The following is a 41,835-nucleotide window of genomic DNA, read 5'->3' as shown; positions in this document are numbered from 1 at the left end:
GTTTATTTTTTAATTAAACCTAATTCTACTAAACGTTCGTATAAGAACTCTCCAGCAGTAATATCTTCATATTTCTTCGGGTTTTCTGCATCAATACAATTTTCAAGGCAATCCAAACGCATATCGCTTACTGGATGCATGAAAAATGGAATTGAATAACGTGAAGTTCCCCACAATTCTCTTGGCGGATTTACAACTTGATGAATTGTAGATTTTAATTTGTTGTTAGTATGTCTAGACAACATGTCACCAACATTGATCACCAATTCGTCATCTTGCGCAATGGCATCGATCCAATCGCCATTATGGTTCTGAACTTGCAATCCTTTACCTTGAGCTCCCATTAATAAAGTAATCAAGTTGATATCACCATGAGCTGCTGCACGAATTGCGTTTTCTGGCTCAGAAGTAATAGGTGGGTAATGGATTGGTCTTAAGATTGAGTTTCCTTCTTTTGCATAATTGTCAAAATAAAACTCATCTAAACCTAAATGTAAAGCCAAAGCTCTTAAAACATAAACCCCTGTTTTTTCTAGTTTCTGGTACGCTTCTTTACCCACTACATTAAAACGCGGTAATTCGGTAACTTCAACATTGTCTGGGTATTCTGAAGCCCATCTTGAATCTGCGTCAACGTATTGACCAAAATGCCAAAATTCTTTTAAATCTCCTTCTTTGCGTCCTTTAGCATGTTCTTTTCCAAAAGAAACATAACCTCTTTGTCCGCCGATTCCAGGAATTTCATATTTATGCTTAGTCTCTATTGGCAAGGCGAAAAAATTTCTAATTTCACCATAAAGTTCGTTTACCAACTGATCATCAAGGAAATGACCTTTTAAGGCAACGAAGCCAATGTTTTCAAATGCACTGCCGATTTCATTTACAAATTTTTGTTTACGTTTCGGGTCGTCCGAAAGGAAATCACGTAAGTCTACACTAGGAATGTTTTGCATACTTTACATTTTTTATTTTAAAAGATAAAAGGTGTCATAAGCACCTTTCGCTAACAAAGGTAGATAATATTTTAGAAAATAATCTTAAGCTCAGGCATTAAAAGCAGATTTCTTATTAAAATTTTATATCATAATCCAATAAAATTGGCGCAAATTGTTATATTTGAAACACTAAAAAACAAAAATTTTCATGATTTTTTACCGACAAAACCTTACTAACACCGAGTTATTAGATTTATATAAAAAGATATTAAAGCCAAGATTGATCGAGGAGAAGATGCTGATCCTGATACGACAAGGAAAAGTCTCTAAATGGTTTTCTGGAATAGGACAAGAAGCCATTGCAGTTGGAGTAACTGCTGTTTTAGACCAGTCAGAGTACATTCTTCCAATGCACCGAAATCTTGGTGTTTTTACAACAAGAGAAATCCCGCTTCATCGTTTATTCTCGCAATGGCAAGGAAAAGCAAATGGTTTTACCAAAGGACGAGACAGAAGTTTTCACTTTGGAACTCAAGAGTATAATATTATTGGAATGATTTCGCATTTGGGTCCGCAGTTAGGAATTGCTGACGGAATCGCGCTTGCGAACAGACTTCAAGACAATAAAAAAATCACTGCAGTTTTTACCGGAGAAGGCGCTACAAGCGAAGGAGATTTTCACGAAGCTTTAAATATTGCAGCCGTTTGGAAATTGCCTGTAATGTTTATCATTGAAAATAATGGCTACGGACTTTCAACGCCAACCAACGAACAATATGCTTGCGAAAACCTTGCTGATAAAGGAATTGGCTACGGAATTGAAAGCTGGATTATTGACGGAAATAATATAGTTGAAGTTTATAATAAATTGTCTCAGCTAAAAAAGGAAATGCAAGAAAATCCTCGTCCTATTTTGTTGGAATTTAAAACGTTCAGAATGCGCGGGCACGAAGAGGCGAGTGGCACAAAATACGTTCCTCACGATTTAATGGATCAATGGGAACTGAGAGATCCTGTTACCAATTACAGAAAATATCTAACGGAAAACGGAATTTTAACGGCAGAACAAGACGAACAATTTCACGCCGAAATAAAAAAAGAAATTGATGAAAATTGGACGATGGCAAATGCAGAACCTGAAATCGAACCAACTTACAGTGGAGAATTAGATGATGTCTATAAACCATTTCAATATGAAGAATATACACATAATTCTGATTCAACAAATATTCGTTTTATAGATGCCATACGAAACAGTTTGGAGCAATCTATGTGGCGTCATAAAAACTTAGTTCTTATGGGGCAAGATATCGCCGAATACGGTGGAGCCTTTAAAATTACAGATGGTTTTGTTGATGCTTTTGGAAAAGATAGAGTGCGAAATACGCCAATTTGCGAAAGTGCCATTGTTTCGACAGGAATGGGATTATCAATCAACGGATATAAAGCAATTGTAGAAATGCAGTTTGCAGATTTTGTTTCAACCGGGTTTAATCCAATTGTAAATTTATTGGCCAAATCTCATTATCGTTGGGGTGAAAATGCCGATGTTGTGGTTCGCATGCCTTGCGGCGGAGGAACTCAGGCAGGACCATTTCACTCGCAGACCAATGAAGCTTGGTTTACTAAAACTCCAGGTTTAAAAGTAGTTTATCCTGCATTTCCTTATGATGCAAAAGGACTTCTAAATACCTCTATTAATGATCCGAATCCAGTTTTATTCTTCGAACATAAATTATTATACAGAAGTATTTATCAAGATGTTCCAACAGACTATTACACTATTCCTTTAGGTAAAGCGGCGTTGGTTAAAGAAGGTAATTCTGTTACCATTATTTCGTTTGGAGCACCCGTTCACTGGGCTTTAGACACTTTAGCAAAGCATCCAGAAATTGATGCTGATTTAATTGATTTAAGAACTTTACAGCCTTTAGACACCGAAACCATTTTCGCTTCTGTAAAAAAGACAGGAAAAGCTATAATCTACCAAGAAGACACTATGTTTGGTGGAATCGCAAGTGATATTTCGGCTTTAATTATGGAAAATTGCTTCGAATATCTTGACGCTCCTGTAAAACGTGTAGCGAGTTTAGATTCTCCAATTCCGTTTACAAAAGCACTTGAAGATCAGTTTTTACCAAAAAATCGTTTTGAGGAAGTTCTCCTTGAGTTACTAAGATACTAAGTTTCTGAGATGCTGAGTTGCTAGGACTCTAAGAAAAAAACTTAGAAGCTTAGCAACTTAGAAGCTTTAAACAAGAACTACCAAGCGTTTCCCATCAGAAAGTTCTGCATTCCACATTTTCTCAATATCCGATAAATGAACGGTTTCAATATTTACTTTTAGTATATTTTTTGAAGCCAAAAGAAACATTTCAGGAAGTATTTCAGAAAACAACAATTTGACTTCTTCTTTTGTCCAGCTTCCTAATCCTGAACCGGATAACTGAAGATCAACGCTTCGTAAAATCTGTGCAGATAATTGAATAGTATCTCCAGACATTGAACCTACAGAAACATATCTCGTTTTATGCGTAAAGTTTCCTTTTCCTTTTAAAACGGAAAGAATAAGTTCTGCCGAATGTCCCCATAAATAATCAATTACAATATCTATTGGAGTATTTTTATGTATTTCTTTTAACTGAGAAACAAAAGATTCGTCTTCTTGTTTTAGGGAAACAATTTCATCTGCACCAATCTCTAAAAGATTTTCAAGGCCTTTTTCGTTTCTTCCCGTAACAATAATGTTCTTAGCCCCGTAATGTTTTGCAATTTGAACTGCCATTTGTCCTGTAAAACCAGTTGCTCCATTTATTAAAACGGTTTCACCAGGCTTTATTCCAGCTTTAAAACGAAGCGCCATTGCCGAACCTGCAACCGCATTTGGCATTGCTGCGGCCGTTGCATCGTCAATTTCGTCTGGTAAAACCACCATTCGGTTTTGCTCTACTAAAGCTTTTTCGGCGATTGTTCCTGAGATTCCGCGGGCATAAACTCTTGTTCCGTTTTCTAGAACTCCAATTCCGTCACTTCCGACTATAAATCCGTTTTGATTTTCTTTTTCCGAAGAATAATGATCTCCGCTTGCAATGCCTTTATCCAGATTTGTAATGGCTACGGCTTTTATCGAAACCAAAACTTCATTTTCATTTGATGCAATTGGTTCCGGAAACTCTGCATATTTTGGCAATTCGCCTTTTGTATAAACTACTGCTGCTTTCATAATTATTAAATTTTATGAAGCAAAATTAGAAAGCCGTTTATGGGCAGACGATAACATTTGTTATCAAATTTTATTAAACCATATAAGTTATATAAGTCAATTTAAATTTGGCTTAAAAGGTCATTATTCTTTACTTACTAATTTACTTTTTAGTCTGCTTAAATGTACAGTAGTTATTCCCAAATAAGAAGCGATATAATGTTGCGGAACACGTAATATGATTTGAGGTCTTTCTTTAATTAAATTAGTATAACGATCTATAGGGGAATCTTTTATAAATGAAACAAAATACTTCATATAATCAAAAGTGCGCTCAAAAAGCATATTAATGAGTCTATCTCTCAATTCTGGGATTTCTTTGATTTCTTCGAGAATTTTATCCAGATCATTTTTATGAATCCACCACAAAACGGAAGGCTCAATCGTTTCTATATTTGTCGGACTTGGAAGTTTCTTCATAAAACTTTCGATAGAAGCGACGCTCTGATTTTCAAAAAAGAATTGCGTAGTGAGATCTTTTCCGTTATTGTTAAACCAAACCCGAATACAGCCTTTTTCGATGATATAAAGTTTTTTGGAAACTTCGCCTTCTTCTAAAAGTGTCGTTTTCGCAGGAACTTCAAGACGATTAAAATAACCAATGTATTCGTTCCATTTTTCATCGGTTAAAGGGAATTTGTTTCGGAATTGGTTGAACATTTTTTGATTCTAATTTGATTCCACTTCAAACAATTGCACCTGATTTTTCAATCGGTCAATCAATAAATTCATCATTCGTTTATTTAAATCAGAAGAGTTTTGAATGTAAATATTGTATTCCTCTACAGTAAAAAGCGCCATTACGATTCCTTTTAGCGAATTCCTGAATTTAATGTCTTTCTGAATAGAGTTCTCGATGGTTTGAAGTTTCTTTTCAACCGAGTAAGAATAAAAATCTGGTTTGTTTTTGTTTACATAATTGATAAAAACCGCGATGAATAAGTCATTTTGGAGTTTTAAAATAGGCCTGATGGTCTGGTTTTGAAAGATCTCATCTGCTGAAGATTGAGCACTTACCGTTCCTAAAGTTTCGCCTCTGAATTCTTTTAAAAAAGTGTCTCTATCTTCCATGTTTTTTTCTTTTTAGTTTTATTTAAAGTTAAAGAAATAATCCCATAGTAAAAACCTATTTTTGTTTTTATAAAAATAAATTATGCGATTATTTCTGTTTCTCTGCTTATTACTAGCTTCTTGCAATTCTAAAGAAGATAAAGAAAAATACAATCATCAATTATATCGTGCTGTAAACAATAAAGACACAGCGGTTTTGGATATCCATATAAATGACAAACGTTTTTACGGACGCTATGAAATTAGTCATTACGGAACCGGAAAAGATTCTGGCGATGTACGAGGAGATTTAAGAGGCGATACGCTTCGAGGTGATTATCATTACATTTCGTTTGGCGGTGCTTGGAAAAGAGTCCCATTGGCTCTTTTAAAGAAAGATGAAAAGCTTTATCTAGGAAAAGGAGTAATCGGAACTTATTTTAATCTTCCGTGTTACGTTCCAGAAGTTCCAATTGAGTATCATAATCCTGAATTTCTGTTTGAAAGGATAGAGGAGAAGTAGTTTTTTTGTTTCAGGTTTCAGGTTTCAGGTTTCAGGTTTCAAGTTTCAAGTTTCAAGTTGAAGTGGCTTGTGTGTTTTACCGCAAGGTTCGCAAAGTTTTTTTTGTATTGGAGTTTAATAAAAACGCAAAGTTCGCAAAGCTTTATCAAAAAAACTTTGCGAACTTTGCGTATTCTTTGCGCTCTTTGCGGTTAAATATGCGCAATCTAAATTAACTTGAAACCTGAAACCTGAAACAAAATCTAACTCAACGTAGAAGGCAATTCAAAAATTTCAAGATCAAAATATCGTACCGAAGCCATAACATGATCGAAAATATCAGCCATAATGTATTCGTAATTAGCCCAACGTTTATCACTAGAAAAAACATAAATTTCTAAAGGAACTCCATGTGCGGTGGACTGTAATTGTCGGCACATGATATGCATATTTTTGTTCAATCCTGGATGATCATTTAAATATTGCATGATGTATTTTCTAAACAAACCTAAATTGGTCATATTTCGGCCATTTAGCGAAAGCGTTTTATCAATTCCTCTAAGATCATTGTATTTGTCAATTTCCGCTTGACGGCTATCTATATAAGAGGTTATCAATTGTACTTTTTTTAGTTGATGCAAATCTTCATCATTCAAAAAACGAATTGTGCTGCTTTTTATCAAAACATGTCTCTTGATACGTCTTCCATCAGATTTCTGCATTCCGCGCCAGTTCTGGAACGAATCTGAACTTAATGCATACGTCGGAATTGTGGTAATCGTATTGTCGAAATTTCGAACTTTTACCGTTGTTAGATTGATTTCAATTACATCTCCATCGGCACCAAACTTATCCATTGTAATCCAGTCGCCAATACGAACCATATCGTTTATCGCAACTTGAACACTCGAAACAAATCCTAGAATTGTATCTCTAAAAATTAAGATGATAATAGCTGAAAGTGTTCCTAAAATGGTTAATAATTCGCCTTTTTTAATTCCGAATAAAGTCGAAATGATCATGGCAACACCAAAAATCCAGAGCACAATCATAATAACCTGAACAAAACTGTCAATTGGCTTGTCGCTATATTCAGGCTTTTGTTTTAAGTAATCTCGTAACGAATTAAAAACCGTTCGAACAATCCACAATCCAAGTAATACAATATATATACCGACAATTTTTCCGAAAATCGATTCCCAATATTCATATTTATCTAAAATAACGGGAACGGCTTTGTATATAAAGAAAAACGGAATTAAATAAGCGGTATATCTTGTTGTTTTGTTTTGAATTAAATAATCGTCAAACTTGGTTTTGGTACGTTGCGCAAAAACAGCGGTCAAAGTAACCAAAAGAAATTTGGCTGCGTAATAAATTACATAAGCCAGTGCTATTAAAATAGCGATATTAAAGATCAGACTGGTATAAGACGCAACATTACGGCTCATTCCCCAATCTCTAAAAACAGGATATAAAAAATTAAATATTTTTTCCAAAAGCTTATGCATTTGCTTTAGTTTCTAAATATTTTTTCTCGATATAAAAAGTTCCAAACGGAATAAGAGAAGCAACTAGAATGATTGCAAATGTTTTTAAATCCCAATTCATTGATTTTTTCAATAAAAAGGCTAAAAGAATGTATCCGATAAATAGAACACCGTGTGTCATTCCTAACGGACGTAATAATGTATGGTAAAGTTCAGGATTATTGTTTTTGATAATTAACATATTAGCAAACAATACTAAATAAGAGATTCCCTCTAAAATGGCAGTAATTTTGAAAATCTTGAGCATGTATATATTTTTTAAGTTTTATGCCCGCAAAATTAAGGATTCTGGATTGATTTTAGAATTTAAAAATTCAAAATTACATAAGTTCAACAGGCCGAAAATTGGAATTTGGAATTTAAGAATTTGAAAATTATCTTTACTGTATGAGTAAAAGAGATTTAAAAAAATATTTAGGCGAATTAACAAAAGAGCAACTCGAAGAACAATTGATCGAATTGTACGAGAAATTTGCTCCTGTAAAGGTGTATTATGACTTTGTTTTCAACCCAAAAGAAGATAAATTGCTTCAGGATGCTAAAGTCAAAATCTCGCACGAATATTTCCCTATTAAAAAACCTGGGGCAAAATGGCGCCCAAAAGCCAAAATGCGAAGATCGGTTGCTCAAAAATTAATTAAGCATTTTATGATGCTAGGAGTAGATTCTTATATTGTGGCAGATATTATGCTTTATAATATCGAAATTGCGCAAACGTTTTCTTCGCAAAATTTCATCAAGCAGGAATTATTTTACAAAAGCATCCTTAATTCTTTTGAGCAAGCAGTAAATTTTATTGTCTCAAACGGAATTTTTAACGATTTTAAATTGCGAATTAATGCAATTCAGAACGAAACTTCCGAGCAAAAATGGAAAAATAAGTACGAATTTGAGGCAATTTTGGAGAAAATCGACTATTAAAAGCCTTTCTCATAAAAAATCTTTATTTAAAAAAAACATTTATTTTAAGTTAAAAGAAGATGAATAACTGTTTTTTCGATGTATTTTTGCAAAAATCCAAAAATAAACAATGTCTCAAAACACTTTAGAAATACAAAGAGAAGAGAAGAAAGAACTGTATGCATACCAAAAAGGCGATATTGACGCCATTTTTGACCGTTTAGACAATGCTCCTCCAAAACACCACTTACTGTATCAGCTTCCAACAGGAGGAGGAAAAACAGTAATATTTTCTGAAATCGTTCGCCGCTATTTATCTCATAATGATAAAAAAGTGGTGGTTTTAACGCACCGAATCGAACTTTGTAAACAAACTTCAAAAATGTTAACTGGTTTTGGTGTAACAAACAAAATAATCAATAGTAAAGTAAAAGAATTGCCAGATCAGAATGATTTTTCTTGTTTCGTGGCGATGGTTGAAACTTTAAAAAACCGTATTAACGATGAAAAACTTCATCTAGACAATATCGGTTTGGTTATTATTGATGAGGCACACTACAACTCATTTAGAAAACTATTAAACTCATTTAAAAATGCTTTTATTCTTGGAGTAACAGCAACACCTTTGAGTTCGAACATAAAATTACCAATGCACCAAAGTTACAACGAGCTTATTGTGGGTGATACTATTGGTTCTTTGATTGAAAAAGGTTTCTTGGCAAAAGCTACAACTTACAGCTATGATGTTGGTTTGACTTCGCTAAAAGTGGGTATCAATGGAGATTATACTGTAAAATCTTCAGATGATTTATATACCAATACTTTGATGCAGGAAAAACTGCTTCATGCCTATACGGAACGTTCTTTAGGAAAGAAAACATTAATTTTCAATAACGGTATTCATACTTCATTATATGTATATGAAACGTTTAGAGAAGCGGGTTACGATATTCGTCACTTAGATAACACAAGTAGTTCTGAAGAGCGTAAAGACATTCTGCAATGGTTTAAAAAGACTCCAGATGCCATTTTGACTTCTGTCGGAATTTTGACAACTGGTTTTGACGAACCAACTGTAGAAACTATTATTTTGAATAGAGCAACAAAATCATTAACGCTATATTTCCAAATGATTGGTCGTGGTTCTCGTAAATTGCCTGGAAAAGACGAATTTACAGTTATCGATTTAGGAAACAATGCCGCTCGTTTTGGTTTATGGAGCGATCCTGTAAACTGGCAGCATATTTTTAAATCGCCAGAGTTTTATTTGGAGAATCTTCGTGATGATCATGAAATCGAAATGTTCTTTAAATACAGCATGCCACCAGAATTGCGTGCCAAATTTAGCAAAACGGCCGACGTTAGTTTTGATGTTGATGAAGAACACAAATTAATCATCAAACAGAATCTTCGTTCAAAAGTAGTTTTAGACAAATCTTTAGATCAGCATGCCGGAATGTGTGTAGACAATACAGAAACGCTTCAGGAAGCAAAAATGCTAGCTAAAGAATTAGAAGATGATATTGAAGACCGTATCAAGCGTTATTCGAAATGTTTGAGCCAATGTAGTAAAAACTACCGCGAATGGCTGGTTGACGATTACAAACAAAGATTGACTTTATTGATCGGGAAAAAATATCGTGAAAAAATCATGAACGAACCAGATTGATAATTTAAAAGTTTAATTGTTTCAGATTTCATGTTTCAAGTTATTGGAATCTAAAACATTATTTATAATACAAAAGGAGAAATCGCATTTCAGTGTAAATGTAATTTCTCCTTTCAACTTATTAAGTTTCTATGTAACTTGAAACATGAAACGCGAAACAAAAAAACTAAAAAAAATGTCTAAACCATTCTCAACATTAGGACTTTCGGCTCCAATTTTAAAAGCTTTAAGCGAATTAAACATTGTTGAACCAACAGAAATTCAACAAAAAACAATTCCGTTATTTTTGAGCGAAACCCATGATATTGTTGGTTTAGCAAAAACAGGAACCGGAAAAACTGCTGCTTTTGGATTGCCTTTATTACAATTGGTAAATGCAGAATCAACAATAGTTCAAGCTGTTATTTTAGTTCCAACGAGAGAACTGGGACAGCAGATTTTTAGAAACTTAGAAAGCTTTTCAAAATATATTCCTAATATATCTATTGCTTCAATTTGCGGAGGAACTCCAATAAAACCACAAATCGAAAGATTAAAAGAAGGCGCTCAAATCGTAGTGGCGACTCCAGGACGTTTGATCGATTTGATTCAGCGAAAAGCAATCGATTTAAAACAAACTGAATATCTAGTTTTGGATGAAGCCGATGAAATGGTAGCCATTCTTAAAGAAAGTTTAGACGAAATTGTTGCAGAACTGCCTAAAAAGCACCGCACTTTATTATTTTCAGCTACACTTCCTGGAACCATAAAACAGCTGATTCAGAATTATTTGAACAAAAATGTGGTTCAGATAAGCGCCAATATGGAAACTGTTGGAAATGAAGGAATAGACCACGAATATATTGTGGTAGATCCAATTGAAAAACTGGAAGTTTTAATGCATTTCTTGAATTCTAGAGATGGAGAAAGAGGAATTATTTTCTGTAAAACTAAAGCTGCTGTTAATAAATTAGCTAAAAATCTGGCCATCAATAAATTTTCCTCGGGAGCACTTCACGGAAGTTTGACACAGGGAATTCGTGATCGAATTATGGAACAGTTTCGCGAAGGACATATCAATATTTTGGTTGCAACCGATTTGGCTGCGAGAGGAATCGATGTTAAAGAAATCTCATATGTAATTAATTATCACTTACCTGATACTTACGAAAACTACGTTCACCGAAGTGGAAGAACAGCAAGGGCAGGAGCAAAAGGACTTTCTTTGACGGTTTTACAACAAGAAGAAGTTTTTGAAATTGCTGATTTTGAAAGAGAATTAGGAATTAAATTCTCTGAATTTAAAAAACCTTCAGCAGTAAGTCTTGAAGAAAACAATATGCTTTTGTGGGCAAAACAAATCTTCAAAACAAAGCCCAATCATGAGCTTTCGCAAGATTTAAAAACCAGAGTAAAAACCGTTTTTCATCATTTGACAAAAGACGAACTAATCGAGAAATTAATGGCAAGTTATGTCTTACAGAACAAAATCGATGTAGTTGAAAAAACAGTTAAAAAATTCAAAAAGTAATAAATATGACAATTGTCATTGCATATTAAAGTTGTATATTTATAAGGAATTATTTTATAATCCTACTTAATACAACATATATGAGAATAGTCATTATTGGAGGGGGATTTGCAGGGATTAACCTAGCAAAAGAACTTGTAAATCAGCCTCAAATACAAGTAACGCTTGTCGACAAGAATAATTATAACTTTTTCCCACCACTTATATATCAAGTTGCTACGGCGTTTTTAGAACCATCGAGCATTAGTTATCCTTTTAGAAAATTTTTCGCAGGTAAAAAAAATCTAAGTTTTCGTCTTGGCGAATTATTATCTGTTTCTCCTGCCGAAAAGAAAATCACTTTAAGCAACGGAGAACTTGAATACGATTATCTTGTTTTTGCCACTGGTGCAGAAACGAGTTATTTTGGCATGGAAAACGTAATGAAAAATGCCATTCCGATGAAAACCTTAAATGATGCCATCGTAATGCGTAACACATTGCTTAAAAACCTTGAAAAAGCAGCCATTTGTAAGGATATGCGAAAAAGACGTAAATTACTTACAATCGTAGTAGCAGGAGGGGGGCCTACAGGAGTGGAGGTTTCTGGAATGTTTGCTGAAATGAGAAAAAATATTCTGCTTAAAGAATATCCAGAATTGGATACTTCTGCGAGCAATGTTTATTTGGTTGATGGTGGAGATGCACTTTTATCGCCAATGAGCAAAGATTCACAAAAAGATACTTTGGAGGCGCTGACAAAACTTGGAGTTGTAGTAAAACTAAACACTAAAGTTGTTGATTACGTTGATGATACAGTGGTCTTTGAAAATGGAGAAACCATTAAAACCAAAAACTTAATTTGGGCTGCAGGTGTTTCTGCAAAAATCTTTGAAGGAATTCCGAAAGAAAGTTACGGACGTGGCCGACGCATGGCAACTGACGAATACAATAAAGTAAACGGTGTAGAGAATATCTATGCCATTGGTGATACAGCAATTGCTGCAGGAGATAAAAATTTCCCTGATGGTCATCCGCAGGTTGCTCAGGTTGCCATTCAGCAAGGATTAAATCTGGCTAAAAATTTCAAAGCCATTGTGGTCAATAAACCTCTTAAACCATTTGCATACAAAGACAAAGGATCTATGGCTATTATAGGAAAAGCAAAAGCTGTTGTAGATCTACCTAGTCCAAAATGGCATTTTAAAGGTTTCTTTGCTTGGATCATCTGGTTGTTTATACACTTAATTTCTTTAATCACTTACAGAAACAGATTAAACACATTCTGGAATTGGATGGTTGCTTATTTTGCAAAAGATCAATCGCTTAGAATGATTATTAGACCAGATAAAAAGACACAAAATTAGGTTTTGTAAAATTCCAATAAATTTTAAAAATTCCAATTTTTTGAAATTCCAAAATCCAAAAAATATAAAGCCGAAATCATTAGATTTCGGCTTTATTGTATATAATCCAATTGGAATTTGGATTTTTAAAAAAAAATGGAATTTAATTCTTTTTTAATGTCCTATAATTATATCGTCGCTATCTGACAATTCAACTTTTTCTTTTATAAATCGTTTTCCAATATTTAAAATAATAAATGCTGTAATAGTTGTAGTGGTCATAATGGCAACCATAGGTATTACAGAACTTTTTACAAAAACACCAACTGCAAACGAAGCCAAAGCACCAATTCCTAGCTGAATTGCGCCCATTAACGCAGAAGCACTTCCGGTATTTTTAGCAAAAGGAGCAAGTGTTAACCCAGCCGTATTTGGATTTGAGATTCCTAAACAGGCTAAAAATAAGAATAACATTCCGATCGTTTGGTACAATCCTAAAAGATCATTTAAAGCCAAAATCAAGAATATGACGCTAATAATAGATTGCGAAATTAAAGCTCCAAAAATCATTTGCTCACTTGAAAATCGCTTCAATAGCATAGAATTTAACTGACTCGAACCAATGAAACTAACAGACATTAGCGCAAAAATCCATCCATACGTTTTAGCGTCTACCTTATAAATATCCATAAAAACTAGAGGCGAAGCCGCTACATAAGAAAATAATCCCGAAAATGCGACTGCTCCAGTAAATGCATAAGTGTAAAATTGAGGCTCTTTTAAAACTAACAGAAAATTAGATATAATCGGTTTTGGTTTTAAAGAAATTGAAGTATCTGGTTTGTAAGTATCTGGAAGTCCGAATTGAGAAGCTGCTAAAATCAAAATTCCCATGCACATCAAAATAAAAAATACAGCGTGCCAGCCTAAATCTTCTGTAACATAACCGCCAACAGTTGGCGCCAACATTGGAGAAAGTCCCACAACGAGCATTAAAAGCGAAAACACTTTCGGAATATCTTTTACAGGAAATAAATCTCGAACCATTGCTACAGAAGCAACTGTGGCAGCACAGCTCCCAATAGCCTGAATAAAACGAAGAAATATAAATGAATCTATATCAGCAACATAAATGCATCCTAAAGAAGCGAGAATATAAACTAAAAGTCCAATAAATAACGGTTTTTTACGTCCGAAACGGTCCAATAAAGGTCCATAAAGCAATTGTCCAGCCGAAATTCCGATGAAATAACTGGATAAACTCATAGAAACTTTAGCAACAGTAGTATTTAAATCTTTTGCAATTCCTGAGAAACCAGGCAGATACATATCTATTGAAAAAGGACCTAGAGCGGTTAAAGAACCTAATATGAGGATTAGCTGAATATATTTTTTTGTTGTCATTATCTTAAAAAAGGGCTTATAATTTTCTGCAAAGGTAAAGATTTCATACCTTGTTATAGAACTTGAAGAAGTTTATAACAATAAATTAAAGTAATCGCGAAAATTATTGAGCGTAACTATCTATTAATCTTTAAATTAAGAAAGTATGAAAAAGTACCTTTTGTTATTAGCAGTTTTATTTACATCAATTTCATTTGCTCAAACTATTACGTCAAAACAAGAAGAAGCCAGCGTTGAGCAGTACGAGCTTCTTAAAAAAGTAAATCAATATTATCCAGACATTACATTAAGTAAATCGGTTACCAATTTTTACGCTGATGGAAAAATTATCGATTCGCAGCAAGATTTCGATTTAAGAGGAACAAAATTTTCTAGTTACAAATTAGGTATTGAACCAGGAAACAAAAAAGTAAAATTTGATTATACTTCTAGTGAAGCGGGTCATGTGTATGGCGACGTTAGTATTTTTAACGGAAATGCTTTGCGAACAACTTTTAACGAAAAAAACAATCAAATTGATGTTTCGTTAAACGGAAAATCGGTTTATTTGAAAAAATTGTAAATTTTAAAAGATTTAGAAAAAGCATCGCAAATTTGTGATGCTTTTTTGATTTATATTTGGTTCAGATTTTAATAAAACAAACTACAATGAAAAAATTTCTTTTCCTGGCATTTTTAATTTCCTTGCAAGCATTCTCACAGCAAAACAAATTCTCAGGAACTTGGGGAAACCAAAAATGTAAAGACTGCAAGAAAGAGTATATTTTTACAATTACGATTGCACAATCCAATTATAAGATTTTTGGAACCGCCGAAGTTACAAGCGATCATAAAGAATTAAACTCTGGAATTTTGGAAGTTTCCGGACATGTATATCCGCATGGCGATAAAGCTCAAATAAAATTGAAAGATAAAAACGGAGTTACATCTAGCGCAGTTTTATTTGTAAAAGATGAAGTTTTGCAATTTAATAAAAATGGCGGAGGCGATATTGTACCAAAAGATATGATTTTGAATAAATTATATGAATAAGCTCCTTCTCGGAGTTATTTTATTTTGATCTATAATTTATATTATGTAAAGTAGAATATTTCAAAAACCGCCCTACAATACACTGAATAACTTTTAGTTTTAAATGTTTTCATTTAGCGGAAATTTATCATCCTTGCTTCTAGAGTTATATTTTGCTTGAGAGTTTTACTTTTTATTTCTAAAACTAAAATCTCTGAGAATGCGTTATATGATTTTATTTTCCAAAAATTCTCAAATATTGAAAATTTGAATTGCTGGATTATATAGTTTGTTATTCTAAATTCAAATCGCTTATAAATCCATTGTACAGTTTTCAATTTAAAAAGTTCTCAAATATTAAAAATTTAACCTGATAATTATCCGTTCGTTTTCAATTCAAATATTTTCCTTGAATTCAAATCGCTTATAAATACGCTGTATGAATTTTATTTTCTAAAATTCCTAAATACTGAAAATTTAGCGTGCCGGATTTATATAGTAAGTTTTCAAATCAAAACATTTTTCTTAAATTCAATTGTTCATAAATGCGCTGTATGATTTTCGATTTAAAATAATTTCAAATATCGCAGTATTTATCAATCTGGTTAATTGTTGTTGCTCAGAATAAATCATCTTTTTGCCAATCCTAAATATTCAAAATTTCAAAACATAAAAGTTTTTGCAAGTCTTATTGTCATTATCTTTTAACATTTCTTTAAAATAATTAGTTTCTACTAAAGAACTTTCATTGTAAGAGTTTATTTTACTATTTTTACATTCGATACTTTAAAAATAAATTATCACATATATGAATACAGTTGCTGAACATATTGCAGATTTTTTAAAAGAATACAAACCGTTTGATAATTTAACTTTTCAGGAATTATCAGATATTGCTACGAATATTCGTGTCATTAATTTAGAAAAGCATGCGGTATTATTTCAAAATAACGATCCGCTTCATGAGAACTTTTATGTTGTAGCTTCTGGTGTCATTAATCTTACGACTATTGCTGATGCCGAAGAAACTATTATAAATAAGTGTCATGAAGGCGATATTTTTGGTTTACGTCCGTTTTTTGCCAAAAACAACTACATGATGACGGCTAAAGCGCGTGAAGAAAGTATTGTATATGCTATTCCAATTGCTGTTTTTAGACCTTTTGTAGCCAATAATTCTGATGTATTAAACTTTCTTCTTGAGAGTTTCGCTGTAAATTCACGCCACACCAAAGACAGCATGAGTTCTAACGGCAAGTTAGTTTCAGATTCTGATTATATAGATCAGCAGACAGAAATGCAATACATTCAGTCACTTAACTACAATAACTCACCGTTAACGACAAAAGCAGATTCTATAATTAAAGACGTTGCCATTTTAATGACAGATTCTATGTTAGATAACATTATAATCTGTGGCGAAAAAAATCACCCAATTGGTATTGTAACCAATGCTGATTTATCGTCAAAAATTGCAACAGGACGCTTTCCTATTACTGAAACTATCGATAAAATTATGTCATCGCCAGTTGTTACAGTTTTAGAAAATGTCTCTTTGGCCGAAGCGCAATTATTAATGCTGAAACACAATGTAACGCACTTATGTGTTACTAAAGATGGTACAAGCAAATCTGTAGTTAAAGGAATTATTTCTGAGCACGATCTTATTGTAGCACAAGCTAGTAACCCTGGTGTGTTAATTAAAGAGATTAAACGTTCTCAGCTTCCAAAAGATTTAAAACAAATACGTGATCGTCTATCAGATTTGATTCAGAATTCGATCCAAAAAAATATTCCAATCTCGCACGTTAGCAATATTGCAAGCGAGATTAACCTAGCTATCATTAAGAGAGCAGTCGAATTATCTATTTTAGACTTAGGCTCCCCTCCTGCACGTTTCGCTTGGTTAAGTATTGGTAGTCAAGGGCGTAAGGAGCAATTATTGCTAACAGATCAAGATAGTATTTTAATTTTTGAAGATGTTACGCCAGAAAAATACAGAGAAGTAAAAGATTATTTCTTAAGATTGGCAAAACGCACTACTTCTATATTAGAAAAAGTAGGCTACGATTATTGTCCAAATGGACATATGGGAAGCAACATGCTTTGGTGCAAATCATTGAGCGACTGGACAAAACAATACAATAGCTGGATGAATACTCCGGGAGAAAACAGTAATGATTTGAGCAGTATTTTCTTTGATTACGAAATTGTTTTTGGAGAACCAAAAATTGAAGAAGCTATTGAAAACGTGATTTTTAAGAATGCCGTTAACAACACTTTATTCTTTGACTTTTTAGGAAATGATGCTTTGAAGAGAAATTCTCCTTTAAGCTTTTTCAAGAAATTTATTGTTGAAGAAGATGGTCCTAACAAAGATAAATTTGACATTAAGACAAGAGCTTTGATGCCATTAATTGATGGAGCACGTTTATTGATATTAAATGCAAATATTAAAGGAATTCAAAATACTTACTTGAGATTCAAGCAATTGGCAATTACAGATTCTAAAAATGCTGAAATTTATTTAAGCTGTGCAGAAGCTTTTTTAACGCTTTCTAAATTTAGAACTGTTGAAGGATTAAAAAATGACGACTCGGGCCAATATATTAATTTAAGAGAAATGTCAAAAACTGACAAAGAGAAATTAAAAAATGCACTATCCCCAATGAAAGACCTGGAGGAACTGATTAAGAGTAAATTTCAATTGACACAATTCTCATAAAATATGCTAGACTGGCTAAAAAACATTAACAAAGACTATCCAGAGTTCTGGAAAGACTATTTGACTAAATTCGAAACCAAACCTAATAAGTTTGTGGTTTTGTCTACTGAAACTTCTGGTTTAAATCCGGATAAAGATGTTGTTTTGTCTCTTGGAGCCTTCTCAGTTATTGACGACAGTATTGTTATTAAAGAAAGTTTCGAAACAGTCTTATTACAATATAAATACCTTCAGGATAACGGACTTTCTAATGAATTTATCATTGAAAGCAAAATGATGAAAATGCCTGAACCTGATGCTCTTGAAGCTTTTGTAAAATTTATCGGAAATTCAATTTTAGTTGGACATCATATCAATTTCGATATTGAAATGCTGAATGCTGCCCTAGAACGCTTGAATTGTGGCCGATTAAAAAATGAAGCTCTAGACGTCGATGTGATGTATAGAAAATTGACTGATATAAACGACAAACAGTTTTCGCTTGACGATTTATGCGAAATTTATAAAATTCCAAAAAGTGATCGCAATTCTTCTTCTGAAGATGCCTACCGAATTGGGCTTTTATTCTTAAAACTAAAATCTAGATTGGGAATCAAATAAATTTAAAAAACATTAATTACTAAAAATACAAAAAAGCCCCTCGTAACTTTGGTATAAATTATCTCAGCAGTACAAACAAAAAATCTACTTTAAATTTAAAATCTATGAAAAAACTATTAATTATTTTACCCATGCTATTTTTTGCAACAACAATTTTTGCACAAAAACAAGATCCCTCATCTAAGCGTATCTTAGGAAGCTGGTACTCTAAAGCAAATGTGGATACTAAATGGGTTTTTAATCAAGATGGAAATGTTTACAATTATGACAACAACCAAATGAAAGTGATGTACAAATATACTGTCTCACGCAGCTGTCAGAATTATTCGGATAACAATACTGAATATGTAACTTTACGAGATAAAGATGGTAATGAATTTTGTTTTAAAATAAATGGAGTTAATGAGAAAAAAAATGGAATTTTATCTCTTACTAACTTAAGTAATTCGGAAACTCTTGTTTTTGTAAACGATGTTAACATAAAAATTGCAGAATAATAGAAAAAAATCTACATTTTTAAATTTACAAATTACAATCGATTAATAAAAAACGCCTCTTAATTTTAAGAGGCGTTTTTAGATTTATATTCTTACTTAAGAAATCCTTTCCTTTATAATTTCTTCTACAATTTCTGGATTCAATAAAGTTGAAGTATCTCCAAAATTAGAAAAATCTCCTTCGGCAATTTTACGTAAAATTCTACGCATAATTTTTCCTGAGCGTGTTTTTGGCAAACCAGAAACGAACTGGATTTTATCTAATTTAGCGATCGGCCCAATGTGATCAGCAATATATTGGTTAATCTCTTTAGAAAGGTTTTCTTTATTTCTAACTTCTCCAGTTTCTTTCAGAATAACGTAACCATATAAAGCATTTCCTTTAATATCATGTGGGAATCCAACAATAGCAGATTCTGCAACAGCTGGGTGCTCGTTGATCGCATCTTCAATTGGCGCAGTTCCTAAATTATGACCAGAAACAATTACTACGTCATCTACTCTACCCGTGATTCTGTAGTATCCAACTTCATCTCTTAAAGCGCCGTCTCCTGTAAAATATTTTCCAGGGAAAGCAGAGAAATAAGTGTCTTTATAACGTTGATGATCTCCCCAAATAGTTCTAGCGATTCCTGGCCATGGGAATTTAATACATAAACTTCCAACTACTTGGTTTCCTTCAATTTCATTGCGTTTTTCATCCATTAAAACAGGTTGGATTCCAGGTAATGGCAATGTTGCATAAGTTGGTTTGGTTGGTGTTACAAAAGCAATGGGCGAAATCATAATTCCTCCAGTTTCTGTCTGCCACCAAGTATCTACAACCGGACATCTCTTATCTCCAACGTGGTCATTAAACCAGTGCCAAGCCTCTTCGTTAATTGGCTCTCCAACAGATCCAATAACTTTAAGAGATTTTAGAGGATATTTTTGAATGTAATCTAAACTTTCTTTTGCTAACGAACGTATTGCTGTTGGCGCTGTATAGAATTGAGTGATTTTGTGTTTTTCGATAATATCCCAAAAACGGCTAAAATCTGGATAAGAAGGAACTCCTTCAAAAATAACAGTTGTAGCTCCGTTTAATAATGGACCATATAATATATAAGAGTGACCTGTGATCCATCCGATATCTGCTGTACACCAGAAAATATCATTGTCTTCGTAATTGAAAACATTTTTGAAAGTATATGCCGTATAAACCATATAACCAGCAGTAGTGTGAACCATACCTTTTGGTTTTCCTGTTGATCCTGAAGTATATAGAATAAATAACGGATCTTCGGCATCCATAATTTCAGCAACACTATTATCTAAAGCTGCGTCTAATAATGGCTGCAACCAAACATCACGGCCCTCTTTCATCTTAACATTAGTATTAGTTCTTTTAGCGACTAACACTTTTGTAACAGAAGGGCAAGTGTCTAGAGCTTCATCAACAATTCCTTTTAAGTCAATTGTTTTGTTTCCTCTATAACCTCCGTCTGATGTAATTACCATTTTACATTCACAATCATTTATTCTCGCAGAAACTGCAGAAGCAGAAAATCCAGCGAAAACAACAGAGTGAATAGCTCCAATTCTAGCACAAGCCAAAACAGAAACAGCCAATTCTGGAATCATTGGCAAATAAATGCAAACTCTGTCTCCTTTACGAACACCTTGCTCGCGAAGAACGTTTGCCATTTTTGAAACTCTTTCGTATAATTCATTATACGTTATATGTAAAGCTTCTTCAGAAGGGTCGTTCGGTTCAAAAATAATTGCCGTCTTCTCTCCTCTTTTGCTTAAATGTCTATCAATACAGTTTTTGGTAATGTTAACTTTAGCGTCTGTAAACCACTTTACTTCTGCTTCCGCCATATTAAAATCAACAACCTTTTCCCATTGCTGGTACCATGTGAAATTCTCCTCAGCTATTTTTCCCCAAAACTTTCTTGGCTCTCTTATTGATTTATTGTAATGTTTAAAGTATTGTTCTAAATTTTCAATTTTGTAATAGCTCATCGTTTGTTGAATTTTTTTATAAATGTATTAAATCTGAACGTATCCGTGAAATAATTTAATTCATAAATTTCATTAAAAAAAAACATTTATTTAATAAAATATGATAATTATCTGAAATTATTTTAAATCCTTTATTTTTTATTGGCACTTAAGGCAAAAAAGGCATAATAAATAGATATTATGCCTTTTTTAATTTAACAAATTTCAATAACAATTAATTTTTTGCAAACCGCACTGCGAGACTTTTCTCTATTTTGAAAATAGCAGCATCATTATTAATTAAAACAGAAATTTCAACAAGTATATTTTATAAATATACCCCATTATTAGGGATCCGCTTCACTTAACTCTCTCACAGAAGTTAAGTGAATGCAATATGCATCTATATCTTTTATCTTAATAAGTGCTTACTAATTCAAAATATTACAAATCATTGATACAGTGCAAATCCCGCAAAATCGAATTCTGCGGGAATTCCCAATTTTTTTAATTATCCAATTTTTTTCATTGCTGTCATAGACTCTCTCAACCAAGCACCTACTTCTTCGATAGGGTGTTGACGAATTTCTTTGTTTACAGCGATCAATACTGCATTATCAACTCCGTTTGATGTTGAAAATGGTTTACCAATAATATTAGTTTCTACTTTTTTCATGAATTCAGTCAATAATGGCTTACATGCATGATCAAATAAGTAACATCCGTACTCAGCAGTATCAGAAATTACACGGTTCATTTCAAACAATTTCTTTCTTGCAATTGTGTTTGCAATTAATGGCAATTCGTGTAATGACTCGTAATAAGCAGATTCTTCGATGATTCCAGCTTCTGTCATTGTTTCAAAAGCTAACTCAACACCAGCTTTTACCATTGCAATCATTAATACACCATTGTCAAAATATTCTTGCTCTGAGATTGGAGCTTCTTGTGGAGCTGTTTTTTCGAAGTTAGTTTCTCCTGTTGCAGCTCTCCATTTCAATAAGTTAACATCGTCATTAGCCCAGTCAGCCATCATCGTTCTAGAGAATTCTCCAGAAATGATATCGTCTTGGTGTTTTTGGAATAATGGACGCATGATATCTTTTAATTCTTCAGCTAATTCGTAAGCTTCGATTTTTGAAGGATTATTTAAACGATCCATCATATTTGTAATACCACCGTGTTTCAAAGCTTCAGTGATAGTTTCCCATCCGTATTGGATTAATTTAGAAGCATATGCAGCATCAATTCCTTTTTCAACCATTTTGTCGAAACATAAAATAGATCCTGTTTGCAATAAACCACAAAGAATAGTTTGCTCACCCATTAAATCTGATTTTACTTCAGCTACGAAAGATGATCTTAAAACTCCTGCTCTGTGTCCTCCAGTTGCTACAGCGTAAGCTTTTGCTTGATCTAAACCAAATCCGTTTGGATCATTTTCTGGGTGAACAGCGATAAGAGTTGGAACTCCAAATCCTCTTTTGTACTCTTCACGTACCTCAGAACCTGGACATTTAGGAGCACACATAATTACAGTGATGTCTTTACGAATCTGCATTCCTTCTTCTACAATGTTGAATCCGTGAGAGTAAGACAAAGTAGATCCCTGTTTCATTAATGGCATAATAGCAGTTACCACAGCAGTATGCTGTTTGTCTGGTGTAAGGTTACAAACTAAATCTGCAGTTGGAATCAATTCTTCGTAAGTTCCTACCGTAAAACCATTTTCAGTTGCATTTTTATAAGAAGCTCTTTTTTCTGCAATTGCATCAGCACGCAATGCATAAGAAATGTCTAAACCAGAATCTCTCATGTTTAAACCTTGATTCAAACCTTGTGCTCCACAACCAACAATTACAACTTTTTTTCCAGCCAATGCTGCAATTCCGTCTGCAAATTCAGATTGCTCCATAAATTCGCAAACTCCTAATTGTTCTAATTGTAATCTAAGTGGTAATGTATTGAAATAATTTGCCATTTTTGTTTTAATATTTAATGAAATGAAATTTTAATATTGATTTTATATAACTAAGATTATTATTTAAAGGATTCTAACAATGTAGAAATCTCCATTTTTTGTTTAGAAACTGATATTCTTCCCGAACGCACAAACTGCATAATTCCGTATGGTTTGAACTTTTGGTATAATTCCTCAATTTCAGAACGTCTTCCTGATTTTGAAATCACGAAGAAATCACGAGAAACCGTTACAATTGTAGACTGGCTTTCTTTGATGATATTCTGAATTTGCTTTTCGTCAAATAACAAACTTGAAGCGATTTTAAACAAAGCATTTTCTAAGAAAATAGTCTCTTCATCTGTATGATAAAATGCTTTTATAACTTCAATTTGTTTTTCAATCTGGCCTACAATATTCTGAACCCATTTTTCTGTCGTATTTACTACGATAATAAATCTTGAAACATTCTCTATTTCTGATTCTGAAACATTTAGACTTAATATATTAATGTGACGCTTTAAGAATATTCCAGATATTCTATTTAACAAACCCACATTATTTTCTGAGTATACCGATATGGTAAATGTTTTATCTTCCATTTGTTTTTTTAGTTTTATTTGTTTCAAGTTTCAGGTTTCAAGTTGTTGAACTTGGAACATGAAACTTGAAACCTGAAACCTTTTTATTAACTTAATCTAATTTCTGACACACAAGCTCCTGTTGGAATCATTGGGAAAACGTTGTTTTCTTTTTCGACTACAACTTCTAAGAAGTATGAATCTTTTGATGCCAGCATCTCAGCGACCGCTGCATCTAGATCTTCACGCTGTGTAACTTTTTTAGATTTGATATAATATCCTTCGGCAATTGCAATGAAATTTGGATTAATCATTTTTGTTGAAGCATATCTGTTATCAAAGAATAATTCCTGCCATTGACGAACCATTCCTAAGAATTCATTGTTTAGAATAACAATCTTAACTGGAACTTGAGTTTGGAAAATAGTTCCAAGTTCCTGAATTGTCATTTGGAAGCCTCCATCACCAATAATCGCTACTACTTCACGCTCTGGTTTTCCCATTTTTGCTCCAATTGCAGCAGGCAATGCGAATCCCATAGTTCCTAATCCGCCAGAAGTAATATTACTTTTAGTCGAATTGAATTTAGCATAACGGCAAGCAAACATTTGATGCTGTCCAACATCTGAAACGATAATAGCATCTCCTTTTGAATGTTTGTTGATCATTTCGATAGTTTCTCCCATCGAAATCCCTTTACCATTTGTTGGATTTAATTCTTCTTTTATCACTGAATCATATTCAACTTTATTTAATTCCTTAAATTCATTGTGCCATAAATCATGAGATTTTGCATCAAGAAGTGGCAACAAAGCTGCTAAAGATTCTTTTACATCTCCTAAAACCGCAATTTCTGTTTTCACATTTTTATCAACCTCCGCAGGATCAATTTCGAAGTGAATTACTTTTGCTTGTTTTGCATAAGTGCTTAATTTACCTGTAACACGATCATCAAAACGCATTCCGAAAGCAATTAAAACATCACATTCGTTTGTTAGTAAATTTGGCGCATAATTTCCGTGCATTCCAAGCATACCGACGTTTAGAGGATGATCTGTTGGCAAAGCCGAAAGTCCTAAAATTGTCCATGCTGCTGGAATTCCAGCTTTTTCAATCACCGCTTTAAACTCAGCTTCAGCCTGACCCAAAATAACTCCTTGTCCAAAAACAATAAAAGGTTTTTTGGCGCTATTGATTAGAGCTGCAGCTTCGGCAACTTTATCTAAGTTTAATTTTGGAACCGGAACATAACTTCTAATTCCTGTACATTTTTCATAACTAAATTCGAACTCATCAAATTGAGCGTTTTTAGTAATATCTACCAATACAGGCCCTGGACGACCAGAACGAGCAATGTAAAATGCTTTTGCAATAATTTCAGGAATTTGAGAAGCTTCAGTTACCTGAAAATTCCATTTTGTAACCGGTGTTGAAATTCCGATAATATCTGTTTCCTGAAATGCATCAGATCCTAATAAATGTCTTCCAACCTGACCTGTAATACATACTAACGGAGTTGAATCGATTTGAGCATCTGCAATACCAGTCACTAAATTTGTAGCACCTGGTCCAGAAGTAGCAATTGCCACCCCTACTTTTCCCGTAGCTCTTGCATAACCTTGAGCTGCATGTGTTGCACCTTGTTCGTGACGTACTAAAACGTGGTGTAACTGATCTTGAAATTTATATAATTCGTCGTAAACTGGCATTATAGCACCACCTGGGTAACCATAAATTAAATCTACTCCTTCTGCTAATAAACATCTTATAACGGCTTCTGCCCCTGATATTTTCATAGTATATTGTTTTTTCAATGTCAATTTCAATATCAAACTTCAATGGCAATAGCAAAAATCAATTTTAAATTAATCTTTTATATTTTTTTATTGTAATCGCTACTGACTTTTGATATTGTAATTGTTATTGCTTTTTGAAATTGTTATTGTAATTAATTATCGGTTACACATCCTGTTGATGCACTCGAAACCGATCTAGCGTATTTAAGTAAAACCCCTTTGTCAACTTTTAATTTCGGCTGAACCCATGCCGCTTTTCTTGCTGCAAATTCTTCGTCAGATATCTTCAGGTCGATTGTATTTTTCACAGCATCGATAGCGATTAAATCTCCATCTTTTACTAGTGCAATACCACCACCGTCATATGCTTCTGGTGTAACGTGACCTACCACGAAACCGTGCGAACCGCCCGAGAATCTACCGTCTGTAATTAGTGCACAACTGCTTCCTAATCCAGCTCCAATAATCGCAGATGTAGGCTTCAGCATTTCAGGCATTCCCGGACCACCTTTTGGCCCACAACCCCTGATGACGACTACATTACCTGGTTTAATCTTTCCGGCTTGAAGACCTGGAATTACTTCAAATTCACCTTCAAATACAACAGCTGGTCCTTCGAAATATTCTCCTTCTTTACCGCTGATTTTTGCCACAGCACCTTCAGAAGCAAGATTTCCGTATAATACCTGAATATTTCCTGTTGGTTTTAATGCTTTTTGAATTTCATGAATAACTTCTTGTCCGTCTTGTAAATCTGGAGTTGAAGCTAAGTTTTCTGCAACTGTTTTTCCTGTTACGGTCAAACAATCTCCGTGGATAAGTCCCACTTTCAGTAAGTATTTCATAACTGAAGGAATACCTCCAACTTCGTGGATATCTTCCATCATATACTTACCACTTGGTTTCATGTCTGCTAATACTGGTGTTCTATCGTTAATAGCTTGAAAATCATCTAAAGTGATTGTAACTCCAACAGAATGTGCCATTGCAATTAAGTGCATAACCGCGTTTGTAGAACCACCTAAAACAGCTACGATTGTAATAGCATTTTCAAAAGCCTTACGAGTCATAATGTCTCTTGGCTTGATATCTTTTTCCAATAATATTTTGATTGCTTTTCCAGCTTCCAAACATTCGTCTCTTTTCTCTTGACTCAAAGCAGGATTAGAAGAACTGTATGGTAAGCTCATTCCTAATGCTTCGATTGCAGAAGACATTGTGTTTGCAGTATACATACCGCCACAAGCACCAGCCCCTGGACAAGCATTCTGAATAACACCTTTAAAATCTTCTGGAGTGATTTCGCCTTTTACTTTTTTACCTAAAGCTTCAAAAGCAGAAACGATATTTAGAGATTCTCCTTTCCATTTTCCAGAGTGAATAGAACCACCGTAAATCATCATTGACGGGCGATTCAATCTTCCCATTGCAATTAATGCACCTGGCATATTTTTATCGCAACCAGGAATTGCAATAATACTATCATACCATTGCGCTCCAGCAACAGTTTCGATAGAATCTGCAATTACATCTCTAGAAACCAGCGAGTAACGCATACCTTCAGTTCCGTTAGAAATACCGTCACTGACACCAATGGTATTAAAAATAAGTCCGACAAGATCCGCATCCCAAACACCTTTCTTAACATCTTTTGCTAAATCATTAAGGTGCATGTTGCAAGTGTTACCATCGTAACCCATGCTCACAATACCAACTTGTGCTTTCTTTAAATCTTCTTCAGTTAAACCAATTCCGTACAACATCGCTTGTGCCGCTGGCTGTGTTTGATCTTGTGTGATGGTCTTGCTGTACTTATTTAATTCCATTATTGCTTTTATTAATTTTTAATTTTTTATTCAAAAAAAAACCTTCCAGTATTTGGAAGGTTTGTAATATAGTCTTTCAATTATATTTATAACATTCCCGATGCAGATGTGTGAATCACATTGACAACAACGACAGAAGTAATAATAATTGAGATTTGCATCATTTATTTTTTTAGTGTCACAAAAGTAAGTAAACTTCTGGAAGTAAAAAAATAAAATCTCAACATTTCAAAGACTTCTTGTTATTATCTTCACGTTTTAACAAAAAATATTAAACAATTGTAGATTGTCCAATACTTACATTATCATTATTAAAATACAGCAAATCGTCTTTGCTGAAAATAAAATTAGAAACGAACTCTCCTACTTCGTTTGTTCCAAATTTTGAATCTGGTTTCAAATCAACTGTAACTACTTTGTATTCAATTGCTTTCTCTACGGCTTTATAGATTACATGAGCTTCTTTAGTTAATCCAAAATGTTCTAACAAAAGCGCTGCCGCTAAAATCGAAGCAATTGGGTTAGCAATGTTTTTTCCTTTTGCCTGCGGATATGATCCGTGAATTGGCTCAAACAAAGCATTTTTTTCTCCTAAAGACACTGATGGCAATAAACCAATAGATCCTGTAATTACACTTGCTTCGTCTGATAAAATATCTCCAAACAAATTCTCAGTCAAAATCACATCAAACTGTTTCGGATTTAAAATCAGCTGCATTGCTGCGTTATCTACAAATAAGAAATCAAGCTTAACATCTGAGTACTCTTCGCTCACTTTCTGAACTACTTTTCTCCACAACCTTGAAGTCTCCAAAACATTGGCTTTATCGACCATTGTTAGCTTTTTGCGTCGTTTTTGTGCCGATTTAAAAGCTAAATGCGTAATTCTAGTAATTTCTTCTTCTGAATATTCACATAAATCTGAAGCGTGTGTTCCTTCTTCATTAAGTGTCTTTTCTCCAAAATAAGCACCACCTGTTAATTCTCTAAAAATGGTAAAATCAGCTCCTTCAATAATTTCTCTCTTTAAAGGAGAAGCTTCAATTAAGGCTTTATAAGGTTTTATAGGACGAATATTAGCAAACAATCCTAATTCTTTTCGCAGTTTTAATAATCCTTGCTCCGGACGAACCTTTGCATTTGGGTTGTTATCGTATTTCGGATCTCCAATCGCACCAAGCAAAACTGCATCTGTATTTAAACAGAGATTCAGTGTTTGTTCCGGTAACGGATTTCCTGTTTTATCGATCGCAACCGCTCCCATCAGCGCTTCCTCAAAAACAAATTCATGATTATACACTTCGCCAATGGCGTACAAAGCTTTCTTAGCTTGTAAAATTACTTCAGGTCCAATTCCATCTCCTGGTAAAACTGCTATTTTTAAATTCATAATCTCTCGCTCTTTATGTCTTTAAATCCTTATTGTTCCTTAAATTCTTATTTTGAAATATTAACTTCTGATTAATTCTCCTTCTATTTTAGAAGCTTCGATAATCTGATGAATATCTGCATCAACCACTTCTTTTTTAATATCAGCGAATTTCAAAAATTCAATGTAAACGATATCTAATTGTGTTTTTGTCAATTCGTAACCCACTTTTTTAGCACGGTAAGCCAAAGCAGCTCTTCCGCTTCTTGCTGTTAAAATGATTGAAGATTCATTTACACCCACATCTAGCGGATCCATAATCTCGTAAGTTGCTCTATTTTTGATAACACCATCTTGGTGAATTCCAGAACTGTGTGCAAAAGCATTTGCTCCAACAATCGCTTTATTTGGCTGCACAATCATCCCCATACTTTCAGAAACCAAACGACTCATTTCGTTCAATTCTCTTGTATTAATGTTTGTATCTAGATTTAAGTAAGGGTGTTGTTTGAAAATCATTACCACTTCTTCAAGCGCAGTATTTCCAGCTCTTTCACCAATACCATTAATAGTACATTCTATTTGTCTTGCTCCATTGATAGCTCCTGCAATTGAGTTTGCAGTTGCCATTCCTAAATCATTATGACAGTGACATGAAAGGATTACGTTTTCGATTCCTTTTACGTTTTCTTTTAAGTATTTTATTTTTGCTCCGTATTCTTCCGGAAGACAGTATCCAGTAGTATCAGGAATATTCAATACAGTTGCTCCAGATTTAATAACTTCTTCACAAACTTTAGCTAAGAACGCATTATCTGTTCTACCTGCATCTTCTGCGTAGAATTCTACATCTTCTACATAAGATTTAGCATGCGCTACAGCAAATTTTGCTCTTGCAATAATATCTTCAGGCGTAGTTTGTAATTTGTGGAGTATATGAGATTCTGAAGTTCCGATTCCAGTATGGATTCTTGGTTTCTTAGCGTGCTTTAAAGCAGCTGCTGCAACATCAATGTCGTTTTTTACGGCTCTTGTAAGTCCGCAGACGGTTGCATTTTCTACAATTTTACAAATCTCAGAGACCGATAAAAAATCGCCCGGACTTGACACAGGAAAGCCTGCTTCGATAATGTCAACTCCCATTTTGTCTAGTCGTTCTGCGATAACTAATTTTTGCTTAGTATCTAACTTACATCCTGGAACTTGTTCACCATCTCGCAATGTGGTGTCAAAAATTTGAACTTTCTCTCTATTCATATTCATTTATTTAATGTAATTTCACATCTTGATAACAAATATATATTGTACTATTACAGTATGAAATTCATTTTAATGAAATTATACTGTTCATAAAACGTTTTATCTTACATCAACTAACTTATAATCAATAAGTTATATTATTATTTTTTACAATGGCTAACCATCAAAAAGATTTCTTATTTGTTCTAATCAAATCACTTTCGAAATCAGAAAAAAGGCAGTTTAAAATTTTTGCAAGCAGATTAGAAACGAGTTCAAACACAAAATTTATCGAATTATTCAATATTTTAGATAAATCTGAAGTTTATGATGAAAAACTCATTCTTAAAAGTGGTATTATCCAAAAAGTACAGTTATCTAATTTAAAATCATACTTATACAAACAGATTCTAGTCAGTATAAGATTAAATATTCCTAGCCAGAACATTCGTTATCAGCTTCGAGAGCAAATGGATTTTGCTGTTATTCTATATAATAAAGGATTATACAAGCAGAGTTTAAAAATTCTTGACAAGACCAAACAGCAAGCTTTAGAAAATGACGAAAAATATATGGCGTATGAAATTGTTGAATTCGAAAAACTAATCGAATCGCAATATATTACCCGAAGTATTCAAGGACGTGCTGACGAATTGGTTGTTCAGGCCAAAGAGTTAAACTACCGAAATACGATTTCAAGTAAATTATCTAACTTATCGCTTCAGCTATACGGCATCATGCTAAAAACGGGTTACGTAAAGAGTGATGAGGAATATAAATATATAGACAACTATTTTAACAGACATATAGCAAAACTAGACGAAAGCAAGTTTGGTTTCCGCGAAAAATACTGGTTTTATAATGCTAATCTTTGGCGAAGCTTTCTGGTGCAAGATTTCTTGGCGAGTTATAAATTTGCCTATAAATGGGTTCAGCTTTTTTATGATAATCCAAATATGATTTATCTGAATCCTGTGTTTTTCTTAAAAGGAAACCACTATTTTCTGGAATCGCTTTATATGCTGAAATATACATCGAACTTCAAGAGATATTTAAATCTTTTAGAAGAAACTATTGCAGACCCTAAGTTTCCTTCAAATGATAATCTTGCTTCCTTGTCTTTCTTATATGTATACAACAATAAATTAAATCTGCATATTTTAGAAGGTACTTTCGCGGAAAGCGAATATTTAATTCCTGAGATTTTAAATAAACTGAAATTACACAGTGAACATCTTGATGAGCATCACGAAATGTTGTTTTTCTATAAAATTGCTTCTATTTATTTTGGTAACGAAAAATACAATGAATGCATTAATTACTTAGATAAAATCATCAACAACAAAAACTTGACCATGCGCGAAGATTTAATGTGCTTTGCAAGATTATTGTCTCTGATTGCACATTATGAGCTTGGAAAAGATTATTATTTAGAAAATCATTTGAAAAGCACGTATAAGTTCTTATTGAAAATGAACGATTTGCACGAAGTTCAAAAAGAGATTATCAAGTTTTTAAGGAACCTAAACAACTTCTACCCTGCTGATATTAAAAAGGAATTCAAAAAAATGCATACTCGTTTCGTAGAACTTGAAAAGAACACCTACGAAAAAAGAGCTTTCTTATATCTTGATATTATTTCGTGGCTAGAAAGCAAAATCGAAAACAGAAAAATTGCTGATATAATTAAGGAGAAAGCGAAGTTGAATAACAGATAAATGTTTTAAATTCCAATAAAGAAATTCCAAATTCCAATCAAAAGGGTTGAAAAATAAAGTTTTTCAACCCTTTTTGTCATCCTGAGGAACGAAGGATCACACTCGTAAATCAACAAAGATTGGAGAATTTTTCGATAGTTTCTAGTGTCATCCTTCGTTAGGATGACATACTAAACGCTAAAAACAGCAAACCCGACAGGTTTAAAAAAACTGTCAGGTTTAATAACCTCAAAAAAAAATCCCAAACTCCGATAATTGGAATTTGGGATTTTATATATTGAAATTTTTAAAAAACTATTCAACTATATTAGAAGTAGTAACATAGAAATCTTTATCTACTTCTACTTTTCTGTCTTCACTTGTTGTTTTTACTGATTGCCATTCTGTAGTTGGTTTCAGCCAAGTTTCAACACCGTTTAATTTTACTCTTACCGGCATATCAAATTTAGAAACACAGTTTGTCCAGTGGTAACCGAAAGTTCCGTTTTTAAACATATATTCAAAAACCGGAATTTGAGTTGTCGTTAAATATTGTGCAAAAACTCTGTTGAAGTTAATTCCTGACTGATCGTTGATGTAATCTTGAATCTGTTTTCCTGTAACCGTTTGGTGATAAAACGTTTTGTTCATACCTCTTAAAATCGATTTCCATTTTGCATCATCATTGATTACCTGACGAATCATATGTAGCATTGAAGCTCCTTTTGGATACATATCGCCAGAACCTTCATTGTTCACATCATAATGCCCGATAATTGGAATATCATTTTGAATATTTTTTCTACAGCCAATTACATACTCTGCACCAGCTTCTTTTCCGTAGTAATACTCGACAAAAAGGCTTTCCGAATAGTTTGTAAAACTTTCATGAACCCACATATCAGCGATATCCTTATAGGTAATATTGTTGGCATACCATTCGTGACCCGATTCGTGAATAATGATAAAATCAAACTTTAATCCCCATCCTGTTCCGCTCAAATCACGTCCTAAATATCCATTTTTATATTGATTGCCATAAGTTACAGAACTTTGGTGCTCCATTCCTAAATACGGAACTTCAACCAATTTATAGCTGTCTTCGTAGAACGGATAAGGTCCGAACCAGCTTTCAAAAGCTTTTAGCATTTTTGGAGCATCTTTAAACTGCTCTTTTGCTAAAGCTAGATTGTCTTTTAAAACATAATAATTACAGTCTAAATTTCCTTTTTCGCCTTTAAAAACCTCATAAAAATTCACATAATCACCAATATTGATGTTTACACCATAATTATTGATTGGGTTTGCAACATACCAATTGAAAGTTTTAGTTCCGTCTTTTTCTTTTTTAACGCTCTGTAATCTTCCGTTTGAAACCTCTGTTAAGTCTCCTGGAACATTTACGCTAATCAACATATTCTCCACTTCATCGTACATATGATCTTTACAAGGCCACCAAACGCTCGCGCCTAAACCTTGACAAGATGTCGCAATAAAATCTTTTCCGTTTTTATCTTTTTTCCAAGAGAAACCACCATCCCAAGGAGCTCTAACAGCTTCTTTAGGTTTTCCTTCAAAGAAAACTACAATTTCTTTTACTGCACCAACTTTTTGTTTTTCTGTTAAAGTAATAAAGAAAGCATTTCCATTTCTTTCAAATTTTAAATCTTTACCATTCTGAGTCACTTTGGTAATATTCATTGGCTCTTGTAAATCGATCTGCATACGATTGTTCTCTGTTAAAACAGTATAACGAACAGTATTTGAACCTGAAATAAATTTCTCTGAAGGCTTAACCTTTACATCAAGGTGATAATATTTTAAATCCCACCAAGCTCTTTCTTTTGTGATGCTTCCGCGTAAAGTATCCTGATGTGTAAAAACGGTTTCTGACTTATTTAAAAGTCCCTGAGCATTGGCAGAGAAACCAACCAAAAAGGCGATAAAAATGCCACTAAAGTATTTTTTCATTATTTATAAATTTGTACGAAATAAAGGAATTAAATCAGTTTATTTTCAACAAATGTAAACATTCATATCTAGTATTTTAAAATTTTATGATTTACGGCAGAAAAAAAAATCACTCATTTCAATTAATCTTCTCTATTTTAGTGGTTTTAAAATACTAGAATCATATATGAGATTTGGCACAATACTTTCGTCTTTACTGGCAATAATTGCAACTACTGTCAATTCACAAAATATCCTCATTCATAAAACGAATAAAAAAATAAAAATCGACGGTGATTTAACCGATTGGAAAACGCCTTTTCTTGGCCCTTTTGTAATTCATAATACAGGAGAAAGCGCCACTCAAAAAACCTTCGTCTCACTTTCTTGGAATAATAAAAACCTTTACATCGCTTACAACTGCACTGATTCTAAAATTGTTGGAACGCTACAAGCAAAAGATTCGCAGATTTTTCAAACAGACGATTTAGCTGAAATTTTTCTTGATCCAGACGGAGACAGCCAAAACTATATTGAAATTGGAGTAAACGCATTTTCTACAAAATATGATTTACTTTTAAAATGCATTTCAGATGAATGTGGCGGATGGAATACCTCAATGGATTTTGACATTAAAGGTTTAGAAACTGTCAGTAAAATCAATAAAGACGGATATACTGTAGAAATAAAAATTCCTTTTTCTAGTCTTAGAAAAATTAAAAATGGCGGTTTTTCGAAACCTAAAGTCGGAACTAAATGGAAAGGAAATGCTTTTAGAATTGATTACGGTAACACAACCGAATATCTTGCTTTACAACCTTATAAGAGCTTAAAGTTTGGTTTTCATCAGCCGCAAGAATTTGCAGTTTTTGAGTTTGTGGATTAATTTAGTTGATTTTGGTTTCAAGTTTCAGGTTTCAAGTTCTGTGTGATAACCTGCAAACTTGAAACTTGAAACTTGAAACTAAACTTTCTTATTTCTGACGTCCCTTCAAAACCCCCACAACATCATTCAATTGATATCCTTTTGCCTGAAGCAGAATCAAATAATGAAACAATAAATCAGCGCTTTCGCTAAGGAACAAATCATCATTATCATCTTTAGCTTCAATAACAACTTCTACAGCTTCTTCCCCAACTTTTTGAGCAATTTTATTAATTCCTTTTTCAAATAGAGAAGCTACATAACTTTTCTCAGAATCAGCATTTTCTCTGCGAGTTTTGATTGTGTTTTCTAATTGAGAAATAAAACCATAATTCGCATCATTTGGCTCTTGCCAACACGTATCAGCTCCTGTGTGACAAGTTGGTCCAACAGGTTTTGCCCGAATTAAAAGCGTATCTCCGTCGCAATCATTTTTAATGCTTACTAAGTTTAAAAAGTTACCACTCTCCTCACCTTTTGTCCAAAGTCTTTGTTTAGAACGGCTGAAGAAAGTTACTTTTTGTGTTTCTATTGTTTTTTGAAGCGATTCTTCGTTCATATACCCCAGCATCAGAACATTTTTTGTTTCTGCATCCTGAATGATCGCCGGAATTAATCCGTGTGCGCTTTTGATATCGATGTCCATAATTATTTTAGATTTTTGATTTCAGATTTTAGATTCTCAAAGCTGAAATTCTTTTTTTTTATTGATTGAAATTTGGATTTTTTACAACCTTACTGCAATACCATTATTCTTAAGTTCTTGTTTCAATGCCTTGATTTCGATTTCTTTGAAGTGAAAAACGCTTGCCGCTAAAGCTGCATCAGCTTTTCCTTCTTTGAAAGAATCTACAAAATGCTGAATATTTCCAGCGCCTCCCGAAGCAATAATCGGAATATTTACTAGTTCTGAAAGTTTAGCCAAAGCTTCATTTGCAAAACCGTTTTTAGTTCCGTCATTATCCATCGATGTAAACAAAATTTCTCCAGCACCACGTTCTGCAACTTCAACAGCCCAATCGAATAAATTTAACTCAGTTGGCACTTTTCCACCAACTAAATGTACAATCCATTGTCCGTCAATTTGTTTGGCGTCTATTGCAACGACAACGCATTGACTTCCAAATTTCTGAGCCAAATCGTTAATCAGTTGCGGATTTTTTACCGCCGATGAATTAATTGAAACTTTATCGGCTCCATAGTTCAACAATATATCTACGTCCTCTACAGATGAAATTCCGCCGCCAACTGTAAACGGAATATTGATTTTCTCTGCGACGCTTCGCACCATGTTTACCAGCGTTTTACGTCTTTCTTCTGTTGCAGAAATATCCAGAAAAACCAATTCATCCGCACCTTCAGCCGAATAAATTTCAGCCAACTCTACAGGATCTCCAGCATCGCGTAAATCCACGAAATTAACGCCTTTTACGGTTCTTCCGTTTTTTATATCTAAGCAAGGTATTATTCTTTTTGCTAACATTTATCTAATGTGTTAATTAGAAAATTAGTCAATTAGAAAATTAATTTACACTCCGCAAAACAATTATCTAATTATCAAATTTTCTCATTTACTAATTATAAAATTCTCTAGTTGTTTCAAGCTAATTCTCCCTTCGTAAATCGCTTTTCCAATTATGGTTCCTTCGCAACCTAATTCGGCAAGCTTTGGCAATTCGTCAAAAGTTGAAATTCCGCCAGAAGCGATTAGTTTTACGCCTTCAGCTTCTGCTAAAATTTTACTGTATAAATCAAAACTTGGACCTTGAAGCATTCCATCTTTGGCAATATCGGTACAAATAACATACTGAATTCCTTTTGATTGATAATCTTGAATAAACGGAACCAAATCTTCATTAGATTCTTCTAACCATCCAGAAACGGCAATTTTTTCATCTTTAGCATCAGCGCCTAAAATGATTTTTTCTGAACCGTATTCTGAAATCCATTTTTCGAAAATTGCTCTGTTTTTTACGGCAATACTTCCGCCAGTTATTTGGTTTGCACCGCTTTCAAAAGCAATTCTCAAATCGTCATCCGATTTTAATCCGCCTCCAAAATCAATTTTTAAGCTCGTTTGATTGGCAATTTGTTCCAATATCTTATAATTGACAATTTTGCTCGATTTTGCACCGTCTAAATCTACTAAATGCAGATATTCGATTCCGTGTGCTTCAAATGATTTCGCTACTTCAAGCGGATTTTCATTGTAAATTATTTTAGTATCATAGTCACCTTTGGACAAACGAACGCATTTTCCTTCAATGATATCTATGGCTGGTATTATTCTCATGCTTTTAATTTTAGATTTCTGATTTTAGATTTTAGATTCTAAAAATTGAAATTGATTTTTTGAAATTTTGATTGATATTGAAATTTTACATTTTTAAAAAATTTCCTAGAATCTTTTCGCCAACATCACCACTTTTTTCTGGGTGAAATTGAGTTCCGTAAAAATTATCTTTTTGTAAAGCCGATGCATATTCAACGTCGTAATTTGTTGTAGCAATAGATTCATCACAATTTGGCGCATAAAAACTATGAACCAAATACATGAATTCATTTTCAGAAATACCTTTAAATAAATCGGTTTTTAAATCATAAATCTGATTCCATCCCATTTGTGGCACTTTTACATTGTTTGAAAATTTCAAAACATCAACATCAAAAATTCCTAAACCTTCTGTATTTCCTTCTTCTGTTTTGTTGCACATCAATTGCATTCCAAGACAAATTCCTAAAACAGGCTGTTTCAATTCTGGAATCAAACCATCCAAACCGCTTTCACGAAGTTTAGCCATTGCCGAACTCGCTTCGCCCACGCCCGGGAAAATCACTTTATCGGCCGATTTAATTTCGTCCGGATTATTACTCAAAACTGCCTTAAATCCCAATCTTTCAATAGCAAATATAATGCTCTGAATATTTCCTGCTCCGTAATTTATAATTACTATTTTCATTAATTTTTTGTTTGTTTTGTTTCAGGTTTAAAGTTTCAAGTTACTCAACAGAACGTGAAACGTGAAACTTTAAACCTGAAACAAAATTCATTAAAACATTCCTTTTGTCGAAGGCAAAATCATTTTTTCGGTGTCTCTTTTTACGGCTACTTTTATCGCTTTTGCGAAAGCTTTAAAAATGGCTTCAATTTTATGATGTTCGTTGATTCCTTCTGCTTTGATATTTAAGTTGGCTTTTGCGCCGTCTGTAAATGATTTAAAGAAGTGATAGAACATTTCTGTTGGCATTTTACCTACCATTTCGCGTTTAAATTCGGTTTCCCAAATCAGCCAGCTTCTTCCTCCAAAATCAATTGCTGCTTGTGCTAGACAATCATCCATTGGAAGACAGAAACCGTAACGTTCGATTCCTAATTTGTTTCCTAACGCTTTCGCGAAAACTTCTCCTAAAGCAATTGCAGTATCTTCTATGGTGTGGTGTTCATCTACTTCTAAATCGCCTTTTACAATAATTTCCAAGTCCATTTGACCGTGACGTGAAATTTGATCTAACATATGATCAAAAAACGCAATTCCAGTATCGATTTTACTTTTTCCTGTTCCGTCAAGATTTAGATTAATATAAATATCCGTTTCGTTTGTTTTACGAGTAATAGAAGCAGAACGCACTTCTAGTTTCAAAAATTCATAAATCTTCTTCCAATCCATTGATTGCAAAACGATTGTATCATTCAATTCTTCACGTTTAGATGAAATTTCATTGCTTCCAATTCCATCTGTATCGTTCATGAAAATGGCTTTTGCACCAAGGTTTTTAGCCAATTCGACATCTGTTAAACGGTCTCCTAAAACAAAAGAATTCTCTAAATCATATTCGGGATTGTTCAAATATTTAGTCAGCATCCCCGTTCTTGGCTTGCGGGTTGGTGCGTTTTCTTCTGGAAAAGTTCTGTCTACAAAGATTTCATCAAAAACAACTCCTTCGTTTTCAAAAGCTTTTAAAATAAAATTCTGCGTTGGCCAAAAGGTATCTTCAGGAAAACTATCCGTTCCTAAACCATCCTGATTGGTTACCATTGCCAATTCGTAATCTAATTCATTGACAATTTTAGCCAGATATTGAAACGCTTTCGGATAAAACTCCAGTTTATCTAAGCTGTCTAATTGGTAATTTTCAGGTTCTAAAACGATCGTTCCGTCACGATCGATAAAAAGTACTTTTTTCATGTTTTTATTTTTGAGAATAAAGAAAAAAGAGTAAAGAAAATAGACTTTTCATTCTAGCTCAAAAGCTCTTTCATTTTTTTCTTTCTTCTTTACTCTATATTCTTTCTTCTATTTCAACAACTTCAATTCTCTAATTACAACCGCGTTTTCTTCTTTCGTTCCAATTGTAAAACGAAGACAATTTTCGCATAAAGGCTGTGTTGTTCTATTGCGAATAACGATTCCTTTTTCAATTAGCTGATTGTATCTTTTGTTGGCATCATCTACTTTGGCTAAAATAAAATTAGCTTCTGTTGGATATACTTTTTCAACAAAACTTACTTCAAGTAAAACTTTAAGCAATTCTTCTCTTTGCTCAATAATAGAAGCTATTTCTTGTTTTATTTTATCAGAATCTTTCAAACGTTCTTTCGCTCTTTGCTGCGTCAATTCGTTTACATTATAAGGCGGTTTAATTTTATTTAAAACCGAAATCACAGCTTCAGATGCATAACAGATTCCCAAACGGATTCCAGCTAAACCATACGCTTTTGAAAGCGTTTGTGTAATCACTAAATTTGGATATTCGTCAATTTCTGTCAGCCAGCTTTCTTTATCAGAGAAGTCAATATAAGCTTCATCAATAACAACTAGACCTTTAAAATTTTGCAACAGTTTAACTACACTTTCATCTGAAAATGAATTTCCTGTCGGATTATTTGGCGAACATAAAAAGATGATTTTTGTATTCTCGTCAACCGCTTCTAGAATCTTTTCAACTTGAGGTTGAAAATCTGTCGATAGGAGAACTTCTCTGTTTTCAACAGCATTAATATTCGCTAAAACGCCATACATTCCGTATGTTGGAGGAAGCGAAATAATATTGTCTTTACTAGGTTCACAGAAAGCTCTAAAAAGCAAGTCTAAAACTTCGTCACTCCCATTTCCTAATAAAATCTGATTTTGCTTTACTAAGTTATTTTTAGCCAATATAGCTTTAACTGAGTTCTGCTGCGGATCCGGATAGCGGTTTACGCCATTTTGAAACGGATTTTCATTAGCATCCAAAAAAATCATTTCGGCTGTATCAAAATCTTCAAACTCATCTCTCGCAGACGAATATGGTTTTAAGGATTTTACGTTTTCACGTGTTATTGTATTTATATCGAATTTCATTTTTATTTATTTTTTAGAATATAGAATAAAGACGATAGACTCTCTTCTGATTTGCAGTTTTTTTACTCTTTGTTCTATATTCTATACTCTTTTCTCTTTATAAACTCTTCAATCTTAATGTTACAGCATTTTTATGCGCCTGTAAACCTTCAGCTTCAGCCATAGTTTCGATGGCGCTTCCTATATTCAGAATTCCTTCTTTAGTAATTTTCTGAAAAGTCATCGATTTCATAAAACTGTCTAGATTGACACCGCTGTAATTCTTTGCATAACCATTTGTTGGCAAAGTATGATTCGTTCCTGAAGCGTAATCTCCGGCACTTTCAGGAGTATAATTTCCAATAAAAACAGAACCTGCATTTACGATTCCGTTACAGTAGAAATCATCATATTCAGAACAGATTATAAAGTGCTCTGGCCCATATTCGTTGATTAAATCTAAAGCGATTTGATCGTTTTCCACATAAATCAATTTCGAATTCTCGATCGCTTTCTCTGCAATTGCTTTTCTTGGAAGCGCTTCTAACTGAGATTGTACTTCTTTCTCTACTTCTCCAATTAGTTTTTTTGAAGTCGAAACTAAAATCACTTGGCTATCTGTTCCGTGTTCTGCTTGAGATAATAAATCTGAAGCCACAAAAGCTGGAACCGCTGTATCATCAGCCACAATTAATAATTCTGAAGGCCCTGCAGGCATGTCAATTGCAACTCCAAATTGCGTTGCCAATTGTTTTGCTACCGTTACAAATTGATTTCCTGGTCCGAAAATTTTATATACTTTCGGAATGGACTGTGTTCCAAAAGTCATTCCTGCAATTGCCTGAATTCCTCCAACTTTTAGAATTTTAGTTACTCCGCATAAATTCGCCGCGTATAAAATTGCTGGATTAATTTTGCCTCTTTTATCTGGTGGCGAACACAATACAATTTCTTTACAACCCGCAATTTCAGCAGGAACCGCCAACATTAAAACAGTAGAAAACAAAGGCGCTGTCCCTCCAGGAATGTATAAACCAATTTTTTGAATTGGTCTTTTCTCTTGCCAGCAATTTACTCCTTCAATTGTTTCAACTTCTACTCTGTCTGTTTTCTGAGCGTTGTGGAATTTATAAATATTTTCTTTTGCTAATTCAATAGCTTCTTTTAATTCATTCGGAATCAAACTAATTGCTTCAGTTATTTCTTCTTCTGAAACTTCATAATTGTCTTGTGAAATTCCATCAAAAATCGAAGTATATTTTGCTACAGCTTCATCTCCTTTTCTTTGTACTTCTTTGAAGATTTCTTTTACTGTAACTTCAATATCATCAACAGTTTGAGTTGGCCTTTTTAATATTTCTGACCAGATCTCTGGTTTTGGATTATCTATTTTATTCATAATATTTTCAATATTAAATTCCAAATTTCTAAAAATCCAAATTCCAATTCTTTATTTTAAAAATCAGCGCTAAGCTTGGAATTTGGAATTTAAAAATTGAAATTTCTTTTTATAGTACCATTTTCTCAATTGGGCAAACTAGAATTCCTTCTGCTCCTACTTCTTTTAGCTGATCAATTACATCCCAGAAAGTATCTTTGTCGATTACAGAGTGAACACTACTCCAACCTTCTTGAGCGAGAGGAAGAACCGTTAAACTTCTCAAAACGGGAAGGATTTTTCCAACCGCTTCGATTTTATCGTTTGGAACGTTCATTAGGATATATTTCGAATTTCTAGCTCTTAAAACCGCTTGAATTCTGAATTTTAAAGTATCAATGTGTTTTTGAATTTCTGGAGAAACTTTTGGAGAAACTGCCAAAACCGCTTCGCTTTTTAAGATTACTTCAACTTCTTTTAAGTTGTTTTTAAAAAGTGTGCTTCCGCTTGAAACGATATCTACAATTGCATCTGCAAGTCCAATATTTGGCGCAATTTCCACTGAACCAGAAATTTGGTGAATATCTACCTTTATACCAAATTTACTGAAATATTCGTTAACCGTGTTTGGATAAGAAGTTGCAATACGAAGATTGGCTAAATCTTGAACCGAATTGTATTCGAAAGTTTTAGGAACCGCTACCGAAACTTTGCATTTTGAGAAACCTAGTTTCTGAACGACTTCGATTCCTTTTCCTTTTTCTACCAAAAGATTGTCGCCAACGATTGCTAAATCTACTACTCCATCAATTAAATACTGTGGAATATCTGAATTTCTAAGGTATAAAACTTCAAGAGGAAAGTTTG

At 33.5% G+C, this 41,835-nt stretch carries 36 protein-coding genes (1 of these 36 running past the window's edge); 13 read left to right on the top strand and 23 right to left on the bottom strand.

Features of this window, described 5'->3' with window-relative positions:
- Positions 1-2 precede the first annotated feature (2 nt).
- Positions 3-953 (bottom strand): isopenicillin N synthase family oxygenase, encoded by a 951-nt coding sequence (locus BSF41_RS09865; RefSeq protein ID WP_095929325.1) that lies wholly within the window; start codon positions 951-953, stop codon positions 3-5.
- Positions 954-1,143: 190 nt separating this feature from the next.
- On the opposite strand from BSF41_RS09865, the gene BSF41_RS09860 reads away from it, so the two are divergent.
- The gene (locus BSF41_RS09860) at positions 1,144-3,120 is read left to right on the top strand and encodes a thiamine pyrophosphate-dependent enzyme (RefSeq protein ID WP_095929324.1); all 1,977 of its coding nucleotides are present in this window, start codon (positions 1,144-1,146) and stop codon (positions 3,118-3,120) included.
- 66 nt (positions 3,121-3,186) lie between these two features.
- On the opposite strand, the gene BSF41_RS09855 is transcribed toward BSF41_RS09860, so the two are convergent.
- The 3 genes from BSF41_RS09855 to BSF41_RS09845 form a co-directional block, all read right to left on the bottom strand.
- On the bottom strand, positions 3,187-4,158 hold the full coding sequence (locus BSF41_RS09855) for a zinc-binding alcohol dehydrogenase family protein (protein ID WP_095929323.1): 972 nt from the start codon (positions 4,156-4,158) through the stop codon (positions 3,187-3,189).
- A 123-nt stretch (positions 4,159-4,281) separates the two neighbouring features.
- Positions 4,282-4,857, bottom strand: a complete 576-nt coding sequence (locus BSF41_RS09850) for a Crp/Fnr family transcriptional regulator (RefSeq protein WP_095929322.1) — start codon at positions 4,855-4,857, stop codon at positions 4,282-4,284.
- A gap of 9 nt (positions 4,858-4,866) precedes the next feature.
- Positions 4,867-5,268 carry a glyoxalase gene (locus tag BSF41_RS09845; RefSeq protein ID WP_095929321.1) on the bottom strand — a complete coding sequence of 134 codons (402 nt, stop codon included), beginning with the start codon at positions 5,266-5,268 and terminating at the stop codon, positions 4,867-4,869.
- Positions 5,269-5,350: 82 nt separating this feature from the next.
- Between BSF41_RS09845 and BSF41_RS09840 the strand changes: the two genes are divergently transcribed.
- On the top strand, positions 5,351-5,770 hold the full coding sequence (locus BSF41_RS09840; RefSeq protein WP_095929320.1) for a hypothetical protein: 420 nt from the start codon (positions 5,351-5,353) through the stop codon (positions 5,768-5,770).
- Between the two features lie 242 nt (positions 5,771-6,012).
- Here the strand turns inward: BSF41_RS09840 and BSF41_RS09835 are convergent, their stop codons facing one another.
- Positions 6,013-7,260, bottom strand: a complete 1,248-nt coding sequence (locus tag BSF41_RS09835; protein ID WP_095929319.1) for a mechanosensitive ion channel family protein — start codon at positions 7,258-7,260, stop codon at positions 6,013-6,015.
- Positions 7,253-7,546 carry a DUF3817 domain-containing protein gene (locus BSF41_RS09830; protein ID WP_095929318.1) on the bottom strand — a complete coding sequence of 98 codons (294 nt, stop codon included), beginning with the start codon at positions 7,544-7,546 and terminating at the stop codon, positions 7,253-7,255. Before BSF41_RS09830 ends, BSF41_RS09835 begins: the two co-directional genes overlap by 8 nt.
- 140 nt (positions 7,547-7,686) lie before the next feature.
- Here BSF41_RS09830 and BSF41_RS09825 point away from each other — a divergent pair, with 140 nt between their 5' ends.
- The 4 genes from BSF41_RS09825 (at position 7,687) to BSF41_RS09810 (ending at position 12,724) form a co-directional block, all read left to right on the top strand.
- Positions 7,687-8,220 carry a DUF6155 family protein gene (locus BSF41_RS09825; RefSeq protein WP_095929317.1) on the top strand — a complete coding sequence of 178 codons (534 nt, stop codon included), beginning with the start codon at positions 7,687-7,689 and terminating at the stop codon, positions 8,218-8,220.
- Positions 8,221-8,329: 109 nt separating this feature from the next.
- A complete protein-coding gene (locus tag BSF41_RS09820) occupies positions 8,330-9,868 on the top strand; it encodes a DEAD/DEAH box helicase (protein ID WP_095929316.1) in 1,539 nt (512 codons plus the stop codon).
- A gap of 175 nt (positions 9,869-10,043) precedes the next feature.
- A complete protein-coding gene (locus BSF41_RS09815) occupies positions 10,044-11,378 on the top strand; it encodes a DEAD/DEAH box helicase (protein ID WP_095929342.1) in 1,335 nt (444 codons plus the stop codon).
- Between the two features lie 80 nt (positions 11,379-11,458).
- Positions 11,459-12,724: an NAD(P)/FAD-dependent oxidoreductase gene (locus BSF41_RS09810; RefSeq protein ID WP_095929315.1), complete on the top strand. Its 1,266-nt coding sequence runs from the start codon at positions 11,459-11,461 to the stop codon at positions 12,722-12,724.
- A 153-nt stretch (positions 12,725-12,877) separates the two neighbouring features.
- Here BSF41_RS09810 and BSF41_RS09805 read toward each other — a convergent pair whose 3' ends face one another.
- Positions 12,878-14,107 (bottom strand): multidrug effflux MFS transporter, encoded by a 1,230-nt coding sequence (locus BSF41_RS09805; RefSeq protein WP_095929314.1) that lies wholly within the window; start codon positions 14,105-14,107, stop codon positions 12,878-12,880.
- Between the two features lie 145 nt (positions 14,108-14,252).
- Between BSF41_RS09805 and BSF41_RS09800 the strand changes: the two genes are divergently transcribed.
- The 5 genes from BSF41_RS09800 to BSF41_RS09780 all read left to right on the top strand — a co-directional run bounded on the left by BSF41_RS09800 (position 14,253) and on the right by BSF41_RS09780 (position 18,940).
- Complete coding sequence (locus BSF41_RS09800) at positions 14,253-14,669, top strand: hypothetical protein (protein ID WP_095929313.1); 417 nt, start codon at positions 14,253-14,255, stop codon at positions 14,667-14,669.
- An 86-nt stretch (positions 14,670-14,755) separates the two neighbouring features.
- Entirely contained in the window at positions 14,756-15,139 is a 384-nt protein-coding gene (locus BSF41_RS09795; protein ID WP_095929341.1) for a hypothetical protein, read from the top strand.
- Between the two features lie 787 nt (positions 15,140-15,926).
- Positions 15,927-17,843, top strand: a complete 1,917-nt coding sequence (locus BSF41_RS09790) for a DUF294 nucleotidyltransferase-like domain-containing protein (RefSeq protein WP_095929312.1) — start codon at positions 15,927-15,929, stop codon at positions 17,841-17,843.
- A 3-nt stretch (positions 17,844-17,846) separates the two neighbouring features.
- Complete coding sequence (locus BSF41_RS09785; RefSeq protein ID WP_095929311.1) at positions 17,847-18,443, top strand: 3'-5' exonuclease; 597 nt, start codon at positions 17,847-17,849, stop codon at positions 18,441-18,443.
- Between the two features lie 104 nt (positions 18,444-18,547).
- Positions 18,548-18,940, top strand: a complete 393-nt coding sequence (locus BSF41_RS09780; RefSeq protein WP_095929310.1) for a hypothetical protein — start codon at positions 18,548-18,550, stop codon at positions 18,938-18,940.
- Between the two features lie 96 nt (positions 18,941-19,036).
- Here the strand turns inward: BSF41_RS09780 and acs are convergent, their stop codons facing one another.
- The 7 genes from acs to BSF41_RS09745 form a co-directional block, all read right to left on the bottom strand.
- Complete coding sequence (acs, locus tag BSF41_RS09775; protein WP_095929309.1) at positions 19,037-20,947, bottom strand: acetate--CoA ligase; 1,911 nt, start codon at positions 20,945-20,947, stop codon at positions 19,037-19,039.
- A 490-nt stretch (positions 20,948-21,437) separates the two neighbouring features.
- On the bottom strand, positions 21,438-22,907 hold the full coding sequence (gene ilvC / locus BSF41_RS09770; RefSeq protein WP_095929308.1) for a ketol-acid reductoisomerase: 1,470 nt from the start codon (positions 22,905-22,907) through the stop codon (positions 21,438-21,440).
- Between the two features lie 59 nt (positions 22,908-22,966).
- Complete coding sequence (gene ilvN, locus BSF41_RS09765) at positions 22,967-23,488, bottom strand: acetolactate synthase small subunit (RefSeq protein ID WP_095929307.1); 522 nt, start codon at positions 23,486-23,488, stop codon at positions 22,967-22,969.
- Positions 23,489-23,574: 86 nt separating this feature from the next.
- Positions 23,575-25,263: a biosynthetic-type acetolactate synthase large subunit gene (gene ilvB / locus BSF41_RS09760; protein ID WP_095929306.1), complete on the bottom strand. Its 1,689-nt coding sequence runs from the start codon at positions 25,261-25,263 to the stop codon at positions 23,575-23,577.
- A 152-nt stretch (positions 25,264-25,415) separates the two neighbouring features.
- A complete protein-coding gene (gene ilvD, locus BSF41_RS09755; protein WP_095929305.1) occupies positions 25,416-27,089 on the bottom strand; it encodes a dihydroxy-acid dehydratase in 1,674 nt (557 codons plus the stop codon).
- Positions 27,090-27,360: 271 nt separating this feature from the next.
- On the bottom strand, positions 27,361-28,479 hold the full coding sequence (gene leuB, locus BSF41_RS09750) for a 3-isopropylmalate dehydrogenase (RefSeq protein ID WP_095929304.1): 1,119 nt from the start codon (positions 28,477-28,479) through the stop codon (positions 27,361-27,363).
- 60 nt (positions 28,480-28,539) lie between these two features.
- Entirely contained in the window at positions 28,540-29,715 is a 1,176-nt protein-coding gene (locus tag BSF41_RS09745; RefSeq protein ID WP_095929340.1) for a 2-isopropylmalate synthase, read from the bottom strand.
- Positions 29,716-29,870: 155 nt separating this feature from the next.
- Between BSF41_RS09745 and BSF41_RS09740 the strand changes: the two genes are divergently transcribed.
- Positions 29,871-31,415, top strand: a complete 1,545-nt coding sequence (locus BSF41_RS09740) for a hypothetical protein (protein ID WP_095929303.1) — start codon at positions 29,871-29,873, stop codon at positions 31,413-31,415.
- 294 nt (positions 31,416-31,709) lie between these two features.
- On the opposite strand, the gene BSF41_RS09735 is transcribed toward BSF41_RS09740, so the two are convergent.
- Positions 31,710-33,365: a M1 family metallopeptidase gene (locus BSF41_RS09735; RefSeq protein ID WP_095929302.1), complete on the bottom strand. Its 1,656-nt coding sequence runs from the start codon at positions 33,363-33,365 to the stop codon at positions 31,710-31,712.
- A 166-nt stretch (positions 33,366-33,531) separates the two neighbouring features.
- Here BSF41_RS09735 and BSF41_RS09730 point away from each other — a divergent pair, with 166 nt between their 5' ends.
- Positions 33,532-34,230, top strand: coding sequence for a carbohydrate-binding family 9-like protein (locus BSF41_RS09730; RefSeq protein ID WP_095929301.1), 699 nt, complete (start codon positions 33,532-33,534; stop codon positions 34,228-34,230).
- An 88-nt stretch (positions 34,231-34,318) separates the two neighbouring features.
- Here the strand turns inward: BSF41_RS09730 and hisIE are convergent, their stop codons facing one another.
- From hisIE to hisG, 8 genes are all read right to left on the bottom strand, one after another.
- The gene (gene hisIE / locus BSF41_RS09725; protein WP_305775207.1) at positions 34,319-34,918 is read right to left on the bottom strand and encodes a bifunctional phosphoribosyl-AMP cyclohydrolase/phosphoribosyl-ATP diphosphatase HisIE; all 600 of its coding nucleotides are present in this window, start codon (positions 34,916-34,918) and stop codon (positions 34,319-34,321) included.
- A 78-nt stretch (positions 34,919-34,996) separates the two neighbouring features.
- Complete coding sequence (hisF, locus tag BSF41_RS09720) at positions 34,997-35,752, bottom strand: imidazole glycerol phosphate synthase subunit HisF (protein WP_095929299.1); 756 nt, start codon at positions 35,750-35,752, stop codon at positions 34,997-34,999.
- 84 nt (positions 35,753-35,836) lie between these two features.
- The gene (hisA, locus tag BSF41_RS09715; protein ID WP_095929298.1) at positions 35,837-36,562 is read right to left on the bottom strand and encodes a 1-(5-phosphoribosyl)-5-[(5-phosphoribosylamino)methylideneamino]imidazole-4-carboxamide isomerase; all 726 of its coding nucleotides are present in this window, start codon (positions 36,560-36,562) and stop codon (positions 35,837-35,839) included.
- Between the two features lie 85 nt (positions 36,563-36,647).
- On the bottom strand, positions 36,648-37,229 hold the full coding sequence (hisH, locus tag BSF41_RS09710) for an imidazole glycerol phosphate synthase subunit HisH (protein WP_095929297.1): 582 nt from the start codon (positions 37,227-37,229) through the stop codon (positions 36,648-36,650).
- Between the two features lie 90 nt (positions 37,230-37,319).
- Positions 37,320-38,456 (bottom strand): bifunctional histidinol-phosphatase/imidazoleglycerol-phosphate dehydratase HisB, encoded by a 1,137-nt coding sequence (hisB, locus tag BSF41_RS09705; protein ID WP_095929296.1) that lies wholly within the window; start codon positions 38,454-38,456, stop codon positions 37,320-37,322.
- A gap of 108 nt (positions 38,457-38,564) precedes the next feature.
- Positions 38,565-39,611 (bottom strand): histidinol-phosphate transaminase, encoded by a 1,047-nt coding sequence (hisC, locus tag BSF41_RS09700; protein ID WP_172426876.1) that lies wholly within the window; start codon positions 39,609-39,611, stop codon positions 38,565-38,567.
- Positions 39,612-39,708: 97 nt separating this feature from the next.
- Entirely contained in the window at positions 39,709-40,989 is a 1,281-nt protein-coding gene (gene hisD / locus BSF41_RS09695; protein ID WP_095929294.1) for a histidinol dehydrogenase, read from the bottom strand.
- A gap of 109 nt (positions 40,990-41,098) precedes the next feature.
- Positions 41,099-41,835, bottom strand: the 3' portion of a protein-coding gene (gene hisG, locus BSF41_RS09690; RefSeq protein ID WP_095929293.1) for an ATP phosphoribosyltransferase. The gene runs 121 nt beyond the window's last position; only the last 737 of its 858 coding nucleotides appear in the window; its start codon lies off the right edge, out of view — the gene reads right to left on this strand; its stop codon occupies positions 41,099-41,101.

The organism is Flavobacterium sp. ACN2 (genome assembly GCF_002303885.1).
In the GTDB taxonomy this organism is placed as follows: Bacteria; Bacteroidota; Bacteroidia; order Flavobacteriales; family Flavobacteriaceae; genus Flavobacterium.
Note: the sequence above shows the minus strand (reverse complement) of the source record. Positions and strands in the feature narration are given on the sequence as shown.

Excerpts from the sequence above, each read along its gene's own strand:
- BSF41_RS09865 (WP_095929325.1), bottom strand. The coding sequence starts at position 953 with ATGCAAAACATTCCTAGTGTAGACTTACGTGATTTCCTTTCGGACGAC.
- BSF41_RS09855 (WP_095929323.1), bottom strand. The coding sequence starts at position 4,158 with ATGAAAGCAGCAGTAGTTTATACAAAAGGCGAATTGCCAAAATATGCA.
- BSF41_RS09785 (WP_095929311.1), top strand. The coding sequence starts at position 17,847 with ATGCTAGACTGGCTAAAAAACATTAACAAAGACTATCCAGAGTTCTGG.
- BSF41_RS09730 (WP_095929301.1), top strand. The coding sequence starts at position 33,532 with ATGAGATTTGGCACAATACTTTCGTCTTTACTGGCAATAATTGCAACT.
- ilvB (WP_095929306.1), bottom strand. The coding sequence starts at position 25,263 with ATGAAAATATCAGGGGCAGAAGCCGTTATAAGATGTTTATTAGCAGAA.
- BSF41_RS09735 (WP_095929302.1), bottom strand. The coding sequence starts at position 33,365 with ATGAAAAAATACTTTAGTGGCATTTTTATCGCCTTTTTGGTTGGTTTC.
- BSF41_RS09780 (WP_095929310.1), top strand. The coding sequence starts at position 18,548 with ATGAAAAAACTATTAATTATTTTACCCATGCTATTTTTTGCAACAACA.
- BSF41_RS09790 (WP_095929312.1), top strand. The coding sequence starts at position 15,927 with ATGAATACAGTTGCTGAACATATTGCAGATTTTTTAAAAGAATACAAA.
- BSF41_RS09850 (WP_095929322.1), bottom strand. The coding sequence starts at position 4,857 with ATGTTCAACCAATTCCGAAACAAATTCCCTTTAACCGATGAAAAATGG.
- hisD (WP_095929294.1), bottom strand. The coding sequence starts at position 40,989 with ATGAATAAAATAGATAATCCAAAACCAGAGATCTGGTCAGAAATATTA.
- hisF (WP_095929299.1), bottom strand. The coding sequence starts at position 35,752 with ATGTTAGCAAAAAGAATAATACCTTGCTTAGATATAAAAAACGGAAGA.
- BSF41_RS09835 (WP_095929319.1), bottom strand. The coding sequence starts at position 7,260 with ATGCATAAGCTTTTGGAAAAAATATTTAATTTTTTATATCCTGTTTTT.
- hisH (WP_095929297.1), bottom strand. The coding sequence starts at position 37,229 with ATGAAAATAGTAATTATAAATTACGGAGCAGGAAATATTCAGAGCATT.
- BSF41_RS09830 (WP_095929318.1), bottom strand. The coding sequence starts at position 7,546 with ATGCTCAAGATTTTCAAAATTACTGCCATTTTAGAGGGAATCTCTTAT.
- BSF41_RS09800 (WP_095929313.1), top strand. The coding sequence starts at position 14,253 with ATGAAAAAGTACCTTTTGTTATTAGCAGTTTTATTTACATCAATTTCA.
- ilvC (WP_095929308.1), bottom strand. The coding sequence starts at position 22,907 with ATGGCAAATTATTTCAATACATTACCACTTAGATTACAATTAGAACAA.
- BSF41_RS09845 (WP_095929321.1), bottom strand. The coding sequence starts at position 5,268 with ATGGAAGATAGAGACACTTTTTTAAAAGAATTCAGAGGCGAAACTTTA.
- BSF41_RS09805 (WP_095929314.1), bottom strand. The coding sequence starts at position 14,107 with ATGACAACAAAAAAATATATTCAGCTAATCCTCATATTAGGTTCTTTA.
- BSF41_RS09795 (WP_095929341.1), top strand. The coding sequence starts at position 14,756 with ATGAAAAAATTTCTTTTCCTGGCATTTTTAATTTCCTTGCAAGCATTC.
- BSF41_RS09840 (WP_095929320.1), top strand. The coding sequence starts at position 5,351 with ATGCGATTATTTCTGTTTCTCTGCTTATTACTAGCTTCTTGCAATTCT.
- hisA (WP_095929298.1), bottom strand. The coding sequence starts at position 36,562 with ATGAGAATAATACCAGCCATAGATATCATTGAAGGAAAATGCGTTCGT.
- ilvD (WP_095929305.1), bottom strand. The coding sequence starts at position 27,089 with ATGGAATTAAATAAGTACAGCAAGACCATCACACAAGATCAAACACAG.
- leuB (WP_095929304.1), bottom strand. The coding sequence starts at position 28,479 with ATGAATTTAAAAATAGCAGTTTTACCAGGAGATGGAATTGGACCTGAA.
- acs (WP_095929309.1), bottom strand. The coding sequence starts at position 20,947 with ATGAGCTATTACAAAATTGAAAATTTAGAACAATACTTTAAACATTAC.
- ilvN (WP_095929307.1), bottom strand. The coding sequence starts at position 23,488 with ATGGAAGATAAAACATTTACCATATCGGTATACTCAGAAAATAATGTG.
- BSF41_RS09820 (WP_095929316.1), top strand. The coding sequence starts at position 8,330 with ATGTCTCAAAACACTTTAGAAATACAAAGAGAAGAGAAGAAAGAACTG.
- BSF41_RS09825 (WP_095929317.1), top strand. The coding sequence starts at position 7,687 with ATGAGTAAAAGAGATTTAAAAAAATATTTAGGCGAATTAACAAAAGAG.
- BSF41_RS09810 (WP_095929315.1), top strand. The coding sequence starts at position 11,459 with ATGAGAATAGTCATTATTGGAGGGGGATTTGCAGGGATTAACCTAGCA.
- BSF41_RS09745 (WP_095929340.1), bottom strand. The coding sequence starts at position 29,715 with ATGAATAGAGAGAAAGTTCAAATTTTTGACACCACATTGCGAGATGGT.
- BSF41_RS09815 (WP_095929342.1), top strand. The coding sequence starts at position 10,044 with ATGTCTAAACCATTCTCAACATTAGGACTTTCGGCTCCAATTTTAAAA.
- hisB (WP_095929296.1), bottom strand. The coding sequence starts at position 38,456 with ATGAAAAAAGTACTTTTTATCGATCGTGACGGAACGATCGTTTTAGAA.
- BSF41_RS09740 (WP_095929303.1), top strand. The coding sequence starts at position 29,871 with ATGGCTAACCATCAAAAAGATTTCTTATTTGTTCTAATCAAATCACTT.
- BSF41_RS09860 (WP_095929324.1), top strand. The coding sequence starts at position 1,144 with ATGATTTTTTACCGACAAAACCTTACTAACACCGAGTTATTAGATTTA.
- hisC (WP_172426876.1), bottom strand. The coding sequence starts at position 39,611 with ATGAAATTCGATATAAATACAATAACACGTGAAAACGTAAAATCCTTA.